This window comes from Lysobacter sp. Root916 (genome assembly GCF_001429785.1).
Lineage (GTDB): Bacteria > Pseudomonadota > Gammaproteobacteria > Xanthomonadales > Xanthomonadaceae > Lysobacter.
In genome coordinates this window covers 1-55,881 of record NZ_LMJF01000018.1, presented here as the reverse complement: position 1 = coordinate 55,881, position 55,881 = coordinate 1, and the positions used below count along the sequence as shown (strand labels likewise).

Genomic DNA, 55,881 nt, shown 5'->3' with positions numbered 1-55,881 from the left:
CGTGCGGCGAGGGCGCTGTAGTGGGTGGGGATGGGCGCGTACGCGTGCGGCGTGCGCCAATCCAGGAACAGACTCTGCAGCTGCGCTTTGAGCGCGACCGGATCGAAATCGCCGACCACGCTGATCTCGCCTTCGGCGCTGCCGTAGAAATCGCGATGGAAGGCGCGCAGGTCCTCGACCTTGAGCGCCTTCAGGTCGGCGATCGACTGATCCAGGCTGCGCCAGCGCAGCGGGTGGCCTTCCGGCCAGGGATCGAAGTACTGCGACATGGCCATGCCGGCGATGGTGCTGGGCTCCTTGCGCGCGGCCTCCAACCCGGTGATCGCCTGCAGGCGGAACTGCTCGAACTCGCTTTGCGGGTACTCGGGCTTGCGCAGGATCTGGACCGCCAGCGCCAGCGCCTCGGCGAGCTGGGCGCGGCGCGTGGTCATGCCGATGCTCGCGCTCTGCAGGCCGCCGCCGATGCCGGCCTCGGTCTTCAGGGCTTCGAAGCGCTGGTCGATCTGCTCGCGGCTGAGCCCGGCGGCGCCGCGCATGATCAGCGAGCCGGCGACGTTGCCGGCGGCCGCGCGGCCCTTGAGCGAGTCCGCGTCGCCGAAGCGGAAGCGCGCGCTCAACACCACGGTTTCGCCGCGGGTCTTCTTCGGCAGCAGGGCCACGCGCAGGCCGTCGCCGAGGGTGAAGGTTTCGGTGCGCGCCTGGATGTTGGCCGGCGTGGGATCGAACTGTTCGCCCGCAGCCACCGCGGCCTTGCCGGTGTAGCCCTGCAGCACGGTCGCGGCCGCGGGCGCGGCGGCGATCTCGGCGCGATCGGCGCGGTCGGTGGGCACGAAGCGGCCCAGCGTGCGGTTGCTGGGTTTGAGGTAGTCGCGCGCGACGCGGTTGACGTCGTCCAGGCCGACTTTCTCGAACGCGTCGCGACGCAGGAAGTACAGGCGCCAGTCGCCGGCCGCGATCGCCTCCGACAGACCCAGCGCGACCGCGTTGACGTTGGTGTAGCCGAGTTCGTAGCCGTTGCGGATGCGTTGCTTGGCGGCGTCGAGCTCGGCTTGGGTGATCGGCGTGGCGGCGATGTTTTCCAGCTGCGTCAGCAGCGCGGCCTCGGCCTTGGCCGCATCGCCGTCGCGCGGCAGCCCGATCATCGCCGTCATCAGGCCCGGATCGCGCAGGCTGTCGGCGCCCGCGCTGGCGCCCGCGGCCAGCTTGGTTTCGACCAGCTGCTTGTGCAGGCGACCGCCCGGCACGTAATCCAGAATATTGGCGAGCAGGCCCAGCGCGGCGCTGTCGGGATGGGTTTCGGCGGGCACGTGGTAGGCCGCCATCACCAACTGGATATCGCCGCTGCGGCGCACCGTCACGCTGCGCTCGCCGTCCTGGGTGGGGTCGGCGGTGTAGAACGCGCGCAAGCCGGTCTTGGGCCGCGCGACCGGCGCGAAGGCCTGCGCGATCTCGTTCAAGGTCTTGGCCGGGTCGATGCGGCCGGCCACGATCAGGGTCGCGTTATCGGGGCGGTACCAGCTTTTGTAGAAGGCCTGCAGGCGTTCGATCGGCACGCCTTCGACATCGCTGCGCGCGCCGATCGTGCTGTGGCCGTAGTTGTGCCAGAGATAGGCGGTGGATCGCACGCGCTGGGCGAGCACGCCGTTGGGGCTGTTCTCGTTCTTCTCCATCTCGTTGCGGACCACGGTCATCTCGCTGTCGAGGTCCTTCTTGGCGACGTTGGAATTGACCATGCGGTCGGCTTCCATGCCCAGCAGCCAGCGCAGGGTGTCGTCGTTGGCCGGGAACGAGGCGTAATAGTTGGTGCGGTCGACGTTGGTGGTGCCGTTGAAGCCGATGCCGCGCTTCTTCATCTCGGCCGGGATGTCGCTGTGGGTCGGCGTGCCCTTGAACAGCAGGTGCTCCAGCAGGTGGGCCATGCCGGTCTCGCCGTAGTTCTCGTGCATGGAGCCGACCTGGTAGGTCAGGTTGACCGTCACCGTGGGTTTGCTGGCGTCCGGGAACAGCAGCACGCGCAGGCCGTTGCCCAGGGTGTACTCGCAGATCCCTTCCACGCAGGGGCCGGCGGCGACGCCCTTGGGTGGCGCGAGCGAGGGCTCGGCCGCCCGCGCGGGCAGGGCCAGCGCCCAGGCCAGGGTCAGGGCCGAGGCCAGGTGAGACCAGGCCGGTCGGTAAGGCTGCGGGAACGATCGCATGGGGTGTCCTGGAGTGATGCCGGGGGAAAGCGTGTGGCTGGAGCTGCTATAGACGAAAATACCCGCCGAGCTCCCTACCGCCTGTGCCATAGAGCATGTCCGAAACCTACAGTTCCCTGGAGGCGCCCGCCGAACTGCCGGTGCTGTACGCCGACGACAGCCTGGCGATCATCGACAAGCCGGCGGGGCTGATGGTGCACGACAGCGCGCTGGCGCGCGGCGAGACCGATTTCGTCGCCGACCGCCTGCGCCAGCAGTTCGGGCGGCCGGTGTTCCTGGTCCACCGCCTGGACCGCGCCACCAGCGGCTGTCTGCTGCTGGCGTTCGAGCGCGAGGTGGCCTCGGCCCTGGGCAAGGTGCTGATGTCGCGCGAGTTCGAGAAGGACTATCTGGCGGTCTGCCGCGGCTGGCCGGAGGATGCGTTCACCATCGACTACGCGCTGGACGGCGGGCCGGGCAAGCCGCAGAAGAAGCCCGCGATCACGCGCTTCCGGCGCCTGGGCAGCTGCGAGCTCGCGCATCCATCCGGCGGTTTCGAGACCTCGCGCTACGCGCTGCTGCTGGCGCAGCCGGAGACCGGGCGCTTTCGCCAGATCCGGCGTCATCTCAAGCACGTCTCGCATCACCTGATCGGCGACACCAGCCACGGCGACGGCCGCCACAACCGCGCCTTCCGCATGATGGGCATCCATCGCATGCTGCTGCATGCGCAGCGCCTGGCCTTCCTGCATCCGGTCAGCGGCGCGCGCATCGTCGCCACCGCGCCGCCGGACCGCGAGCTGGCCAAGGCGCTGGCGCTGTTCGAGCAGGCCGCGTCGGCCGGATGAGGGCGGGCGCGGCGCGGGCCGGGCTTACTTGGTTTCGGCGCCGGCGCTCTTGCGCTTGACCGCGTCGTTGCGCGCTTCGGCTTCGATGTCCTGCTGCAGTTCCTGCATCATCGGCACCACCAGTTTCTGCATCGCGTTCATGGTGTTCTGCATCAGCACCGGCATCTTGTCGAGCAGGCGCTGGCCGGTCGGGCTGGCGTAGAACGCGATCAGGGCGTCGGTGTCCTGGCCGTCGAAGGTGTCGCGGTAGATGTCGCGGTAAATCGGTTCCAGCTTGTCCCAGGCCAGGCCCTTGCGCAGCTGCGCGCTGGAACGGGCGATCACGCTGTTCAAGCGCTCGCGTTCGGCGGGCGTGATCTCGCGGCCGGCCATCATCTGTTCGGCCATCTGCTGCTGCGAGGCTTCGATCTGCGGCAGCATGGTCTCCACGGTCTGGCGCGCGCGCATGACCTCGAGCAGGCGCGACACTTGGGCGTCGCTGGGCGGCGCGGCCAGGGCGGCCAGCGGCGAGGCCAGCATCAGGGCCAGGGCCAGGGCATAGGACTTCATCGGGGGCGATCCTCCTTGATGGGAACCGCATGGTCGGCGGCGGGTGCAGGCGGCGTCAACGTCCGGCCACAGGCCCGCACTATCATCGCTCCCGTCTACAATCGGGGCCGGAGGGACGCAATGGCCGATCCTGAAATCACCATACCCGAGCAGGAACTGGTCGAGCGCTTCGTGCGTTCGACCGGGCCCGGCGGGCAAAACGTCAACAAGGTCGCGACCGCGGTGGAGCTGCGCTTCGACGTGGCGCAGTCGCCGTCGCTGCCCGAGCCGGTGCGCGAACGCCTGCTCGCCAAGCGCGACCGCCGCGTGACCGGCGACGGCGTGCTGGTGATCAGCGCGCAGCGTTTCCGCACCCAGGAGCGCAACCGCGACGATGCCCGCGAGCGCCTGGCCGCCTTCATCGAAAGCGGCCTGCACGCGCCCAAGCCGCGCATCGCCACCCGCCCCAGCCGCGCCTCGAAAGAACGCCGGCTGGGGGCCAAGCGCGAGCGCAGCACGGTCAAGCGCGGCCGCGCCACGCGCGATTGGGACTGACGGAGACCGCATGCCGACGACCGCCGACGACGTAGTGCTGCCGCTGCCGCCGAACGCACCGCGGGTGCGCTCCAACCGCCTGACCCGCTGGATCGGCCGCAGCGTGCTGCGGCTGGGCGGCTGGCGCATGGTCGGGGCTTTCCCCGACATTCCCAAGCTGGTGCTGATCGGCGCGCCGCATTCGTCCAACTGGGACGGCGTCTGGGGCTTCGCGGCCAAGGCCGCGATGGGGCTGGACATCAAGATCCTGGGCAAGGATTCGCTGTTCAAGGTGCCGCTGCTGGGTGCGCTGCTGCGCTACCTGGGCGTGATCCCGGTCGACCGCAGCGCCGCCCACGGCGTGGTCGAACAGGCCGCGGCGATGATCCGCAACGCCGAGCGGTTCTGGTTCGGGCTGGCGCCGGAGGGCACGCGCAAGCCGGTGGACCGCTGGAAGGCGGGCTTCTGGAAGATCGCCAAGGCCGCCGATGTGCCGGTGCTGCCGGCGTATTTTCATTACCCCGACAAGGTCATCGGCATCGGCGAGCCGTTCTGGCTGGGCGAGGACATGAACGCCGATCTGGCGCGGATCCGGGCCTGGTACCGGCCCTGGCAGGGCAAGCACCACGGCACGCCGTAAGCGCACTCGCTGCGCTAAAACTGCACACGACTGGTCGAGCCGGCGATCGGGCGCGACACCCAGGCCGGATCGGCGGCCAGTTTCGCCCGCGTTTTGCGTGTAGCTTCGTTACGGGGCTGCGCGTCGCGGGGGGTGGCGCGGGTTCCCGATCAGGCAGGAGGTCGGTCGTGCCGGGCAGGATGTCGCTAGGGGGAGTGGCGGAGGCCACGATCGCCGCGCATGCGGAGTTGTCGGGCGCGGTCCGCGTCCGCGTGCGGGAGGTGGCCGGTGCCCGCCTTGCCTTGGTTCGCGCTTAGCCCCAACGGTCTGCTTAGTGCGGTCGGGCTGTGGCGCGGCGCCGAAGAGACCGTACCCACGCCGGTGGAAGACTGGCGTCAGGCGGTGGTCGACGTGGTGATTCCCGCGCGCCTGCAGCAGCACGACATCGCCCATTGCCTGGCGGCCCTGCTGGCCCAGACCCTGCAACCGCGCAGCGTGGTACTGGTCGACGACGGCGGCATCGAGCGCGACGGCACCGCCGCGATCGCCCGCGAGTTCGCCGCCGCCAACGGTTTGTCCCTGCGCGTGATCGAACGCATGTGGTCGATCGGACGCGGGCCCACGATCAAGCGCCAGGCGCGCGAATCCGACGCCGATGTCGAGTTCGTGCTCGACGGCGACACTCTGCTGCATTCGGCGGACTACATCGAGCGCTGCGTGCGCGAGCTCTACGAAGGCGTCGGTATCGCCAGCGTCTGCGGCGTGGTGCAGCCGATGCGCGGCGAACACCGGCGCGCGCTGGAGCGTTCGCCGGCGTTCCAGCGTTGGCTGCACGGCGAGGCTTATCGCGATCCGCGCGCGCGTCGCGGCCGGTTGCGGCGCGGTCTGCAATGGCTGGGCGACGTCCATCGCGAAACCAGTTGTCTGCTGCAGCAGTGTTTCATCAACCGCGGCCAGATGGCGCTGTTCGGCGGCGTGGTGGTGCCGCGCGGCAATGCGATCGCCTATCGCCGGCGCTACATCAAGGATCTGTTCGATCGTTACGAGCCGGTCCACGGCGATCAGCTCGACGGCGCGGAGGATGTGTTCATCGCCCTGGCGCTGGCGCAGGAGGGCTATCGCAACGTGCAGTTGTTCGGCGCGCTGGCGCATACCGAGCAGCCGCCGCTGGATCGTCTGCCGCGGCAGAGCTTCCGCCAGGCCGCCGCGTTCCTGCGCGGCTGTCGCGAGTTCAACGGGCTGTTGCTGACGCCGTTCAAGGCCTGGCGGCGCTGGCTGCGCCCGCGCCCGCGCGTGGCGACCGAGCAGCGGCGGGTGCGCGAGGCGTATCGGCAGCCGTTCGGCGAGCGCCTTACCCACGAGTACGGGCGGCCGATCGGCTGGGCGCTGTTTCTGATGGCGGCCGAGCGCCTGGCGTATCCGCTGCTGCTGCTGTGGTTGGCTTTCAGCGGGCGCTGGTGGTGGTTGGGCGGAGTGGTGGCGGCGGAAATTCTGGCCACGGCGCTGGTGTTGGCCGCGGTGTCGCGCGAAGGCCAGGCGGCGGCCTTGGGCAAGGCCTTGCTGGTGGCGCCGGTGCGCTACGCGATGGCGTTCGTGGAACTGGCGGCGGCGGTGGCGTTTTTGCCGAAGCGGTTTCGCAGGCCGCGGCGGCCGCGCTAGCGCCTTTGCCTCTTGTTCCCCTGCATCGTGCTGTCGCTGTCGTTCTTGCGCTCACTGTTGCCCGTCATCCCCGCGAAGGCGGGGCCCGCTGACTTTAGAGCGCGGCTCGAACGCCAGCGCTATTCGCCTCGACCGTAGGATGCGGTGAGCCGCAGGCGAACCGCATCGTCGCGATGCCGCAACCGCGTGCGCGGCCCGGGGCCCTCAACGATCCGACTGCCCCGTCGCGTAGTAATCGCCGCGGAAAAACAGATCCGGCTGGATCAATTCGGTGAACGCGCGCGCCTGCGGCGATAGGTATTTGCCCTTGCGCACCACCACGCCGTAGCTGCGCGAGGGGAAGTAGTCGGCCAGCGAGCGCGCGCTCAGGCGCGAGCGGTCAGCGTCGGTCAGGCAGATCGCGGTGACGATGCTGATGCCCAGGCCCATCGCCACGTACTGCTTGATCACCTCCCAACCGCCGACTTCCAGCGCGACCGTGTACGGCACCCGGTTCTGCTGGAACACCAGGTCGACCATGCGGTAGGTGGTCAGGCGCTGCGGCGGCAGGATCAGGCCGTAGGGCGAGAGGTCCTGCAGGCTGAGGTCGGGCTTGAGCGCGAGCGGGTGGTCGCGCGGGGTGATCAGCATGGGCTCGAAGCGGTAGACCGGGGCGTAGCTGAGGTCGCCGGGCACGTCCAGCATCGAGCCCACCGCCAGATCGACCGCGTCCGAGCGCAGCAGGTCCAGACCGCCGGCGCCGGTGACGTTGTGCAGGCTCAGGCGCACGTCCGGATGGGCGGCGCGGAAGGCTTCGACGATCCTGGGCAGCAGGTACAGGATGGTCGAGCTGCCGGCGGCGACGTTGAGCTCGCCGCCGTCCAGCCCGCGCACGCGCTCGCGAAACGCCCCGTCCAGGCCGTCCAGGCCCTCGACCAGCGGGCGCGCGAGTTCGTACAGCTCCTGGCCCTCGCGGGTCAGGCTGAGCCGGCGGCCGCTGCGCTCGAGCAGGCGCACCCCCAGATCGCGTTCCAAGGCCTGCAGTTGTAGGGTCACCGCCGGCTGGCTGAGGTAGAGCGCCTCAGCCGCGCGTGAGACCGAGCCCAGGCGGGCGGTCTGGCAGAACGCCCGCAGCGGCTTCAGGCGGTCGCCCTTGTACGCAAAACGGGGGCTGGCGGCACGCTTCGTGGTCACTGGGAAGACATATATAAGTTTTTCAAATGATATGCATTGAAAAAACTTGATTGTCAAATACAAGACGCCAGCGCATGGTCGGAGCCCTAACGAAACACGCTAGAGGCGTAGGAGCAGGGCATGTCGGCAGTGATGGCGCAACGCCAGGAGACGCACGGGATCGAGTTGACGGCCAGCCTGGCCGGGCAGGAGCAGCTGCTCACGCCCGCGGCTCTGGCCTTCCTGGCCGACCTGCACCGCCGCTTCGAACCGGCTCGCCAGGCCCGCCTGGCCGCGCGCCGCGAGCGCCAGGCGTTCTTCGACGCCGGCGGCCTGCCGGATTTCCGTGCCGACACCGCCGCGATCCGCAGCGGCCAGTGGCGGGTCGCGCCGCTGCCGGCGGCGCTGCTGGACCGCCGCGTCGAGATCACCGGCCCGGTCGATCCGAAGATGGTCATCAACGCCCTCAACTCGGGCGCCAAGGTCTTCATGGCCGACTTCGAGGACAGCACCGCGCCGACCTGGTCCAACCTGCTGACCGGCCAGCGCGCGCTGAGGAAGGCTGTGGCCGGCACCCTGGACTGGATGGCGCCGGACGGCAGCAAGCACTACACCCTCAAGCCCTTCGAGCAGCAGGCGGTGCTGATGGTGCGGCCGCGCGGCTGGCACCTGGACGAGAAGCATCTGCTGATCGACGGCGCGCCGATCTCCGCCAGCCTGTTCGACCTGGGCCTGTTCGCTTTCCACAATGCGCAGGCGCTGGCCGCGAAGGATCGCGGACCCTATTTCTACCTGCCCAAGCTGCAGTCGATGGAAGAGGCGCAGCTGTGGAACGAGGCGCTGGACCGCGTCGAGCAGGCGCTGGGCCTGAGCGCCGGCCAGATCAAGGTCACGGTGCTGATCGAGACCCTGCCGGCGGTGTTCGAGATGGACGAGATCCTGCATGCGCTGCGCACGCGCATCGCCGGCCTCAACTGCGGCCGCTGGGACTACGTGTTCTCCTACCTCAAGACCTTCCGCGCGCATCGCGACAAGGTCCTGCCCGAGCGCGGCCAGGTGACGATGCTGCAGCCGTTCCTGCGTGCGTATTCGGAACTGCTGATCCAGACCTGCCACAAGCGCGGCGCGCACGCGATGGGCGGCATGGCCGCGCAGATTCCGATCAGCGGCGACGAGGCCGCCAACGAGGCCGCGCTGGCCAAGGTGCGCGCCGACAAGCTGCGCGAGGTCACCGCCGGTCACGACGGCACCTGGGTCGCGCATCCGGCGCTGATTCCGCTGGCGATGCGCATCTTCGACGAGCGCATGCCCGGCCCGCATCAGCAGCACGTGCTGCGCGACGACGTGCTGGTGATCCGCGACGATCTGATCAAGCCCTCGCTTGGCACGATCACGCGCGCCGGCTTCGAGGGCAACGTCGAGGTCTGCGTGCGCTATCTGGCCGCCTGGCTGGACGGCAACGGCTGCGTGCCGATCCATTGGCTGATGGAGGACGCGGCCACCGCCGAGATCGCGCGCACCCAGTTGTGGCAGTGGCTGCACGCCTCCGGCCTGCACCTGGACGACGGCACGCCGGTCGATTTCGCCCTGCTCGAACGCGCCCTGATCGGTCTACCCAGCAAGCTCGCCGAGCGCATGAACCTGCCCGGCGCGCAGCGCCTGGGCGAGGCGATCGCGATGCTCGACCAGCTCACCCACGCCGACACGCTGGAGGAGTTCTTGACCCTGCCGGCTTATCAACGCATCGACTGACCCGCTTGCCCGACTTGGCGGCGTCTGTGGGCGCGGCGTAAGCCGCGATTGAGTTCCGCCCGCCGACGCAACTGCGCCGGAGGGCGATCGCGGCTTACGTCGCTCCCACAGAAAGCAACTTGCCTCGCCTAGCTCCACCTACCGCGTCCCACCCTTACTCGCGCCTCACCCCACGACCCATACGCAAGGAACGAAGTCATGAGCCACCTGCCGACCGCCGAGCAACTCCGCAACGACTGGGCCAGCAATCCGCGCTGGGCCGGCATCACCCGGCCGTATTCGGCCGAGGACGTGGTGCGGCTGCGCGGCACGGTCCCGGTCGAGCACAGCATCGCCAAGCTCGGCGCCGCCAAGCTGTGGAACTCGCTCCACACCGAGGACTTCGTCAACGCGCTGGGCGCGCTGACCGGCAACCAGGCCATGCAGCAGGTCAAGGCCGGCCTCAAGGCGATCTACCTGTCGGGCTGGCAGGTCGCCGCCGACGCCAACATCGCCGGCGAGATGTACCCCGACCAGTCGCTGTATCCGGCCAACTCGGTGCCGCAGGTCGTGCGCCGCATCAACAACACCCTGCTGCGCGCCGATCAGATCCAGTGCGCGGAGGGCACCGGCGACATCGACTTCCTGCAGCCGATCGTGGCCGATGCCGAAGCCGGCTTCGGCGGCGTGCTCAACGCCTTCGAACTGATGAAGGGCATGATCGAGGCCGGCGCCTCGGGCGTGCATTTCGAGGACCAGCTGGCTTCGGTCAAGAAGTGCGGCCACATGGGCGGCAAGGTCCTGGTGCCGACCCGCGAGGCGGTCGAGAAGCTGGTCGCCGCGCGCCTGGCCGCCGACGTGATGGGCGTGCCGACCCTGATCGTGGCGCGCACCGACGCCGAAGCGGCCGACCTGCTCACCGCCGATATCGATCCCAACGATCAGCCCTTCACCACCGGCGAGCGCACCAACGAGGGTTTCTACAAGACCCGTAACGGCCTGGACCAGGCGATCAGCCGCGGCCTGGCTTACGCGCCCTATGCCGACCTGGTCTGGTGCGAGACCGGCAAGCCGGATCTGGAGTTCGCGCGCAAGTTCGCCGAAGCCATCCACGCCAAGTTCCCGGGCAAGCTGCTGGCCTACAACTGCTCGCCCAGCTTCAACTGGAAGAAGAACCTGGACGACGCCACGATCGCCAAGTTCCAGAAGGAGATCGCCGGCTACGGCTACAAGTTCCAGTTCATCACCCTGGCCGGCTTCCACAGCCTGAACTACGGCATGTTCAACCTCGCCCACGGCTACGCGCGTCGTCAGATGAGCGCCTTCGTGGAGCTGCAGGAGGCCGAGTTCGCCGCCGCCGAAAAGGGCTTCACCGCGGTCAAGCACCAGCGCGAGGTCGGTACCGGCTATTTCGACGCGGTCACCCAGACCATCCAGGGCGGGCAGTCCTCGACCGTCGCGCTCAAGGGCTCGACCGAGGAAGAGCAGTTCCAGCAGGACAAGGTCGCTGCCTGAATGCGGCCGCGCGGCGCGACCGGCGAGGGGGCCGGACGCGTCGCGGCGGCGGAACCGGCTTAGTCCGGCGATCGGGGTCTACTCGATGGGCGCGGTGGCCCGCGCCCCGCCCGACCGGCGGCGCGCGCGGTGACCGACTTCCCCTGGCCAGGACGTTTGCTGTTCAGGTGAGGTGCTATCCTGCCTCTCCAGCCTCTGAAGGAGCCGGGGATCCGGGGGTCGTGGGATGAATCGCGATGGTGCTGCGCCGACCATGACGGGCGGTCAGTTCAATTCGGATCCGATACCGGCGCCTAACGAAGCGGCGACGGCAGCGCTTAGCCAAGCGGAATTCGAACTGTTCGCCGAACTGGGTCGCCCGCGTCACGTCGAGGCCGGCCAGGTGCTGTTCCGTCGCGGCGAACTGGGCACCACCATGTTCGTGGTCGCGCGCGGCGCGATCGATCTCGACTTCGGCGACGACCTGGTCACCAAGCGCCTCGGCCCGCGCGAATTCTTCGGCGAACTCGGCCTGCTGATCGGCGATCACGCGCGCAGCGCCGACGCCATCGTCGCCGGCCCCGGCCTGTTGATCGAACTGCGTCACGAGGAATTCCAGCGCCTGGTCGACCGCAACGCCGGTCTGGTCTGCCATTTCCTGCGCCGCGCGATCATGCGCGTGGTGCTCAACGAGCAGGGCCTGATCCGGCGCCTGCGCCGTCGCAACCAGGATCTCGAAGCCGCCCTCGACAGCCTGTACGCGACCACCCACCAACTCAACCAGACCGAAGAGCTGGTCCGTACCGACGAGCTCACCGGCCTGTACAACCGCCGCGGCCTCACCCTGCACCTGCAGGAAGCGCGCGCGCTGGGCATGCCGCAGACCCTGGGCCTGGTGCTGGTGGACTGCGACCGCTTCAAGCAGGTCAACGACGACCACGGCCACCTGGCCGGCGATCGCGTACTGCAGAGCGTGGCCAACATCATGCGTTCGGTGGCCGGCCCCGACGACATCGCCTGCCGCCTGGGCGGCGACGAATTCTGCCTGCTGGTCTCGGCCGGGCACGCCCACGACGTGATGCGTTTCGCCGAGTTCATCGTCGCCACCACCCAGAACCTGATGTTGATGCCGCAGTCGCCGCCGACCATCTGTCCGGTCAGCGTCGGCGCCTGCATGGTCGACCCGCGCGCGGATTGGAACGACTGGTACGCGCGCGCCGACGAAGCGCTGTATCAAGCCAAACGCAAGGGCGGCAACCGCGTGCATTGGCAAGACGCGGCCCTGGAACCGGTCTGACCGGCGCACGCGAACGAACAAGGATGCCGTCGCGATGAATGATGCCCACCGCCCTCACCCGGAAGCGCCGCAGCTGCGCACCCTGCTGCTGACCGACCTGTGCGATTCGACCACCCTGGTCGAACGCCTCGGCGACGGCCCCGCGGCGGAACTGTTCCGCGAACACGACCGCCTGGTGCTGCAGCTGCAGCAGCAATGGCGCGGTCGCCTGATCGACCGTTCCGACGGCCTGTTGCTGTTGTTCGAACGCCCGATCGACGGCCTGGGTTTCGCATTGGATTACGAGCGCGGCCTGCGCGAGATCGGACGCGAGCGCAAGCAGACCCTGCTCGCGCGCGCCGGCCTGCACGTGGGCGAGGTGCTGACCTGGCGCAACAGCGACGAGGCGGTCAAGGTCGGCGCCAAGCCGCTGGAAGTCGAAGGCCTGGCCAAGCCCATGGCCGGGCGCCTGATGGCGATGGCGCGCCCCGGCCAGATCCTGCTGTCGGCGGTGGCCGAACCGCTGGCGCACCGCGCCGCGCGCGAGCTGGGCGAACGCGGCCAACAGCTGTTGTGGAAGTCCTACGGGCGCTGGCGCTTCAAGGGCGTGCCCGATTCGCAGGAGATCTACGAAGTCGGCGAGCCCGGCATCGCGCCGCTGCGCGCGCCGCCGAACTCGCCCAAGGCCTGGCGCGACGTGCCGCTGTGGCGGCGCCCGGCCGCACTCGCGGCCGAGGTCGCGGTATTGGCCGCGATCGGCGTGGGCGTGTGGTTCGTGACCAAGCCGCAGCCGGCGATCGCCTTCAACGAGCGCGACTGGGTGGTGGTGGGCGACCTGCGCAACCTCACCGGCCAGAGCGTGCTCGACGATTCGCTGGAGCAGGCGTTCCGGATCAGTCTGGAGCAGTCGCGCTACGTCAACGTGCTGTCCGACCTCAAGGCGCGCGACACCCTGGCGCGCATGCAGCGCAAGTCCGACACCTTCCTCGATCGTTCGGTCGCCTCCGAGATCGCGCTGCGCGACGGCGCGCGCGCGGTGATCCTGCCGACGGTGGCCGAAGTCGGCGGCCGCGTGCGGGTGAGCGCCGAGGTGGTCGATCCGCATACCCAGACCACGGTCTACGCCGAGTCCGTCGACGGCGTCGGCGCCGGCTCGGCGCTGTCCTCGATCGATCAGGTCACCGCCAGCCTACGCAACAAGTTGGGCGAGGCGCTGAAGTCGATCGACAACGACTCCGCGCCGTTGCCGCAGGTGACCACCAAGAATCTCGACGCCCTGCGCGCCTACGCGCTGGGCACCAAGGCCTACGCCAAGCGCCAGTTCCCGGAAGCGCTGCAGTACTTCCAGCGCGCGCTGGAGCTGGACCCGAACTTCGCCCTCGCCCACATGGGCGTGATGCGCGTGTATGTGAGCAACGCCGACAACGCGGCCGCCCAGCCCTCGCTCAAGCGCGCGCTGGCCCTGCGCGAGCACCTGCCCGCGCGCGACGCCTTGTACCTGGACGCCTGGGCGGCCGAATTCGGCCCGCAGCCCTCGCGCCGCGCCGCGCCCAAGTGGAAGCTGCTGGCCGGCCTGTATCCGGACTACTACGCCGGCCAGAGCCGCTTGGCCTGGTTCGATTTCACGTCCGGCCGCTACGACGCCGCACTGCGCGGCGCGCAGGCGTTCGCCGCGCCGCAGAACGCCCTGCGCGACATCGCCATGGAGCTCAAGGGCCGCGTCTACCTGGCCCAGGAGCGGCCGGCGCAGGCGCTGGAAAGCTTCAAGCAGGCCGAAACCGCCGGCCAATATCCGCCCACCCGCCGCCACGCCGCCGCGCTGGCGACCCTGCGCCGCTATCCCGAGGCCGAGAAGGTCCTGGCCGCGCTGCCCGCCAACGACCGCAGCCTGGGCGCGCTGGTCAACGAGTTCGAACGCATCTCGATTCCGCTGGACCAAGGCCGCCTCGGCGACGCCCAGCGCAGCGCCGACCGCGCCGCCGCGGCCGCGCGCGACGCCAACCCGCTGTTGCGCTATCCGTTCGCGATCGCCGACTACTGGACCGATCTGCTGCGCGATCCCCAATCGGTGCCGCCAGCCAAGATCGCCGCGCTCGCCGATGCGATCGTCGCCGACGCCGCCAACCCGGCCGGCCAGGCCGACCGCGACGATCTATTGGTGATGGCCCTGGCCGCGGTGCGGCTGGGCCAGCGCAGCGGCGACCGCGCGATCGGCGAGCGCCTGCTGCCGAAGTTGAGCGCGATGGCCGAGGAGTCCGGCCATGCCGGCGCGATCAAGTTGCTGAGCGTGGCCAAGGCCGAACAGCTGCGGCTGTCCGGCAAGCCCGCCGAGGCGGTTGCGCTGCTGTCGCGCGAAGTCGACGGCAGCGAGCCGTTCCAGTTGCGCGTCGCCTTGCGCGACGCGCTGCGCGACGCCGGCAAGGCCGAGGAAGCGCTGAAGCAGGACCGCTGGCTGGCCGCGCACCGCGGCCTGGCCTATATCGAACCGTTGGGCGGTCAGGCCCTGCAGGCGATGAGCGTGGCCGACGCCAGCCTGGCGCCGCTGGACGCGGCCGAACGCCTGGTCGGTCTCGGTCGCCCGGACGAAGCGCGACGGGAAGCCGAAGCCTTCCGCCGCGCCTGGGCGAGCGAGACCTTGCCGCCTTACTTGATGCGCAGGCTGGACGCGACGCTGCCCGCTTCGAAGCAGTGAACCACCGTGTGGGTGTCCTGCGACGTCAGGTAGCTGCGCAGCTCGTCCCGCGAGGCCTGGATTTCTTCCTTGGGGGCGATATTCGCCACCATCATGCAGCTCGTGTCCGATAGCGCGGCCTTGGTCTGTGCGGGCGCCAGCCCGACCCGGCCCAGCGCCGCCGCCGGATCCTGAACGAACAGTTCGCGGAAATGATCGTCGTTGCCGAGCTTGTCGAGCAGCTTGTCGGCGACCTTCGGATCCAGAGGCGGATGCCCCTTGGTGTTGTCGTTGCCCATCGGTACTCCCCCTAGCAGAGCCTGTTGCGGCCCCGATAGGCGACGAATCTATCCTTGTCCCACGTACGGGACAACCTCAAACTCCGTAAAAAATGCGGCGCGGGAGCTGAATATGCGGGTGCGGCGATGCGCGGTGGTGTTCCTGGAACCGCGCGAGGAGATCGGCTTCGATCTGCGATCCCTGCTCAGCGGCGGCGCCGGACTGCGGCGCAGCCGACGTTGGCTGGCCCTGGCGGCGCATCTGGAGGGCGAAGTCGAGATCGACGCCGACGAGCGCGAATTGCTGGGCGGCGTCAGTCCGGGCGAGTGGAGTTCGGCCGAGACGCTGGCCGCGGCGCCGGCCGACGCGCTGGCGCGTTTGCTCGAGGTCGGCCTGCTGATCGACGAGGACGCGGCCGATGGCGCGCACCGCGCGCGCGATCAGGCCGTGCGCGATGGCCATTGGTGGCCGGCGTCGGCGCTGCTGCATCGGCAGGCGCGCTGGGACGGCGTGGACGGCGTCGCCGACATGGAGGCCAAGGACATGACCACCGTGTCCGGCCTGCTCGACAAACTCGGCGCGCCGCCGCCACCGGTGCACGAACGGGTCGTGCCGCAGTCGCGCATCGCCTTGCCGGAAATCGCGCCCGACGCGTTCGACGCCTTGCTCGCGCGTCGCGCCACCTGCCGAAACTTCGACCGTGAACGGCCGCTGCCGCAGGTCCTGTTCGCGCACATGTTGCAACGCACGTTCGCCGCTCAGGCCCAGCTGCGCACCCACGACGACGCGGTGTTCCTGAAAAAGCACACGCCCTCGGCCGGCGGCCTGCACCCCACCGAGGCCTATCTGGTCGTGCAAAACGTCGAGGGCGTGACGCCCGGGCTGTATCACTACCACCCGGTCGCGCACGCGCTGGAGCCCTTGCCGGCGCCGGACGAAGCGCTGTCGGCATTCGCCTTGCGCGCGCTCGCCGGCCAGCACTGGTTCGCCGATGCGCACGCGCTGGCGGTGCTGACGCCGCGGTACGCGCGCTGCTTCTGGAAGTACCGCCACCACGCCAAGGCCTACCGCGCGCTGGTGCTGGACAGCGGCCACCTCTCGCAGACCCTGTACCTGAGCGCGACCGAGCTGGGCCTGGGCGCGTTCGTGACCTGCGCGATCAACGAGGTCGACATCGAGCGCGCATTCGGCCTGGACCCGCTGCAGGAAGGTCCGCTGGCGGTCTGCGGCTTCGGCTGGCGCGCGGCCGAACGGCGCACCGCCGAGTTCGACCCGGGCGGGGCGGTCTGGCCGTCCTAGCGGGGATGGCTGGCGCTGCACGAGGGCTCCTCAGGGGCATGGCCGACGCCGGTGGATCCTGAATGCGGGCCAGGTCGGGCCGGTCGTTTCCTGGCCCGGCCCACGCAGCGGCGCCTGCCTGCCGGCCACGGTTCGGCGCAGGTCGGGCACGGTTGATCGCATCGGCGTGGCGCCCAGGGGTCGCCGGTCCTGCGCTTCGGGCGCCGATGTCCTTAGCGCTAAGCCCATGACGATATTAGGTTTTAGTCGGAATCGGCATGCCCGGCCCGGCGCTGCGCCGGCGTTCGATTAAGGTTGAAGCTCACATTTTGCGCGCGTAACGTCGGTCGCTCGCAATCCAGCTATCCGTACCCCAGGAGTCGAGCCATGAAGTTCCGTGTTTGGGCCTTGTCGCTGTTGCTGATGGCCCCGGTCGCGTTCGCGTCGGTCGATCGCGGCGTGCTGCAGTTCGAATCGATCCGTTCCCAGCAGACCGAAATCCGCACCGCGGTCCAGGCCGGCAACGGCCGTTACAAGGACATGTCGGTGGGCACCCGCGGCGAATTGCTGGCCAAGCAGGATCACCTGTTCCAGCTGATGCAGGGCAAGCAGTCGACCCAGGACCTCAACGAAGACCAGAAGACGGACGTCTTCAACACCCTGGAATGGATCGAGGCGGCCATCAACAAGGCCGACGACGAGCGCATGATCTGCGAGCGCCGCCCGGTGCTGGGCAGCACCCGCAAGGAGCGCGTGTGCAAGACCGCCGGCCAGATGCGCGCCGAGCGCGAAGCCACTCGGGATCGCTTGGATAATCGCGAAGTGCGGCAGTAGAGCCTGTAACGAGTAACGAGTGGCCAGCCACTGGTTGCTCGTTACTGACAACTCGTTACTCGCGACTGGTACCCGGTCCGTAGTGGCGCAGCGCTAGCGCCGGGACAGGTCTGCCCGATCGGGGCCTGGCGGGCCGGGGCTGCGCGCGAACGGCGCCAGACCATCGACCGCCGCCGTCGGCATCGCTAAAGTGGGCGCAGCCCGGCTGTGGGCACCGACTTCGGGGACGGCGATGCGTGCATTGGCCAGTTGGACCTTACTGTGGGCGGCGTCCACCGCCGTCGCCGGCGAGCAGGCGCAGTCGCCTCCGCCGCTGCCGATCCTGGCGATCGTGGAGCAGCAAAAGCAGATCCGCGCCGACGACGTCGCCCGCCGCGGCCGCTACGGCCAGTTGCCCTTGGCGACCCGCGCCGAACTGTTGTCCAAGCAGGTCGAGATCCTGAGTCTGGTGGAAGACAAGGCCAGCACGGCCGATCTCAGCCGGCGCGAGCAGGTGGAAGTGTTCAATCGCCTGGAATGGATCGAAGCCGCCGTCAACGACACCGAAGAAGAGCGCATGATCTGCCGGCTCGAGCGAACCCTGGGCAGCAATCGCATGGTGCGCACCTGCCGCACGGTGGCCGACGAGCGCAAGGCAAAGGAAAGCGCGAACCGCAACCTGGATCGGCGCCCGCGTCAGGTCGGCGGCCAGGAAATCTGAAGCGGACCTGGGGCGACGGGCGAGCGCTCCGGCGTCGCGTGTCTGCCCGATTCTTGTGCGTTCACTCCACTGTTTTTACGTAAATATTGCCAATCGACAGCGGCTGGTAAGCCCGCTAGCGTGATTCGTTCCGAATAACCGGGTGCGCGGGGAGCGAAGTTCATGCGTGGTTTGATTTTTGCGGCGGTATTGCTGGCGTCCACGGCTGCGGCCGCGAGTGACGTGGCGCCCCGTCCGCCGTTGGCGATCTCGGCCATCACCGCTCAGCAAAAGCAGATCCACGACGACGTGATCGCCCAGCGCGGGCGTTACAAGGACATGCCGGCGAGCACCCGCAGCGAGCTGTTGTCCAAGCAGGCCGAAGTCCTGGCCATGATCGAAGGCAAGAACAGCTCCGGCGACCTGAGCCAGGAACAGCAGGTGCAGGTGTTCAACCGCCTGGAGTGGATCGAAGCCGCGATCAACAACGCCGAGGACGAGCGCATGGTCTGCAAGCGCGAGAAAACCATCGGCAGCACCCGCATTACCCGGGTCTGCCGGACCGTGGCGCAAGAGCGCGAGGCCCGCGAGGCCGCTCGCGACGAGCTGGACCGGGCCGACGTTCAGAATCGGCGTTGATGCCGACTGCGTGCAGGCGGGCCTGGCGCCTCCTGCACGTCTCTCCCGGGGCCGAATAGAGCGGCCTCAACCGGTGCGGCTACGCGCATATTCGACTCGGCGCATAACTGAAAAAATGTGCCTGTAGGCAGTCGACACGGCAGATTCGGCAAAGTATGTTCGGTGGCCCCGAAAGCCCACGGACCGTACCCATGTCGATGAAGAAAGCAATGATGGCCCTCATCCTAGGCGGCTTGCTGGCGGCGCCGCTGGCGTTCGCTTCGGTCGACCGCAACGTGCTGCAGGTCGAGTCCATTCGCAGCCAGCAGGCCGAGATCCGCAGCGGCGTCGAAGCGCGCACCGGCCGCTACAAGGACCTCTCCGCCGACACCCGTTCGCAACTGCTGAACAAGCAGGGCGAAGTGCTGCGCCTGCTCGACGGCAAGCAATCCACCAACGATCTCAACGAAGCGCAGAAGACCGAAGTCTTCAATGCGCTGGAGTGGATCGAAGCGGCGATCAACCAGACCGACGACGAGCGCATGGTCTGCGAGCGCCGCCCGATCCTGGGCAGCACGCGCAAGGAGCGCGTCTGCAAGACCGTCGCGCAGATGCGCGAGGAGCGCGATGCCGCGCGCAATCGCATGGATGCCCGCGGCGCCTGCGCGGACTGCAAGAGCAACTGAACTCAGGCGCGCACGCAGCTTGAACGGGCGGCCGCTGGCCGCCCGTTTTCGTTGCGGATCCGCCGGCCTGCGCGCAGGGCGATGATGGTCGCGCCCGACCGCGGTGGGCGCCGATGTGGCGTGGCTCTGGCGAAGGTGGGGACGGGGCGCCCGGCCCTGTCCGCATTACGGCGGACGGATGAGCGCGCAGTCCCGCCTGCGATCGACAGGGCGGCGCTTGCGCCGATGGCTAGCGCATCCGCTCGCGCTGCGTAGGCGCTAACGGTGTGGCGCTCGATGCTCCGATAGGCGGCCTGATACACGCCTGTTTCGTTGCGATCTTCAGGATAGGCCCGGTGGCGGTCGGTGCCGCGGGTGTTATAAGGGCAACATCCGCTACGACTTGGTCATCGAGCCGCGATGAAGCGCTTCGACCTCATGCTGGCCAGCGCTTGGTGCCTCCTGGGCCTCGCCGTCGCTGCGCCGGTCCGGGCCGACGATGCGCCCGGCTTCGACCGCCCGGGCATCGCCTTCGGAACCGATACCCTGCCGCGCGGCGGCATCGCCTGGGAACAGGGATTGCCCGACGCCAGCTGGGACAACAGCGAGGGGGTGCGCACGCGTACCTGGGTCGCCGACACGTTGCTGCGTTTCGGGCTGGCCGAAACCGTCGAACTGCAACTGGGTGCGGACAGCTACGGCGGCGTGCGTCGGCGCGGCCTCGGTGCGCGCACCAGCCAACACGGCGGTGGCGATGGCCGGCTCGGCCTGAAATGGGTGCCCAGCACAGGCGGCGATGCCTTTTCCGTAGGCGTGCTGGCGACCGCGTCGCTGCCTGTCGGCCAAGCCCCTGTGGGCGATGGCGGCCATGTTTACGATTTGGGCATCACTGCGGCGTGGGACCTGCGGAACGATCGCAGCGTCGCTTTGTACCTGGACCGCAGTTGGGGCGACGGCGGTGGCTGGCTGTTCTCGCCGAGCTATGGATTCCAGGTGTCCGAACGGGTCGCCGGCTATGTCGAAGCCGGCATCGGTAGCGGCGCCCAGCGCCAGCGCGTGGCGGGCGGTGGCCTGACCTGGGCGGCGACGCCACGCTTGCAGTTCGACGTGTCGTTCCTGCGCGGACTGGATGCGGATAGCGTCGATTGGCAGGCGGGCGTGGGAATGGCGCTGTATTTCGCGCCGAGGCGTTGAATCCTGGCGCTGCGATCGAGCGCGCCATCGATCGCCGATGCGCGTGGCGACGATGGGATGCGCGACCGCGCGATTCGCCTTGGGATCGCGCGCCATGTTGCCGGTTCACAACATCACGCGCCCGCCGGCCACGTCCAACACCACGCCGGTGATCCAGGACGAGGCGTCCGACAGCAGGAACAACGCGGCCGAGGCGATGTCCTCCGGCTCGCCCAAGCGGCCCAGCGGAAAGCCGGCGCGCATGTCCCGCTGGCGCTCGGCCGGGATGGTGTTGCGGGTGCGCTCGGTCAACACCGCCGAGGGCGAAATGCAATTCACCCGGATCCCTTGCGGGCCGAGCTCGTGCGCGAGATGGCGGCTGAGCATGACGACGCCGGCTTTGGCCGCGCCGTAACCCGCCGGCGCGCCGGAGGCGATGCGGCCGCCGGCCGAGGCCATGGTCAGGACCGCGCCGCTGCCGCGTTCGAGCATGCCGGGCAGGAAGCTCTTGACGGTGAAGAAGGTCGAGCTGAGGTTGTGGTCCAGGCTGGAGCGCCAGTCCTGTTCGCTGATGTCCTGTACCGGCATCGGCCGCCCGCTGCCGCCGCCGGCGAACGCGAGCAGATAGTCCGGCGCGCCGGCTTCGGCGGCGATGCGGTCGCGCAAGCGTTCTAGCTCCGCCAACTGCGAGCAGTCGGCGGGCGCGCCGCTCGCCGTGCCGCCGGCCGCGCGTATGGACGCCACCACCGCCTCGATCGCGGCACCGTCGCGGCCGTTGACATAGACCCGCACGCCCTGGCGCGCGAGCGCGTGGCAGGTGGCCGCGCCGATGCCGCGCGAACCGCCGGTGACCACGGCGAGCTTGCCGCGCAGGTCCGGATAGCGGGCCTCGCTCTCGTGCGCGGTCATGCCTGCGCTCCCGCAGCGGCCGCCGCTTCGGTGTAGCAACGCAGCTCCAGGTTGTGTCCGTCCGGATCGTAGAAATACAAGGAGCGCGCCCATCCGCGCGCGCCATGGGCCAGCGCGTCGGCGTTGCCGTCGCGCGCGAAGGGCGCGCCGCCGTAGGCCAGGCCGCGCTCGCGCAGACGCGCCAGCACCTGGTCGAAGCCGCGCCGATCGAAGGCGAAGGCCAGGTGCTGGCGCTCCGGCGCGGATTGCTGCAGCAGGTCGACGATGCAGTGGGCGTTGATCCGGATCGCGCAGGACGCGTTGCGGTCGCGCTCGAAGCCGAGCACTTCGCGATAGAAGCGCAGCGATGCCTGGGTATCGGCGACGCGCAGGATCAAATGATCGAGCAGCGGTGCTGAGCTGTCGTTGGCTGCGGTCTCAGACATAGCGGGCCACCGCCATGCACAGCGCCGCGACAGCCAGCAGGCCCGCGGCCACGCGCTGGCCACTTAGCGCACGCCCGCCGCGCAGCAAACCGAACTGGATCAGTGCGGCGATCAGCGCCGCCGCCGCGCCGGTCGCCAGCACGTGCTCGGCCCTGCCGTCGCCGCCGCGATGCAGCAAGGCCCACAGCGCGATCCCGCTGAGGATGGCCGCCGTCGCGGCCGCCATCTGCGGCCTGCGCAGGGCGTCCAGGCCCAATCCACCACTGCGACTCAAGGCGAACGTGGTGCCGGCCCAGAAGAGGCTGGACAGCACGTGCAAGGCGACGGCGACGACGACGAATGCGAGGCTCATGGGGGATTCCTGCGACGGTTCGAATATTGACTGTACATATTGTATAGTTAATAAACAAGCTGCCGTGCCCGCACCTTCTGGGGCAGGATGCGGGCTGACCGTCCCTGCTTCGCCCATGAAACCGGACAGCCCCGAACCGCCGCGCCCGTACCACAGCCCCCAGCGAGCCGCCGCCGCGGCGCAGAAACGCGAACGCGTGGTCGCCGCCGCGCGCGACTTGCTGGCCGGCGACGAGGGCCTGGGCGGCTTCTCGCTGGAGGCGGTGGCCAAGCGCGCCGGCGTGACCCGCCTGACCGTCTATCACCAGTTCGGCTCGCGCCGCGCGCTGCTCGAAGCGGTGTTCGACGACCTCGCCGTGAGCGGCGGTCTGCAGCGCATCGCCGCGGCCATGGCAATGCCGGACCCGCAGGCCGCGCTGGCCCAGGTGGTGCTGGTGTTCTGCGAGTTCTTCGTCGACGGACGCACGGTGATGGCCCCCTTGCTGGCCGCGGCCGCGAGCGATCCCGAGCTCAAGCAAGGATTGAGCGAGCGCAACGAACGCCGCCGCCGCGTGTTGCGCGTGCTGGTCGAGCGCATGGACGTGCGCGCCGGCGCGGCCGACGATCTGGTCGACGTGCTGTGGGCGCTGACCGGCGCTGCGTTCCTGATCGAGCTCGCCGCGGGCGGACGCGGCACACAAGCGGTGGCCGCCCTGGCGCAGGCTTTGGCGGCGGATGCCGTGCAACGAGCGTCGCGGCCCCGCTGACGAGCGCGCGTTGTCTTTCGCCGTCCGGGCCAGAAGGCTGCGGTAGCGCCGCTGCTCTAGGCGAACGGCGCGATGTGCAGACCGATCGTCGCGAGCGGCCCTTTACGCCGCCCCGCACCGAGCGACGCAGATCGCGGTCCGCCGGCGAAGCCGCCTCTCATGCGGCCTGCATCGCCGACCCACGCTCCGCGCGACGGTAGCCGATCGCCTCGGTGAGGTGCGCGCTGTGGATGCGCGGGCTGCCGGCCAGGTCGGCGATGGTGCGCGCCACGCGCAGGATGCGGTGGGCCGAGCGCGCCGATAGTTGCAGGCTTTCCACCGCGCGTTCGAGCAGGTTGTAGTCGCGATCCTCCAGGCGGCAGGTGGCCGAGGTTTCGGCCTGGGTCAGTTGCGCGTTGACCTTGCCGGCGCGACTGCGCTGCAATTCGCGCGCGTGGGCGACGCGGGCGCGCACCTCGGCGCTGGATTCGCTGGGCGGGGCGTCGGCGCGCAGCTCGGTGGGCATCAGGCGCGGCACTTCGATGTGCAGGTCGATCCGGTCCAGCATCGGCCCGGACACGCGTGCGCGATAGCGACGGATCGCGTCGATGCCGCAATGGCAGCGGCCGCTGCGATCGCCGGCCCAACCGCAGGGGCAGGGGTTCATGGCGGCGACCAGCTGGAAGCGCGCGGGGAATTCGCTGCTGCGCGCGGCGCGCGAGATCGTGACCACGCCCGACTCCAGCGGCTCGCGCAGCACTTCCAGCGCGCGCCGGTCCCATTCGGGCAGTTCGTCCAGGAACAGCACGCCTTGATGCGCGAGCGAGATCTCGCCCGGACGCGGTTCGGCGCCGCCGCCGACCAGGGCGACCGCGCTGGCGGTGTGGTGAGGCGAGCGGAACGGGCGTTCGCGCCAGCGCGCCGGGTCCAGGCCGCGTCCGCTGACCGAGGCGATGGCCGCCGCTTCCAGCGCCTCGTCTTCGTCGGCTTCCGGCAGCAGGCCGGACAGGCGCGAGGCCAGCAGGGTCTTGCCGCTGCCGGGCGGACCGATCAGCAGCAGGTGGTGGCCGCCGGCGGCGGCGATCTCCAGCGCGCGGCGCGCCTGGCTCTGGCCGCGCACGTCGGCCAGGTCCGGTCCGGGCGTGCGCGTGGCGGCCACCGCGACCGCGGCCGGCAGCGCCTTGCGCGCCGACAGCATGGCGCAGACCTCCAGCAGGGTGCGCGCGGTCATGGCCTCGACCCGGCTGGCCAGCGCGGCCTCAGCGCCGTTGTCGGCGGGCACGACCAGCTTGCGTCCGGCGTCGGCGGCGGCCAGCGCCGCCGGCAGCACGCCGTCGACCGCGCGCAACTCGCCGGTCAGGCCCAGCTCGCCCAGGAATTCGTACTCGCCCAGCCCCTCCAGGGGAATCTGTCCGCTGGCGGCGAGGATGCCCAAGGCGATCGCCAGGTCGTAGCGACCGCCGTCCTTGGGCAGGTCGGCCGGAGCCAGGTTGACGGTGATGCGTCGCGCCGGGAACTCGAACTGCGCGCATTGGATCGCCGCGCGCACGCGGTCCTTGGCCTCGCGCACCGCCGCCTCGGGCAGGCCGACGATGGACATCGCGGGCAGGCCGCCGGCGAGGTGGACCTCGACCCGTACCGCGGGCGCACGCACGCCCGTACGCGCACGGCTGTGCGCGATCGCCAGATTCATGCGGGTGGACTCAGTGCTGGGGCGGTGCGGATTGACCCAGCTGGGCTTCCAGCTCGGCCACGGTGCGCTGCAGTTCGTCCAGCTTCTCGCGCGTGCGCAGCAGGACCGCGCGCTGCACTTCGAACTCCTCGCGCGTGACCAGATCGAGCTTGGCCAGCCCACTCTGCAGCACAGCCTTGAAGTTCTGCTGGATTTCCTCGCGGCCGTCGCGCACGCCCGGCGGCAGCAGCGAGCCGAGGCGGCGGGCGAGGTCGTCGATATGGTTCAGGTCGATCATCGGGGTCGGGACTCAATCCGGGGGACGTGGCCAGCATGGCCTCGTGGCCGGGACGGCGCCGTCGGTGCGGACCGCGCCGCGCTGTCAGAAAAATCCGACATTGCGGTGAGGCATTACACCACGGCGGCGGACGCGGGCGCGAGGTAGCCCATCCTCGGGTGCGCCCAGGCGAAGGCCGCGTGAACGCCGCGGGATAGGGCCGCAGCCTGCGGCTCGGCTATGCTGCCGCCCAGACGAGGCGCGCCAAGTGCGCGGATAGGAACCGGAGAGCGACGATGAAGATGGTCATGGCGGTGATCAAGCCGTTCAAGCTGGACGACGTGCGCGAGGCCCTGGCCGAAGCGGGCGTGGCCGGCATCACCGCCACCGAGGTCAAGGGCTTCGGCCGCCAGAAGGGTCACACCGAGCTCTACCGCGGCGCCGAATATGTGGTCGACTTCCTGCCCAAGATCAAGCTCGAGGTCGCGGTGACCGACGAGCAGGTAGACGGCGTGGTCGAGGCGATCATGAAGGCGGCCGGCACCGGCAAGATCGGCGACGGCAAGATCTTCGTCTGGGATCTGGAGCGCGCGGTGCGCATCCGCACCGGCGAAATGGACGGCGACGCCTTGTAAGGCGGCTCGCGTTTGCGGATGCCGCGCGTCGAATGACGCAGGCGCCATCGGCCGCCGCGCATCTATCGTGCGCCCGGCTTGCGCTGACCCGATCGTGCCGCGATCGCTTGCGCATCCAGCGCCAGAAACGCGCGCAAAGCCGGCGCCTGCGGGCGATTGACCAGTTCCAGCCGATACAGCGGACGGGTGGCGTCGGCGCGGCCGATCGGCGCGATCGCGCGCAGGCGGCCCATCGCCAGCAGATCGGCGACCACGGGTTCCGGCAGCAAGGCGATGCCCGCGCCGGCCGCGACCGCGCGCGCGATGGCCTCGTTGCTGCCGACTTCGATGCTGCGCGCGGGCGCGAAGCCCTGCGCCTCGAACCAGGCCTGCGCGGCCTGGCGCGTGCCCGAACCGGGCTCGCGCAGCAGCCAGGTCTGGGCGGCCAGCGCGGCCGCGCCTGCGCGCTGGCCCAGTCCGGGCGTGGCTTCGGCGTCCGCGGACGCGACCACGCGCAGAGGTTCGGTGCGCCATAGCGTGGCCGCCACACGCGCATCCTCGACTTCGCCCTCGACATAGCCCACATCGATGCGGCAGTCGATCAGCGCGCGACTGATCTCGTCGGTGTTGCCGACCACCAGTTCCAACTCCAATGCCGGGTGCCGGCGCACGAAGGCGGCGAGGCTGCGCGGCAGCCAGTACGCGGCCACCGTGGTGCTGGCACCGATGCGCAGCCGGCCCTGACGCAGTTCGACGCGATCGCGCACGTCCTCGCTGGCGGCGCGTTCCAGGGCGAAGATCGCGCGCGCATGCTCGAACACGGCGCGGCCGTGTTCGGTCAGCACCACGCCGCGCTGGGCCTTGCCGTCGCTGCCGCCGCGTTCCAGCAGCGGCAGGCCGAGTTGATGCTCCAGTTCGCGCACCGCCTTGGACACCGCCGACTGGCTTACGAACAGCAGCTCGGCCGCGCGCGAGTAGTTCTGGGTCTCGACCACGGTCAGGAAGCTGCGCAGCAGGTGCAGGTTCATAAGTATGAGTTCAGCTCATCGATCATCGAATTATATGTATTGGACGCTAGCATCGTGCGGGCCTAAGGTGGCGTCGATTTCGCCAGGCGCCCGGCGCTGGAGTGTTCTGTCCCGTGTCGTCCGCCTACGAAACCGTTGCCCCGTCCCCCGTTGTGGAGGCATCGGCGCCGCGACCGGCGATGCGCTGGGTTCCGGGCCTGGCGCTGGCCGCGGCGCTGGCGGCCTTGGCCTGGGGCCTGGCCGAATGGGCGCCCATGCGCGAGCTCGGCTTGAGCGCGCTGACCCTGGCGATCGTGCTCGGCATCGCGGTGGGCAACACCGGTTTCACGCGTATCGCCGCGATCGCCGCTCCCGGCGTGGACCTGTGCCGCAGCCGGCTGCTGCGGCTGGGGATCGTGCTGTACGGGTTCCGGGTCGGCTTCCACGATCTGGCCGCGGTCGGCGTCGCCGGCCTGGCGGTGGATGCGGTGGTGGTGGCGTCGGTGTTCGCCACCGCAGTGTGGCTGGGCACGCGCTGGCTGAAGCTGGACCGCGAGACGGCGATGTTGATCGGCGCGGGGAGTGCGATCTGCGGCGCGGCGGCGGTGATGGCGACCGAGCCGGTGCTGCGCGCGCGCGCGCATCAGGTATCGGTGGCCGTGGCCACGGTGGTGGTGTTCGGCACCCTTGGCATGTTCGTCTACCCATGGCTGTACCCGTACCTGGGCTTGAGCGAGCACGCCTACGGCGTTTACGTGGGCTCGACCGTGCACGAAGTGGCGCAAGTGGTGGTGGCCGGCCGCGCGATCGGTGAGACCGCCGCGGCCACGGCGGTGATCGAGAAAATGCTGCGGGTGATGCTGCTGGCGCCGTTCCTGTTGCTGCTGTCGGCGCGCATGGCCGGCCGCGGCGGCGACGGCGCGCGCGCCAAGCTCGCCCTGCCCTGGTTCGCGCTCGCCTTCATCGCAGTCAGCGGCCTGCACTCGCTGCTGCCGCTGCCGCCGGCCTGGGTGGCGGCGATCGTGCAGCTGGATACCGCGCTGTTGGCGATGGCGATGGCCGCGCTGGGTCTGCGCACGCAGATCGGCGCGATCCGCCAGGCGGGGGCCAAGCCGCTGGTGTTGGCGGCGGTATTGTTCGCGCTGCTGACGGTGGGCGGGTATGCGCTCAACCTTGCGGCGATGCGCTTGATCGGTGGCGGCGGATAAGTCCGCGCGTAGTACTGCAGCGCTGATTCGCCGGAGGATCCGGCGCAGTTGCGCCCGGCGGTAATCGAGCAGTTCGCCACCGGCCACATTCCTGCGCGCGAGGAGTTCATTTTGTATCTGCGCTGCGCGATGGTGATGACAAAATCCGCGTGGTGATAGAGTCGGCTCATGCGTCGGCCGTGCGTCAGGCCGTTTGCGCACCGCTCGTCCGGACATTCCCAGGGATACGCGATGTCGAAGCCACCGGTGGCCTATGCGATGACCGCTGCGCGGTGGCTTGCACTCGCGATGCTGAGCGCCGCCCTGCCGGCATTGGCCTGTACGCCGGCGCCGCCGCTGAGCGGCGTGGCGGCTCGCGAGGCCAAGCAAGTGTTCGTGTTCCAGCTGACGGCATCGCGGCTGGCTGCGCCTCCCGAAGAGGTGGAGGGAACGGTGTACGGCGAGATCCGTGTGCTGAAGGTCTTGCGTGGAAACGCGGCCATCTCTCCGAAGATGCGTTTCTACACCGGCGTATGCGCCGGCACCCGCCTGGACACCGGTCACTACTACGTCGCGTTCGTGCCCGACGCCCGGCCGGGTTGGTGGGCCAGCCAAGGCTCGGTGATCCATCTGGGGGCTTCGCCGCCCCTGGAGGGCGACGCTGACATGGCTGAAGTACGCAAGGTCTTGGATGGGCGTATTGCGCTTGAGCACACCTCGCTGATCGCAGGCCGCGATTTCGTCGCCAGTGGATGGCCGCCGCCGCCACCGCTACCGCTACCGAGAAAGGCAGCGAAACCCATCAAGCCACGTATGAAGTGAGCTTAGCGCTTTGAAGGAAAGCCCCGCATCGCCGCGGGCTTCGTTCTAGTGCGCTCATGCCGGGCGGGCAATCGCGCTAATCACTCACTTGCTACACATCTTGTGTGCCATCGATTTTTCGATGCCGGAATGTGTGATTCGCGTTGCATGTTCGAAACGCAAATGAGGGGTTTCCGATCTGTTGCGGATGCGGGCGCCGTGCCTAACTCGAATCCGTTCAAGGCGGATCGTGCCCTCACACGGCCGCGCTATCGCGGGCGGCGGTCGTCGATACGGCTATGAACGAGGCGGGCGGCCGCGGTCGCCCTCGATGCCCACACTCAATGCTGTGTTCAAGGAGAGATCCACATGCAGAAGGCTATTTTGGTAATGTCCATCGCCGGCCTGGTCGCCGCCACGGTCAATGTCGCCGATGCGCAGTCGGCGGCGGTACCGGAACTGTTCCAGGCCCATTCCGCCAAGGCCGCGGCCGCGGCGCCGGCGAGCGTCAACAACATGCTGCGCGACAAGACCGCGCTGTGGGCGGCCTCGGTGTCCGTCGACCGCAAGGCGCTGCTCGGTGCGCAGCGCGAGTTGAGCTTGAGCATGCCGGAAGGCGCACGCCTGCGCATGCGTCTGGCGAAGTCGTATCGCACCGCCGAAGGCGACGTGGTCTGGTCGGGCGCCGACCGCTTGCTGCCCGGCGGCCAGTTGCAGCTCGGCGCCACGCCGCCGTCCACCGCTTTGTTCGTGGTACGCGGCGAGCGCGTGACCGGGCAGATCGTCTCCGCCAGCGGCGAGGTGTACGAGGTGCTGACCTCGGAGGACGGCAAGCAGCAGTTCATGGTCAAGCGCGACCCGGCCAGCCTGGAAGGCGCGGACGATACCCCGGCCCGGGTCGATCTGGCGCCGCAGCAGGATCGCGGCCCTGGCGTTCGTCCGGCGGCCAACGCGCTGCTGGCCGATACCATCGTCCGCATCCTGCAGGTCTACACGCCGGAAGCCGTCACCGAGCTGGGCGGCCAGAACTCGGCCAACGATCGCGCGGCCTTCTTCATCGCTCAGTCGAACACGGCATTCGCCAACAACGCCTTGGCGCTGCGCTTCGAAAGCGCCGGCGTCCGCTTCACCTCGCAGGCGCAGTCCAGCGACGTGGCCGGTACGCTGGTGGCGCGCATCCGAAACACCAGCGATGGCTGGTTCGACACCTATGCGACCACCGAGCGCAACAACACGGCCGCGGACATCGTGGCGCTGGTCACCCGCGACGGTCTGAACAACGGCTCCGGCGGCGGCCTGTGCGGCCAGGCCGACGCGATCGGCGCAACCGCGAGCACCGCCTTCTTCGTGCAGAACCAATCCTGCAGCACCTACACCTTCGTGCACGAGGCGGCGCACTTGTTCGGCGCGCGTCACGACAACGATCCGAACACCACGCCGTTCTCCTACGGCCATGGCTACGTCAATAGCAGCGGCAACTTCCGCACCATCATGGCGGTGAACTCGAATCCGCAGCCGCGTATCGGCTACTTCTCCACGATCGACCAGACCTACACGGTGGGTGGCGTGGCGCGGGCGCTGGGCACCAGCACCCGCGACAACGAGCGGGTCATGCGCACGCGTGCGGCGACGATGGCGGCCTTCCGCTGAGGCCAGCGGAAACGAAGCGGCGGCCGTGAAGGCCGCCGTGCAGTCGCGTGTCGGGCGCGGCGCCGGGCATTCGCCTGGGCCGCGTCCGATGCCGGATCAGCCCTCGCCCAGGGCCGTGGCCACGAACGGCGGCAGGCTCTGCGCGCCGCGGTGGATATCCGCGCTGTAGTACAGGGTGTCGAAGCCCTTGCCGCGCGCGTCGGCGTCGCGGAAAGCGAAGCCGCCCCGCTCTTGGTCGGCGTGTTTGCGCGCCAGGGTGCAGCTCCACCAGCCGGTGGGGTAGCACGGCTGCGGGAACGGCAGGGTCTGGAAGCTGGAGAAGCCGGCCTTGCCCATCTCGGCGCGCATTTCCTTGATCAGGTCCAACAGGACCAGCGGCGATTCCGACTGCTGGACCAGGATGCCGTCGTCCTTGAGCGCGCGGAAGCAGCTTTCGTAGAAAGCCTTGTTGAACAGGCCCTCGGCCGGGCCGACCGGGTCGGTGGAGTCGACGATGATGATGTCGACGCTGCCCGGCGCGCGGTTGGCCATGTAGGCGATGCCGTCGTCGAACAACAGCTGCGCGCGCGCGTCGCCGTTGCGCTCGCACAGTTCCGGGAACCACTTCTCGGCCATGCGCGTGACCTGCTCGTCGATATCGCACTGCACGGCTTCTTCCACGCCGGGGTGCTTGAGCACTTCGCGCAGGGTGCCGCAGTCGCCGCCGCCGATGATGACCACGTTCTTGGGCGCGGCGTGGGTGAACAGCGCCGGGTGCGACATCATCTCGTGATAGAGGAAGTTGTCGCGCGTGGTCAGCATCATCGCGCCGTCGATCAGCATGAGGTTGCCCCAGTCGGTGCTCTCGAAGATCTCGATCTTCTGGAACTGTGATTGGACCTCGTCGAGCTTGCGGGTGATGCGGTAGCCGATGGCCGAGCCGGCGCGCTCGAAGTTCTCGTAATGCCAGGTGTCGGAGCTGCTCATGCGGGTGATTCCAAAAGAAGTGGGGCGCGCCTGCCAAGGTAGCCGTCGCGGATGACGGCTGCGCTGCGCCACGACGTGCGGGCGCTGCGCCAGGGCGGGGGGCGGCATTGTAACGGACCGGGCGTGAGGCGCCCGGCCTGGCCTAAAATGGCCGCAGACACGGGGGCGGAGCAGGGGGCTGCAAGGATGGCATCGGTCGCGCGGTACCAGGGGCTGGTCGAGCGCCTGGAGCGGGAGGCGCAGCAGGCGCCGGGACGCTACAAGTTCAAGTTGGCCCTGTTGGCGGGCCTGGGGTTTGCGGTGCTGGGCGGCACGGTGCTGCTGGCGCTGGGCATGTCGGTCGGCCTGGTGCTGGCCTTGCTGGCGATCAGCCCGATCCTGCTGCTCAAGCTGCTGAAGGTGATCTGGATACCGGTCGCGTTCGGCTGGTTCGTGCTCAAGGCGCTGTGGGTGAAGTTCGAGCCGCCCACCGGCTACGTCCTGGGCCCGAACGAGGCGCCGGAGCTGCGCGCCGAGATCGAGCGCCTGCGCGCGCAGACCGGGGCGCCGCCGCTCAAGCAGATCCTGATCGATCCCAATCTCAACGCCGGCGCGGCCAGTGTGCCGCGCGCGCTGGGCCTGTTCGGGCATACCCATTACCTGGTGCTGGGCCTGCCGCTGATGCAGTTGCTCAGTCGCGAGCAGTTCGCCGCGGTGGTCGCCCACGAGTTCGGCCATTTCGGCGGCGGCCACGGCCGTTTCGCCGGCTGGATCTACCGGGTGCGCGCCAGTTGGAACCGGTTCCTGGGCGAGTTGTCGCAACGCCGTTCGCGCATGGGCGCGCTGTTCCTGCGCTTCTTCAATTGGTATGCGCCCTATTTCGACGCCTACAGCTTCGTGCTGGCGCGCGCGCAGGAGTACGACGCCGACGCCACCGCCGCGCGCGTGACCGGCGCGCCGACCATGGCCCAGGCCCTGCAGCGCGTGGGGCTGGGCAGCGTGCGCCTGCAACGCGATTTCTGGGCGGACGTGGAGCGCAGCGTCGAGACCCAGCCGCGGCCGCCGCAGGCGCTGTACCGCGACATGGCCGGCAGCTTCGCCGCGGTCGGCGCCGACGACGCGCCGATCCTGCAGGAGCTGCTGGACGAACAACCCGGTCTGGAGGACACCCACCCGACCCTGGCCCAGCGCTTGCAGGCCCTGGGCCAGTCGCCGGCCGCGGTGCCGGCGCCGGCGCAGTCGGCCGCCGAGGCCCTGCTGGGGCCGCTGCGTCAGACCCTGGAGGAGCGTTTCAGCCGCGAATGGCACGAGCACGTCGCCGAGACCTGGCAGCAGCGCCACCAGGCGCTGGGCCAGGACCATGCGCGCCTGGCCGAACTGGAGGCGCGCGCCGACGCGCTGGCCGGCGCCGAGCTGGGCGAGTACGCCGTCCTGGTCGACCGCCTGCGCCCCGACGCCGACGCCGTGCCGCTGTATCGCGCGGCCCTGGCCGCGCGCCCGGACGACGCCCTGGTGCTGGCGCGCCTGGGCGCGCAGTTGGTCGACCGCCAGGACGCGGAAGGCGTGGGCCTGCTGGAGCGCGCGATCGAGCTGGACCCGGACCTGACCGAGCAGGGCCTGCAGGTGCTGATGCAGCACCACCACCGCGCCGGCGACGAGGCTGCGTTCGAGGCCGCGGCGAAGCGGCTGCGCGCGCTATACCAGCGCCGCGACGGCGCCTTGCTCGCGCGCGAGGAGGTCGATCCCAAGAAGGACCGCCTGCTCGAGCACGGCCTGGATGCCGAGGCCCTGCGGATCGCCACGGTGGGCCTGCAGGCTTCGGGCAAGGTCAAGCAGGCCTGGATCGTGCGCAAGGAGATCGCGGGCGACGACAGCGGCATCCCGCACTACCTGGTGTTGCTGGCGCTGCGCGGCGTGGCCTGGACCGAGGGCGGGATGCTGCAGAAGGTGCTCGACGGCCTGGAGCTGCCCGGCAGCATCGTCGCCCTGCACGAATCCAGCCATCGCGCGCTGGCCAAGCGGATCAAGGCCATGCCGGGCACGCTGGTGTACACGCGGGCTTGAGGCCTGCGCGCCTGAGCCGCTGGCGGCGCCTCGCGGCCGTTCAGGCAGCGATGGCCGGGATCGAGGCATGGGGACGGTAGAATGCGCGTCCTCTCCGTCCCACTGGTGCCACGCCGATGTCCGACTGGTCGCTCGATCAGGCCCGCAAGACCTACTCGATCCCGCATTGGTCCGAAGGCTACTTCGACGTCGATACGGCCGGGCGGATCGTGGTGCGGCCGCACGGCGAGCGCGGGCCGGCGATTCCGCTGCCCGACGTGGTCGACGCCGCGCGCGCCAACGGCGCCAAGCTGCCGGTGCTGGTGCGCTTCCCCGACATCCTCGGCGACCGCCTGGACAAGCTGCAGGCCGCGTTCGCCCAGGCCCAGGCCGAGTGGGACTATGCCGGCGGCTACACCGCGGTCTATCCGATCAAGGTCAACCAGCACCGCGGCGTGGCCGGCACCCTGGCCTCGCACCACGGCGAAGGCTTCGGCCTGGAAGCGGGCAGCAAGCCCGAGCTGATGGCGGTGCTGGCGCTGAGCCGACCCGGCGGCCTGATCGTGTGCAACGGCTACAAGGACCGCGAGTACATCCGCCTGGCCCTGATCGGCCGCAAGCTCGGGCTGGAAACCTACATCGTGGTCGAGAAGCCGTCCGAGCTGGCGCTGGTGATCGAGGAAGCCAAGGCCCTGGGCGTGCAGCCCGGCCTGGGCGTGCGCATGCGCCTGGCCTCGCTGGGCGCGGGCAAGTGGCAGAACAGCGGCGGCGACAAGGCCAAGTTCGGGCTGTCGCCGCGCCAGGTGCTGGACCTGTGGAAGAAGCTGCGCGACGCCGGCATGAGCGACTGCCTGCAGCTGCTGCATTTCCACATGGGCTCGCAGATCTCCAACGTGCGCGACATCGCCAACGGCATGCGCGAGGCCACGCGCTACTTCGTCGAGCTGTCCAAGCTGGGCGCCAAGGTGCGCTACATGGACGTCGGCGGCGGCCTGGGCATCGACTACGAAGGCACGCGTTCGCGCGGCTACTGCTCGATCAACTACGGCATCGGCCAGTACGCAAACAGCATCGTGCAGCCGCTGGCCGAGGCCTGCGTCGAGCACGGCCTGACCCCGCCGCGGGTGGTCACCGAATGCGGACGCGCGATGACCGCGCACCATGCGGTGCTGGTGGCCAACGTGTCGGAAGTCGAGGAGGCGCCGGAAGGCCGCATCCCCGATTCGCACGACGACGAGCCGGCGGTGGTGCGCCATCTGCGCGAGATCCACGACGAACTCGATCGGCGCCCGGCCGTGGAGTTGTTCCACGAGGCTCAGCACCACCATAGCGAAGGCTTGTCGCTGTACGCCCTGGGCCAGATCGATCTGACCCAGCGCGCGCGCATCGACGATTTGTTCTACGCGATCGCGCATGCGGTGCGGCAACGCCTAAACTACGACGAGAAAAGCCATCGCGAGCTGTTGGACGAGCTTAACGACCGCCTGGTCGACAAGTACTTCGTCAACTTCTCCGTGTTCGAGTCGATTCCGGACGTGTGGGCGATCGACCAGGTGTTCCCGATCGTGCCGATCGAGCGCCTGGACGAAACGCCGGAGCGCCGCGGCATCCTCGCCGACATGACCTGCGACTCCGACGGCACGGTCAAGACCTACGTCGAGAACGAAGGCCTGGACACCTCGCTGCCGCTGCATCGCCTCAAGCATGGCGAAAGCTACCGGCTGGGTTTCTTCCTGGTCGGCGCCTATCAGGAGATCCTGGGCGACATCCATAACTTGTTCGGCGATACCGACGCGATGGAAGTGCGCGTCGACGGCGACGGCTACCGGATCGCGCAACAGCGCCGCGGCGACACCACCGACGTGATGCTGGATTACGTGGGCTACCAGTTGTCCGACCTGCGCCAGGCCTACCGCGACAAGGTCGCCGCGGCCGGGTTGTCGGACGAGGAGTCCGAGCGTCTGAACGAGGCGCTGGAAACCGGCCTGACCGGCTACACCTATCTCAGCGACGCGCCGCTGGCGTGACGACGGCGGGAGCGCGGACATGAAGCAGTATCTGGTGCTGGCGATGCGCGAGCCGAACTTCGATGCGGGCGCGATCGAGCCGCACCGCGAGTTCATCGCCGCGCTGCGCGCGCAAGGCCGGCTGGAGCGCTCGGGCGGGTTCTCGGACAAGAGCGGCGGCGCCTACGTGCTGCTGGCGCCGGACCTGGACGCGGCGACCGCGCTGGCGCATACCGATCCGCTGCACCTGACCGGTGCGTCGCGGCTCACGATTTACGAATGGCAGGTCTGAACACCCTCACGGGACGGAAGGTTGAAATGAAAGTCGGATTCATAGGCCTGGGCGCGATGGGCGCGCCGATGGCGCGTTACGTGCACAACCGTGGGCTGCTGACCGCGGTCGGCAATCGTACCCAGGCCAAGGCCGACGCATTGGCGGCGGAGTTGGACGTGCGCGCGGCGCGCTCGGCGGCCAACTTCGCCGACTGCGACGTGGTCACCCTGTGCGTATCGCTGGACGCGGACGTGCTGGAGAACGTGGCCGCGTTGGCCGAAGTGCTCAAGGCCGGTGCGATCGTGGTCGACCATTCGACGGTGGCGGTGGAAACCGCGCGTCGCTGCGCGGCGATGCTGGCCACGCACAACATCGGTTTCATCGACGCGCCGGTGTCCGGCGGCGTCGAAGGCGCGCGCAACGGCAAGCTGTCGGTGATGGCCGGCGGCGACGCCGAGGTGTTGGAGCGCGCGCGCCCGGCGATCGAGGCCTATGCCGCGCGCATCAGCCACATGGGCGGCACCGGCGCGGGTCAGGCCACCAAGGCGGTCAACCAGGTATTGGTCGCGGGCATCAACGAGGCGGTCTGCGAAGGCCTGGCGCTGGGCGAGAAGCTGGGCCTGGACCCGGAGCGCCTGCTGCCGACCCTGCTGGCCGGCGCGGCCAACAACTGGTTCCTCGACAAGCGCGGCGCGACCATGCTGCGCGACGAGTTCGCGCCCGGCTTCAAGTGCGCGCACATGCTCAAGGACCTGCGCATCGTGCAAGGCATCGCGCGCGACAGCGGCATCCGCACCACCGTCATCGACCAGGCCCTGGCCGACTACGCCGAGCTGATCGAACGCGGAATGGGCGAGTCCGACACCTCGGCGCTGATCGCGATTAAGCGCGGCGGATCGCACAGCTAAACCGGTCGCGCGCGTTGCGCCGGCTCCCTGTGGGGGCGGCGTAAGCCGCGATGCTGTTGCATTCGCTGCGTGAGCTGCGAGCTACGTTGCGATGGGGCCGCACGATCGCGGCTTACGCCGCTCCCACAGGAGGCAGCGGCGCCACGCTCAGGACGCAGCGGCCTTGGTGCGCCGATTGGCCAGGGTCTCGCCGATCGTGGCGCCCAGCCAGGCCGCCAACAGACTCAGCACGATCGCCGCGCCGTTGTACTTCAGCATCGCCGGCAGCGAGGCCATCGGCGGCGGGCTGTCGGGGGCGATCATCGCCACCAGCACGGTCAGGATCGACAGCCACACGATCAACACCATCAGCACCGCGACCGCACGGAATTTGCGCCGCGCGATCGCGCCGCCCACCGTCATCGCCAGCAGCACCATCAAGACGTCGCCGACCGGCACCCGGCCCAGAGGCGTGTGCAGGATCTGTCCGCCTTCGCTGTTGGCACCGGCCAATTGCGCGGCCAGACCGCCCAGCAGCAGCACCGACAGTGCGGCGATGCAGCCCAAAAGTACGCGTTTGTCCATGCTTCACCCTGCCAGGAACCGGGCGAGTCTACCTCGGCTGCATGCAAGGCAAAGCGCGCGCTGTTCGGGCTGTGACCGCGCTCGCGCTTGCCGACGGATCGGTGGCCTGCGCGTGCGTTTTTCCGAGTCGTCGCGGTGGGCGGGTCGGAGTGCGTGTGGGGAGGCTGCGGCGGTCAAGAGCAAATCCCCCTCGGTCCCCCTTTTTCAAAGGGGGAAGACAAGCAGGGGCGGCGGAGCGGGTGTCGGTCGCAGCTACTGCGCGTGCGTTCTTCCGAGTCGTCGCGGTGGGCGGGTCGGAGTGCGTGTGGGAGGCTGCGGCGGTCAAGAGCAAATCCCCCTCGGTCCCCCTTTTTCAAAGGGGGAGGACAAGCAGGGGAAGACAGGCCGGGGCGGGCGGCGCGGTCGTCGGTCGCAGCTACGCGACGATGCGGTTCGCCTTTGGCTCACCGCATCCTAAGAGGCAGAGGTGTCGTCCCCGCGTGGGCGAGGTGTCGTTCCCGCGTGGGCGGGACGAGAGGTCGAGGCGGCCGCGCTTGGGCGGCCGGCCGATTCGGCTTACTTGACCTTGATGGCCATGCCCGGCAGGCCGCCGCTGGCGAGCTTGCGCTTGGCTTCGGCCAGATCGCTGGCGGTGCCGTAAGGCCCCATGCGCACGCGGTACACGGTCTTGCCGCTGATCTGCGCCGATTCCACGCGTGCGCCCAGGCCCAGCAGGGCGATCTTGGCCTTCATTTCCTCGGCCTGGCCGGAGGCCTGGAAGGCGCCGGCCTGAAGCAGATAGCGCGTGCCGTCGTCGACCGCCGGGGCCGTGCTGGCGGTGGCGGTGGCCGCGGCCGGCGTCGTGGCGGCCGCGGCGTTGTTGGCGGCCGGCGCGCTGGTGCCGGCATCGACCGGCTTGGGCAGCGCGGCGCTGGCGTTGTTGGCGGCTGTGGCGTTGGCCGGCGTGACGGCCGTGGCCGGCGCCGTGCCGTTCTGCGCGGCGGCGGCGGCCTGCGAGGCCTGCTTCTGCTGCTGGGCCAGGCGCGCGGCTTCGGCGCGCTCGGTCGCGGCCAGCTCGGCGTCGGTCAGCGGCACTTCCTTGCCCGGCAGCAGGGTGTAGAAGTCGTATTCGGGGCCTTGCTTGGGCGCGTCGGCGGCGGGCTTGGCGTGGGCCGGACCGGCGTCGTTGTCGGGCGCGACGGTCTCGTCCTCGGCCACCGCGACCGGTGCGGGCTGGGCGTCGGGATTGGGCTTGGGTCGGAAGAAACCGTCGCCGTCGGACTTCAGGAATTTCGGCGCCGACAGGATCAGCACCACGCCCAACAGGACGCCCATGACGCCCCAGGCCCAGCCGGGCAGGCCGCCGCCGTTGCCCTGGTTGCGCTTCGCTTGCGATTTGCCACGTCGTGCTGCCACTTACATCACCTCGGGGGCGCTGACGCCCAACAGATCCAGACCGTTCGCCAGCACCTGGCGCGTCGCCGTCGCCAGCGCCAGGCGCGCGTTGCGCACGGCGGCGTCGTCGACCAGGAACTGGTGGTCGTTGTAATACGTCTGGAAGGTCTGCGCCAATTCCAGCAGATAGACCGCGATCTGGTGCGGCTCGAGGTCGCGCCCGGCCGCGGCCACCACATCGGGGTAGCGCAACAGGGTCGTCACCAGTTCGTGCGCGGCCTCGTCGTCCAGATCCAGTGGCTGAGCCAGGCCCTGCGTCAGGTCGAAGGACAGGCCGCGCTCCTTGAGCTGGCGCATCAGGCCGCACATGCGCGCATGCGAGACCTGCACGTAGTAGACCGGGTTGTCCATCGACTGCGAGCGCGCCAGATCGATGTCGAAGGTCAGCTGCGAATCGGGCTTGCGCGCGATCAGGAACCAGCGCACCGCGTCGCAGCCGGCTTCGTCGATGAGATCGCGCAAGGTCAGGTAGCTGCCGGCGCGCTTGGACAACTTCACTTCCTCGCCGCCGCGCATCACCGTGACCATCTGGTGCAGCACGTATTCGGGCCAGCCTTGCGGAATGCCGGCGTCCAGCGCCTGCAGGCCGGCGCGCACGCGCGCGAGCGAGCCGTGGTGATCGGCGCCCAGTTCGGTGATCGCGCGCTCGTAGCCGCGTTGCCACTTGCTGAGGTGATAGGCGACGTCGGGCACGAAGTAGGTGTAGGTGCCGTCGGACTTGCGCATCACGCGGTCCTTGTCGTCGCCGAAGTCGGTGCTGCGCAGCCACAGCGCGCCGCCCTCTTCGTAGGTGTGACCGTGCGCGATCAGTTCGCGCACGGTCTCCTCGACCTTGTCGTCGGCGTACAGCGAGCTTTCCAGGAAGTACACGTCGAAGCCGACGCCATAGGCGGCGAGATCGCCGTTCTGCTCGCGGCGCAGGTAGGCCACCGCGAAACGGCGGATCGCGTCGAGGTTGTCGATGTCGCCGACGCCGATCACGGACTGGCCGTCGACTTCGACCGTGGCGCCGTCGAGATAGGCGCGGGCCACATCGGCGATGTAGTCGCCGCGGTAGCCGTCTTCCGGCCAACCTGGCTCGCCCGGGGCGATGCCGCGCGCGCGCGCCTGGGTCGAGATCGCCAGGTTGTTGATCTGCACGCCGGCGTCGTTGTAGTAGAACTCGCGCGCCACGTTCCAGCCGTTGGCGGCAAGTACGCGCGCGATGCAGTCGCCGATCACCGCGGCGCGACCGTGGCCGACGTGCAGCGGACCGGTCGGGTTGGCCGAGACGTACTCGACGCCGGCGCGATGGCCGGCGCCGCTGTCGTTGCGCCCGTAGTTCGCGCCGGCGGCCAGCGCGTCGCCCAGCAGACGGCGCCAGGCCGACTCGGCGACATGGAAGTTGATGAAGCCGGGGCCGGCGATCTCGACGCGGGCGATGTCGCCGTTGGCCGGCAGGGCATCGACCAGCTTCTGCGCGATCTCGCGCGGATTGGCACGCGCGGGCTTGGACAACAGCATCGCGGCGTTGGTCGAGAAGTCGCCTTGGGCGCGGGTCTTGGGACGTTCGATCACGAAATCGGGCGTCGCCAGCTCGGCCGGCAGGGTGCCGGCGGCGCGCAACGCATCGATGGCCTGCGCGACCAGCGCGCGGAGATGGGTTTTCACGGGGATTCTGCGGGGTGCTGCGGATCGGCCATTGTACGCGAGGGCGGCCCCGCGGGCGGGCCGCGAACGCCGCCGCGACGCAGCTCGTCGCGCCGGCGCGAGGTTCGCGGCCGCGGCCCGCCGGCGCCGGCCGCGGCGCGGCCTCAGAGCATGCCGCGCGCCGCCATCGACACCGGCGGCCCGTCGGCGATCACGAAGTGGTCGAGCAGGCGGATATCGACCAGGTCCAGGGCGTGGCGCAGGCGCGCGGTCACGGCGCGGTCGGCGCCGCTGGGTTCGGGATTGCCGCTGGGGTGGTTGTGGCCGACGATCACCGCCGCGGCGTTGTGCGCCAGCGCGCGCCGGACCACCTCGCGCGGGTGCACCTCGGCGCCGTCGATGGTGCCGCGGAACAACTCCTCGAACGCGATCGCGCGGTGGCTGGCGTCCAGGAACAGGGCCGCGAACACCTCGTGCGACAGCCCGCGCAGGCGCTGGGCGAAGTAGCGGCCGGCCGCACCGGGGTCGGCCAGGGCCTCGCCGCGCTCCAGCTGGGCCGACAGATGCCGGTTGGCCAGCTCCAGCACGGCGGCCAGGGTACAGGCGCGTGCCGGGCCCAGGCCGGGCAGCTGCAGCAACTGGGTGGGGCTGCATTCGAGCAGGGCGCGCAGCGGGCCGTGCGCGTTCAGCAAGCCGCGCGCGGTGGCGACCGCGTCGTGGCCGCGCAGGCCCGAGCCGAGGAAGATCGCCAGCAGTTCGGCGTCCGAAAGCGAGCGGGCGCCTCGTGCCAGGAGTTTTTCGCGGGGCCGTTCCGCGCTGGGCCAGTCTTGGATACGCATGGCCGCAGCTTGCTCCGTAGCGTGATGCCTGCCGATCGGGCGTTACGGATGCATCGGGTAAGCTAGGGCCCCGTTCCGGCGTGGGAATTCCCTTACGGGCCGCCGCCCACGCCGGGGCCGCACCGCCGCACCAGGACATACAGCCGAACATGGCACTAGACGCGCCACCCACCCTGCAAGGCCAGCACGTGCTGCTTTGCGTCTGCGGCGGCATCGCCGCCTACAAGGCCGCCGAGCTGGTGCGCCGCCTGCGCGATGCCGGCGCCGACGTGCGCGTGGCCATGACCGAGAACGCGACCCGCTTCGTCGGTACCGCAACCTTCCAGGCCCTGTCCGGCCAGCCGGTGCGTACCTCGCTGTGGGATGCGCAGGCGGAAGCCTCGATGGGCCATATCGAACTGGCGCGCTGGGCGCAGCGGGTGCTGATCGCGCCGGCCACTGCCGACATGATCGCCAAGCTCGCGCATGGCTTCGCCGACGACCTGATCACCACCCTGTGCCTGGCCACCGACGCGCCGCTGACGGTGGCGCCGGCGATGAACCACCGCATGTGGGCGCATCCGGCCACCCAGGCCAACGTCGCCACCCTGCGCGAACGCGGGGTGCGTCTGCTCGGGCCGATGGACGGCCCGATGGCCGAGCCCGAATCCGGCCCCGGCCGCCTGATGGAACCCGACGACATCGTCGCCGCGCTAGCGCAGGTGACGGCATGAGCGCGGCCAGCCTGCAGGGCCTGCGCCTGCTGATCAGCGCCGGTCCGACCTACGAGGACATCGATCCGGTGCGTTTCATCGGCAACCGCAGCAGCGGCAAGATGGGCTTCGCGATCGCCGAGGCCGCGGCGCGGCGTGGCGCGCAGGTCAGTCTGATCGCCGGCCCGGTGTCGTTGCCCACCCCCGCCGGGGTCGCGCGCACCGACGTGCGTTCGGCCGCGCAGATGCGCGAGGCGGTGCTGGCGGGCCTGCCGGTCGACGCCTACATCGGCGCCGCCGCGGTCGCCGACTACACCCCGGCGCAGGTCGCGCCGGGCAAGATCAAGAAGAACGAAGCGCGCTTCGCGCTGGAACTGGTGCGCACGCCCGACATCCTGGCCGAGGTCGCCGTGCACGCCGCGCGCCCGCGCCTGGTGGTGGGCTTCGCCGCCGAGACCGACGACGTCGAACGCTACGCGCGCGGCAAGCTCGAAAAGAAGAAGCTGGACCTGATCGCCGCCAACCGCGTCGGCGTGCCCGGCAGCGGCTTCGAGAGCGACGACAACGCCCTGACCGTGTACTGGACCGGCGGCGAACGCGCGCTCGGTCCCGCCCCCAAGACCCGGCTGGCCGACGAGCTGCTGGACCTGATCGCGCAACGCCTGCGGACCGCATGAACCACACTCTCGAACTCAAGATCCTCGACCCGCGCTTCGGCGACGAATGGCCGTTGCCGCAATACGCCACCGCCGCCAGCGCCGGCCTGGACCTGCGCGCGGCGCTGGATCAGTCGCTGGTGCTGCATCCGGGCGATACCGCGCTGGTGCCCTCGGGCCTGGCCATCCACCTCGGCGACCCGACCTTGTGCGCGGTGATCCTGCCGCGATCGGGCCTGGGTCACAAAAACGGGATCGTGCTGGGCAACGGCACCGGCCTGATCGACGCGGACTATCAGGGGCCTTTGCTGATCAGCGTGTGGAATCGCGGGCGCGAGGCTTTTACGATGCAGCCGGGGGATCGCATCGCGCAGTTGGTCGTGCTTCCGATCGTACGGGCGACGCTGCAGGTGGTCGACGAATTCGAATCCAGTGCGCGCGGGGCCGGCGGCTTCGGCCACACCGGCGTGCGCTGATCAAAGGAACGGGACGATGGTGGATCTGAAGATGGAACGGCCCAAGCTGTCGGCCGAGCAACTCAAACCGCTGCGCTCGGTCGCGATCGTGCTGTGCGCGCTGCTGGCGGCCTGGTTCGCCTGGAGCGGCTGGCAGCAGCACCGCGACAACGCGCGCCGCAGCGGGATCGAGCGCGCGCGCGACGCCGCGATCGAAGCGGCCAAGACCGGCCTGGCTGGCGAGCTCAAGCGCCTGGACGAACGCCTGGCCTCGGCGCCGGTGCAGACCGCGCTGAGCGCGGGCGATCTGGCCGCGGCCGCGCGCGAACTCGCAAAAGACTGGCCTGGCGCCAGCGATGCGGTGGTCCTGCGCAGCGATCTGGCGGCCGAGTACGCCGCGCTGCCCAAGGGCGGCTACGGCCGTCTGGCCGCGATGGAAGCGGCGATCGCCAACGACAAGCCGGTGGCCTGGATCGCGCGCGACGGCGCCCAGCCCAGCCTGGCCCTGGCCGCGCCCGCGCGCGCCGGGCAGCAGGCGGTCGGCGTGGCCTTCCTGCGCCTGCCGCTGCAGCGCGTGAGCCAGGGCATCGAAGGCGCCTCGGTCTCCAGCGACAGCTACCTCGCCCTGCGCCAGGGCGGCTACAGCGTGATCGAGCGCGGCGACGCCTCGCTCGCCGACGGCGCCGAGGCGCTCGCGGCCAAGATTCCCGACAGCGACCTGCGCGTCGCCGCCGCCATTCCCGACATCGCCGGCGGCCCGCTGGGCCTGGGCGCGATCGGTTGCTTCGGCGCCGCCGCGATCCTGGCGCTGTTGGCGCTGCTGGCCTGGCGCGCGCCCAAGTTGCGCCGCGGCGCCGCGGTCGTCGCCGAAGAAGAAGGTCCGTCGCAGACCCTGTCCGAAGCGATGGAGCAACAGCCGGTGCCGCCGCCGATCGAACTGCCGGTCGACGTCAAATCGCCGCTGCCGACCAAGGCGGTCGCGATCGACCGCAGCATCTTCCGCGCCTACGACGTGCGCGGCATCGTCGGCAAAACCCTGGACGCCGGCGTCGCCGAGCTGATCGGCCACTCGGTCGGTTCGCTAATGCACGAGCAGGGCCTGACCGACATCGTGGTCGGCCGCGACGGCCGCTTGTCCGGCCCGGCCATGGTCGAAGGCCTGATCGCCGGCCTGCGCAAGGCCGGCCGCAACGTGATCGACATCGGCATGGCGCCGACGCCGGTGATCTACTTCGGCGCCTACCACCTGCGCGCCGGTTCCTGCATCTCGGTCACCGGCAGCCACAACCCGCCCGACTACAACGGCTTCAAGATCGTGGTCGGCGGCGAAACCCTGTCCGGCGACGCCATCACCGATCTGTACGCGCGCATCGCCGACGACCGCCTGCACCTGGGCGATCTGGGCTCGCTGTCCGAGCGCGACATCGGCGAGGACTACGTCCAGCGCATCGCCTCCGATGTGCAGATCGACCGCCCGCTCAAGGTCGTGGTCGACGCCGGCAACGGCGTGGCCGGCGACATCGGCCCGCGCGTGCTCACCGCGATCGGCGCCGAGGTCACGCCGCTGTACTGCGACATCGACGGCACCTTCCCCAACCACCATCCGGACCCGAGCGAGCCGCACAACCTGGCCGACCTGATCAAGATGGTGCAGCGCCTGGACGCCGACCTCGGCGTGGCCTTCGACGGCGACGGCGACCGCCTGGGCGTGGTCACCCGCGACGGCCAGAACATCTTCCCCGACCGCCTGCTGATGCTGTTCGCCGCCGACGTGCTGGAACGCAACCCCGGCGCGATGATCATCTACGACGTCAAGTGCACCGGCCGCCTGCCCGGCCAGATCCTGCGCCACGGCGGCAGCCCGCTGATGTGGAAGACCGGGCATTCGCTGATCAAGGCCAAGATGCGCGAGACCGACGCCGAGCTGGCCGGCGAGATGAGCGGCCACTTCTTCTTCAAGGAGCGCTGGTTCGGTTTCGACGACGGCATCTACGCCGCCGCGCGCCTGCTCGAAATCCTGGCCGCGCGTCCGCAAAGCGCCAGCGAAACCCTGTCCGCGCTGCCCGACGGCGTGTCCACGCCGGAGATCAAGGTCGACGCGCCCGACGGCGACCCGCACACCTTCGTCGACCGTTTCCTGCAGCAGGCCCAGTTCGAGGGCGCGCGCCTGTCGACCATCGACGGCCTGCGTGTGGACTACGCCGACGGCTGGGGCCTGGTGCGCGCCTCCAACACCACCCCGGTGCTGGTGCTGCGCTTCGACGCCGACTCGCGCGAATCGCTGGGCCGCATCCAGGCGGCGTTCCGTTCGCAGCTGCTGGCGGTGGATCCCACGCTCAACCTGCCGTTCTGATGAGGGGCGGCGTCAGCCGAACCTGAAACGCAAAACGACCGGCCCAGGCCGGTCGTTTTGTTTGGGCGCGACGATACCGTCAGGCCGCTTGCGCCGGCCGGCCCCTCAGTCGGCGGCCACCGACACCGTATCGACGTCGAGAATGGCCGGCGCCGCGGCCGGCGTGCCGCCGATGGTCAGGATCACCCGCGCCGTTCCCGCCACCGTGGTCGTGCTGAGGCTGGCCGACGCGTTGGGAGGATCCAGCGCGTGCGCGCGCACCATGTAGTTGTTCCACGACCAGCCTGTCAGCGTTATCGCGGGCGCGGCATAGGTGGCCAATACATTCCAGTTGGCGTCGTACTGCACCAGCTTCATCTGCACCTGATCCAGATTGGAGCGCAGGTAGGCGTTGAAATGCAGGCGCTTGCCGGGGCCGATGTCGAAGGCGTCGGCCTGCATCCAGATCACGCAGGTCGCGCAGGCCTGCTGCGCTTGCAGGCGCGCATAGTGATCGCGCGTCGCCGCCTCGCCGGTGTTCGCGCCGCCGGACACGAACAGCGACACGGGCGGCGCGTTGTTGGACGGCCCCCAGCTGCCCTTGTCCCACAGTTGCGGCAGTTGGCCGACCTGCGACGCGTTCTCGAAATCGGCGTTCGGAATCAGGCCGCGCTGCTCGGCGAGTGCGCCGAGCACGTCCTTGGGGGCGTGGGGCGAGTAGCCATAGGCATAGACCTGATGGTCGGGATCGGTCGGAGCGAAATCGGCACGTTTGGGGGTGTTGTCCCACAGCATCCAATGCAGGTAGTAGGGGATGCCCTTGGTTCCGGATCGGCCGATCAGATCCAGCTCGGTCGCTTGCTGTCTGGGCTCGTCCCAATAGCGTTCGGGCGACAGGTCCGACGGCAGGCGCGGGCAGTTTCCCGGGTAATTGGCGCTGTCGTCGGTAGGGTCGTTCTGCGCGATGGCCGCACGCCCGAATTCCCCTAGCAATACGGTGGTGCCCGCGGCGAAACGGCTGCGGATGTGGTCGTACACATACTCGATGTCCCAGTGTAGTGGGCACCGATGCGAAGGCATCACCGGATAACTGTGGAAATCGACGTAGGCCAACGAGCCATTCAGTACCTGCAGCTGGCTGGGGATGCTGGGCCAGTGAGTTGGATCGACGTCCTTGCTAATCTCCAGTATCGAGATGCCGCGCTTGGTGTCCGGAATCGTGCTCTCGGAGTAGATCGTGCGGAAGTAATAGTCGATATTCGCCGACCGAGAGTCGTACTCGTTCTGTATGTCGTAGTACAGAATCGAGTTGCGAGTCCTGCCTGCCAGATCGACCATTCGGTCGATCCATTCCTTGGAGCGCATCACAAACCAATAATAGCCGTCGGACTGAGCGTTGTAGCCCAGTGTTGGGTCCTCCCAGTTGTCGTATTGGCCGTTCTGGTGTCTGTACAGATAGGTATTCGAGAACGCGATTATGATCTTGAATCCAGCGTTCTCGATGAGGTCCAGCAGGTCGGGCAGGTGCTTGCAAGTATCCCGTGCCGTGACTGCGTTGATGCCTGGCTTGTAGCCGCTTGTTTCCATGTACAGGCTCAGCCGGAGCGTGTCCGCTCCCAGACTTTTCATCAGATCGAGGTCGGCAGCGATCTTCTGCTGCGCAACCGGCCAATTGGCATCCGTCAAATCCTCACAGCCTTTGTAGTCCTGAGGCCAATAGTTGAAGCCGAACCCAGGCGTGTCGTTGCCGGCGGCCATCGCCATCGGGCTGATGCAGGCCAGCAATAGCGCGGCTGCCAGGGCATGGCGACGCGAGCGGCGCCGGGGGCTCGTGGTCGAATCGATGCTGTGCGACATGGGCGACTCCTGACGCTCCGGTGGTCGCCAAATCCTAGGCCTCACGAGTCTCAATTGCCGCGCCAAAAACCAAACGGCCGGCATTGCGCCGGCCGTATGTGTATGCGATGTGGATCGAAGACGTCAGCCGCCCGCGCGCGCCGCCTCGGCGGCCTTCATGCTGTTGTAGCGCTGCAGCGCCGCGTTGAGGTCCTCGTCGATCGTCGCGCGCTCGGCTTTCTGCTGGGCCAGGATGCTCTGCTGGCGCAGCAATTCGGCGTGCTGGTTGCGGATGTTCTCGGACAGGCCGCTGCCGACGGGCTTGCCGCTGAGTTCGTGCTCGCCGGCTTTGCGCAGCAGGCTGAGCAGACTCTGGCGGCGGCCTTCGACGCCCAACTGCGAGGCTTTCACGGTTTCGTCCATCACCGCGATGCGTTCCTGGAACGCGCGCCGCAGGTCGGCCTCGGTGGCGTAGGACTGGGCCATGGCGATGTCGCGGCGGGCCTTGGCCTCGTCGGCCATCGCGGCGATGCGCGCGGCCTCGGCCTGGGCGGCGGCGGCCGCACGCTCCTCGGCGGTCAGGGCGCGACCGACCTGGGCGGTGGCCAGGCCGCTCTTGGCGCTGAACTCGGTGCGCGCGCTGTCGACCGCGCTGGCGGGCAGGGCGTCGCCGCAGACCTTGCGGCCGTTTTCGTTCCAGCAGTAGAGCTTCTTCTTCGGCGCGTCCTGGGCGACCGCGACGGTGGCGGTCAGCGCCAGCAGCACGGCGCCGGTCAGCAGCGAGTGGATCTTGTTCATGTCGGCTCCCTGCCATCGCGATGCATGGGTCATGGGACAGAACTGACGCAAGAGTTGGGCCATATCAGCACCTCGCGCGTGCAACCGGCGTCACGATTTCATCAACGCATCCGGCCGGGCGGACCCGGCCAGACGCGCATCGGCGGAATTCAGGCGCCGGCGTGGCTGCCATAGCGCTCGCGGTAGTCGAGCAAACGCGCGCGCTGGGCGCCGAATTCGGCGCTTTCGCCGGTGAAGGCGAGCAGATCGGCCAGGCTGGCCACCGCGATCACCGGCAGGCCTTGTTCGATTGCGACAGTTTCTGCCGCCGAGCGTCGCGATGTGGCCGGGTCGACGGCTTCCTGGCGGTCCAGCGCGATCACGATGCCGGCCGCGCTGCCGCCGGCTTCGGCGATGATCGCCAGCGCTTCGCGGATCGCGGTGCCGGCGGTGATCACGTCGTCGACGATCAGCACCCGGCGCCCGGCCAGCGGTGCGCCGATCAGGCTGCCGCCCTCGCCGTGGGTCTTGGCTTCCTTGCGGTTGAACGCCAGCGGCAGGTCGCGGCCGCGGCGGGCGTACTCGCAGGCCAGCGCGGTCGCCAGCGGGATGCCCTTGTAGGCCGGCCCGAACAGCAGGTCGAAGCCCAGGCCGTGCGCGTCGATGGCGTCGGCGTAGCAACCGGCCAGTTCGGCCAGCGCGGCGCCGGAGTCGAAGCGGCCGGCGTTGAAGAAATACGGGCTGCTGCGCCCCGATTTGAGGGTGAACTCGCCGAAACGCAGGGCGTCGGCACGCAGGGCGAGTTGGAGGAAGCGGGTGCGGTGGTCGGTCATGGGGCGTGCTTGTGGGGGCGTTGGATTCAGTCGGTGACGGGCGGCTGCAGCCGGCGCAGCATCAGGTGCTGCGGGCCGGCGGCGCCGCCCAGGAACAGTTCGCCGGTGTCGACGAAGCCCGAGCGCCGGTAGGCGGCGATCGCGGCCAGGTTGCGGCAGTTGACCGTCAGCGCCAGCAGCCGGCGTTGCGGGTGGCGCTGGCGCAGGTCCTCGCAGCAGGCGTCCATGGCGCGCGCGCCGTAGCCGCGGCCCTGGCGCTCGCGGTCGATCACCACCGCGCGCAAGCCCACGCTGGGCTCGTCGAAGGCGCGCCCGCCGACCGAGCCAGGACGGAAATCCAGGCGGTAGAAGCCGACCACTTCGTCGTCGGCCAGCACCGCCATGGCCTCGCTGTCGGGGTCGCGGCGGGTGTCGTCGAGGTTGAAGGCGGTGTCGCCGACGAACTGCAGTTGCTCGGGCGCCACCTGCAGCGCGCGCACCGCATCGGCCAGGCGGTCGTCGACGGGGACGACGCGGACGATCGCGGGCGCGGCAGGGGCTTGAGGCATGCCGGCATGATAGGCCACCGGCGCCCGGGCCATTGCTATGATCGCCCGCATCACGCTCGGGAGTGCGCATGCGCATCATCAGCTTCAACGCCAACGGCCTGCGGTCGGCGGCCACCAAGGGCTTCTTCGACTGGTTCCGCACCCAGAACGCGGACGTGCTGTGCATCCAGGAAACCAAGGCCCAGGAGCACCAGCTCACCGGCCCGGCTTTTCTGCCCGAGGGTTACCGCGCCTATTTCCGCGACGCGATCACCAAGAAGGGCTACAGCGGCGTCGCCATCTATTCCAAGCGCGAGCCCGACGAGGTCCGCACCGCGATGGGTTGGGCGCCGTTCGACGACGAAGGCCGCTACATCGAGGCCCGTTACGGCAACCTCAGCGTGGTCTCGTTCTACATCCCGTCCGGTTCCTCGGGCGAGCTGCGCCAGGGCTTCAAGTTCGAGGTGATGGACTGGCTCAAGCCCAAGCTCGACGAATGGCTGCGCAGCGGCCGCGAGTACGTGCTGTGCGGCGACTGGAACATCGTGCGCAGCCGCCTGGACATCAAGAACTGGACCAGCAACCAGAAGAATTCCGGCTGCCTGCCGCCCGAGCGCGAATGGCTGAACGGCGTGTGCGCCGACGACGACGGCTGGGTCGACACCTACCGCGCGCTGCGCCCGGAGGGCCAGGACTACACCTGGTGGAGCAACCGCGGCGGCGCGCGCGGCAACGACGTGGGTTGGCGCATCGATTACCAGCTGGCCACGCCGGGCCTGCGCGAGCGCCTGCGCGCCTGCGCGATCCAGAAGGAACCGCGTTTCTCCGACCACGCGCCGTTCATCGTCGACTATGAGCTCTGAGGCCGCAGCGGCGAAGCCGCGCCCCGGCTGGCGGCAGGTGCTGAAAAGCCTGCGCGAGCCCAAGGTGCTGGCGATGCTGTTGCTGGGCTTCAGCTCGGGCATTCCGATCTACCTGGTCGGCAACACGCTCGGGTTCTGGATGCGCGAGAACGCGATCGAGCTGTCGACGATCGGCTTCCTGTCCTGGGTCGGCCTGGCCTATTCGCTGAAGTTCCTGTGGGCGCCGCTGGTCGACAAGACCGACGCGCCGCTGTTCGGGCGCTGGCTCGGCCGTCGCCGCGGCTGGATGCTGCTGACCCAGATCGTCGCCAGTGCCGCGCTGCTGGGCATGGCCCTGGTCGAGCCGCACAAAGGGCAGCTGATGCTGGGCGGGGTGGCCCTGAACCACCTGCTGGTATTCGGGGTGCTGGCGCTGGTGGTGGCGTTCGCCTCGGCGACCCAGGACATCGTGATCGACGCCTGGCGCATCGAGAGCGCCGACAACAACGAGGAGCAGGGCCTGCTGACCGCCAGCGGCGCGTTGGGCTACCGCACCGCGCTGTTGGTCACCGATTCGCTGATCCTGATCCTGGCCGCGCGCGTGGGCTGGGCGGTGTCCTACGAGATCATGGCCCTGCTGTTGGGCGTGGGCATGGCCGCTGTGTTCCTGGCGCGCGAATCGACCCGCTCGGTCGCCCAGCCCGTGCTGGAGATCGTCGATCCCGAGCAGGCCAAGCTCGGTGTGTCGGACGCGATGGTGCTGCGCTGGGTCGCGGCGCTGGCGATCGGCGTGCTCGCGGTGGCGTACGAAGTGGCCAAACACAATTTCTGGGACGCCACGTGGGGCTATCAGGACGCCGCGTTCGCCGTCGGCGTGACGCTGGCGCTATGGCTGTTGATGCGCCGCCCCAAGGACGGCAGGCCGGTGCCCGAGGCGACCTGGACCCGGCCGTTGGTGGGGCCGCTGCTGCGCTTCTTCGACGCGGTGGTCGGGCCCTTGCTGATGTTCCTGCGCACCCACGGGCAGTGGGCGCTGCTGATGCTGCTGGCGATCAGCCTGTACCGGCTGCCCGACTTCGTGTTCGGGCCGATGGCCAACCCGTTCTACGCCGACCTGGGCCTGGCCAAGGAAACCGTCGGCGCGGTGCGCGGTTCGGTCGGCACCGTCGCCACCATCGTCGGCATCGCCGCCGCCGGCCTGAGCGCGATCCGCTTCGGTTTCGTGCCGACCCTGCTGGTGGGCGCGGTGCTGGGCCCCGGCTCCAATCTGGCCTACGCCTACCTGGCCATGCACGGCAGCGATCCGACCGTGTTCGCGATCGTCATGGCGATCGACAACTTCAGCAACGGCTACGCCGGCGTGGCCCTGGTGGGCTACATGTCCAGCCTGACCAGCGTCGGCTACACCGCCACCCAGTACGCCCTGCTCAGTTCCTTCTATGCCATGCCCGGCAAATTCCTCAAGGGACTGTCCGGCGTCGCGGTGGAGCACCTGGAAACCGGGCGCACCCTGCTGGAAGCCTATTCGCTGTTCTTCATCGGCACCGCTCTGATCGGCATCCCGGCCTTGCTGCTGTGCCTGATCCTGGTCATGCGGCGTCCGGTCGCGGCGCCGGCGGCGGCCTGAACATGAGCGACGGCGCTCACGATTCGCCGACGTTCATGCACAAAAGCGGGGGTTTGCTGAGGTAGAGTGCGGAAATGACCGATATCGTCCTGCACAACATCGATCCGGTGCTGGCCGAACGCATCCGCCGGGTCGCCGAGGCCCGCAACTGGGCCCCGGACCAGACCCTGATGCACCTGCTCGAGCACGGTCTGTTCGCCTGCGAGACCGAACTGGCCGCGCGCTTCAGCGATACCGACGCCAATGCCCTGCAGGCCGCGATCGCGGCCTTGGAAAGCGTACCCAGCGATCCGGGGTATTCGCTGATCGGGCGTGCGCCGCGCCCGGTCGACGAGGGCGAGTGGGGCCATCGGGGCGTCAGCCAGATCGACGCCGACCTGCAGCAGCTGATCGACCAGGTCCCGGCCGGCAAGAATCAGGGCGGGTAAACCACCCCGAGCACGCGCGGGCCGCGCGCGCCGGTCACGCTGGGCACATTGCCGGGCAGCCCGGCCAGGGTCTGCCGCGCCAGCCAGGCGAAGGCCATGGCTTCGACGAAGTCCGGATCCAGCCCGTAGCCCGCGGTCGATTCGATCACCGTATTGGGCAGTTGCGCGCCGATCGCGCGCAGCAGCTGCGCATTGCGTACCCCGCCGCCGCAGACCAGCACCCGCCGGGTGTTGGGCTGCTGCGCGCGCAGGGCATCGGCGATGGTGATCGCGCTCAGTTCCAGCAGGGTCGCCTGCACGTCCTCGGGGCGCTCGCCGCCGCTCAGACGCGAGCGCACCCAGTCGAGGTGGAAATGCTCGCGGCCGGTGCTCTTGGGCGGCGCCAGCGCGAACCAGGGCTCGTCCAGCAGGCGCGTCAGCAGCTCCGGGTCCAGCTCGCCCTGCGCCGCGTACTCGCCGTCGGCGTCGTAGGCGCCGCCGCGGTGCAGCAGGTGCCAGGCGTCCATCAGGCAGTTGGCCGGGCCGGTGTCGAACCCGCGCACCGGGCCGTGCGCCGGCAGCAGGGTGTAGTTGGCGATGCCGCCCAGATTCAGGACCGCGCGGTCCTCGTCGGACGAATGCAGCAGGGCCGCGTGGAAGGCCGGCACCAGCGGCGCGCCGTGGCCGCCGGCGGCGACGTCGCGGCGGCGGAAGTCCGCGACCGTGGCGATGCCGCAGCGCTCGGCGATGCCGTGGCCGTCGCCGAGCTGCCAGGTGAAGGGATGGCGGCCGTCGTAGTAGGCGCCCTCGGGGCGATGGCGCACGGTCTGGCCGTGCGAGCCGATCGCGTTGATATCGGCCGCGCCGACCCCGGCCTCGGCCAACAGCGCCAGCGTCGCCTCGGCGAAGGCCTCGGCGATCTGCACGTCCAGGGTGCCCAGCTCTTCCAGCGACTGCGCGTCGCCGCCCTGGCCCAGCACCACCAGGCGCGCGCGCAGCGCGTCGGCCCAGGCGTAGGTGCGCCCGAGCACGAGCTCGCAATGCGGCGATCGGTCAGCGTCGAAGCGGACCAGCGCGGCGTCGATGCCGTCGGCGCTGGTACCGGAGATCAAACCGACGAACAGCCCCGCGGCGGGGGCGTGGGCGGGTTCGGGCACTGCAGGCCTCAGGCCTTGGTCTTCTTCTTGGGCGCCAGCGCGCGCGACATCGGCGAGACCGTCGGAGTGGCGTCGGCGTAGATGATGTTCTCGACTTGGCGGATGCGCGCCAGCGCCACGCCGGTCTGCGAGCGGAACTGCGCCAGCGGGGCGCCGCTCAGCGGCTCAGGCGGCGGCATCGTGATCGACAGCGGGTTGCGGTGCACGCCGTTGACGCGGAATTCGTAATGCAGGTGCGGGCCGGTCGACATGCCGGTGCTGCCGACATAGCCGATCACCGTGCCCTGGGCGATGCGCTGGCCCGGCCGGATCTTGCCGATGCGCGACATGTGCCCGTACAGCGTGGTGTAGCCGCGGCCGTGGTCCAGCACCACCGCGTTGCCGTAGCCGCCCATCCAGCCGGCCGATTTCACCCGCGCGTCGCCGGCGGCCATGATCGGGGTGCCGCTGCCGGCGGCGTAGTCCACGCCCTTGTGCATGCGCATGCGGCCCAGCACCGGGTGGCGGCGCGCGCCGAAGCCCGAGCTCAGCCGCGCGTACGGAATCGGCATGCGGATGAAGCTCTTCTTCAGCGGGCGGCCGTCGCCGGTGAAGTACTCGGCCTTGCCGTCGCGTTCGAAGCGGAAACCGGTGTGAAGTTTGCCGTCGCTGGTGAAGGTGGCCGCCAGCACCGGGCCGGTGTTGACCAGCTCGCCTTCGCGCCAGGTCTGTTCGACCACCACGCTGAAACGGTCGTTGGCGCCGACGTCTTCGTTGAAGTCGATGTCGTATTTGAAGATATCGTCGGTGAGGGTACGGATGTTGTTCGGGGTCAGGCCGACCTTGCGCGCCGAACGGAACAACGAGGAGCCGACCTTGCCGCTGAGCACCACGGTGCGGGTTTCGCTCGGGCGCGCGATCACCTTCTGGTAGATCTTGCCGCCGTCCAGCTTCAATTCGACCTGATGGCTGTCGTCGCGGTCGTAGCGGAAGCTGCGCAGCGAGCCGTTGACCGGCATGTCGAAGGCTAGCTCGGTGCCCGGCTTCATCCGGGTCAGCGCCTGCTTGGCGCCGGGCTGGTCGAGAATCTGCTGCATGGTCGAGGACGGGATGTTCAACTGCTTGAACACCGCGCCCAGGGTCTGGCCGCGGTCGACGCGGATCAGCTGCCAGCTGTCGCCGATCTGGCCCTTCGCGCGCGCCATCGGCAGCGGCGGCAGGGCCAGCGCCAGCGACTGGCGCGCGGCGTGCAGCGGCTTGGCGTTGCTCGGGCTGAAGCCCGGCACGATCGCCAGCACCAGCATGCCCATGGTCGCGAACAGGCTGGCCTGCACCCACTGGCGGCGCGACCAACGACCATTGAATCCATCGGAAATATGACGTGCCAGCACCGGGCGGTGCAGAGCGGCTTCACGCAGTGCCTTCAGGCGTTCGCGCCGGTCCGTACCGGGTTCGGGTGCGGTCATAGATGGAATCCCCTGCGAAAGGTGTGAAGGCTGCGTAGCGGCGTTACCATAGACATGCGAGCAACGTGCGTCAAACCCTTGACCTGAATAGGGTTTTTGTCCGGCAGACAATGCGGTAACGTTTAACTCCTTGTTAACTCCATTCATTGACCGCGGTCGCATTCCGGCGGCCGCGTCCCGCCACGCGAGTCCCCTCCTTTGTCCGCTCCCAGCCCCGCCTCCGTCCAAGACGCCCTCGACCTGATCCGCCGCGGCACCGATGAGATCCTCAAGCTTGACGAGCTCGAGGCCCGTCTCAAGCTCGGCCGCCCCCTGCGGATCAAGGCCGGCTTCGACCCGACCGCGCCCGATCTGCACATCGGCCATACGGTCCTGCTCAACAAGATGCGCCAGTTCCAGGACCTGGGGCATCAGGTGATCTTTTTGATCGGCGATTTCACCGGAATGATCGGCGACCCGACCGGCAAGAACGTCACCCGCAAACCGCTCACCCGCGAGGACGTGCTGGCCAACGCCCAGACCTACGCCGACCAGGTGTTCAAGGTGCTGGATCGCGACAAGACCGAGGTGCGTTTCAACTCCGAATGGTTCGGCAAGATGAGCGCGGCCGACATGATCCGCCTGGCCGGCCAGCACACGGTGGCGCGCATGCTCGAACGCGACGATTTCGCCAAGCGCTACGCGGCCCAGCAATCGATCGCGATCCACGAGTTCCTCTACCCCCTCGTGCAGGGTTACGACTCGGTCGCGCTGGAGTGCGACGTCGAGCTCGGCGGCACCGATCAGAGGTTCAACCTGCTGATGGGCCGCGGCCTGCAGGAGCACCACGGCCAGCCTGCTCAGATCGTGCTGACCATGCCGCTGCTGGAAGGCCTGGACGGCGTCAACAAGATGTCCAAGTCGCTGGGCAACTACATCGGCATCAACGAGCCGGCGATCGACATCGTCACCAAGACCATGAAGATCGACGACGTGTTGATGTGGCGCTGGATCGACCTGCTCAGCTTCGACATCTCGATCGCCGACGCCGCGCGTTTCAAGGCCGAAATCGAGGCCGGAACGCTGAATCCGCGCGATCTCAAGCTGCGCCTGGCGCGCGAGCTGGCGGCGCGTTTCCACGGCGCGGACGCGGCCGAAACCGCGGTCGCGGGCTGGAACGCGGCCGTGCGCGGCGAGGGCGACACCGCCTCGCTGCCGCTCACCGACGTGGTCGTGCCGGTCGAAGGCCTGCGCATCGCCGCCCTGTTGACCGCGGCCGGGCTCACGCCCAGCAATTCCGAAGCCAACCGCAAGCTCAAGGAGCGCGCGGTGCGCATCGACGGCGAGATCGTCGAGGACGCGCAACACGTCTATACGCCGGGTTTCGAAGGCGTACTCGCGGTCGGCAAGCGCACCTTTGCACGCGTACGCCTCGTCGCCGGCTGAGGCCGACGAAAAAACTTTCGAAAAAACGCGATTTCGGGCTTCCCAAATTCGTTGTGCGTGTGCACAATGCGCGCCCCGCCGAGCTGCATGGATTGAGCGCGGCGGGGCGGATCGAAAGCGGCATCGAAAACGGTTGACGGATTCGGAGGCTGCTGTAAGATGCGCGGCCCACCAGACGGGACGGCTTTAGGGCCTGAACGGAGCGGCGGGAAGCGGTAGAAAAAAGGTTTCGCAGGGTGTTGACGGTCGCGAAATCTGCTGTAAGATGTGCGGCTCCCTCGGGCACTTTGGTGACGAGGTCGGAACAAGGCGCTGAGGCCGGTTCCAACGATCTTTGACAGTGTGCGCAGGTGACTTGTGCGGGCGTCTGGCCGGTGGTGTTAGTCCATCAGCAGACG

49 protein-coding genes and 2 pseudogenes (1 of these 51 only partly in view) are annotated in these 55,881 nt (G+C 69.3%); 30 read left to right on the top strand and 21 right to left on the bottom strand.

Features of this window, described 5'->3' with window-relative positions; genetic code table 11:
- Window positions 1–2,195, bottom strand: partial view of a pitrilysin family protein gene (locus tag ASE35_RS20370; protein ID WP_057164943.1) — the 5' portion only. The gene continues 610 nt to the left of window position 1, outside the view; the window shows 2,195 of its 2,805 coding nt (coding positions 1–2,195); the start codon lies at window positions 2,193–2,195; its stop codon lies off the left edge, out of view.
- A 95-nt stretch (window positions 2,196–2,290) separates the two neighbouring features.
- Here ASE35_RS20370 and ASE35_RS20365 point away from each other — a divergent pair, with 95 nt between their 5' ends.
- Window positions 2,291–3,022, top strand: a complete 732-nt coding sequence (locus tag ASE35_RS20365) for a pseudouridine synthase (RefSeq protein ID WP_057164942.1) — start codon at window positions 2,291–2,293, stop codon at window positions 3,020–3,022.
- Window positions 3,023–3,046: 24 nt separating this feature from the next.
- Here the strand turns inward: ASE35_RS20365 and ASE35_RS20360 are convergent, their stop codons facing one another.
- The gene (locus tag ASE35_RS20360; RefSeq protein WP_057164941.1) at window positions 3,047–3,571 is read right to left on the bottom strand and encodes a DUF2059 domain-containing protein; all 525 of its coding nucleotides are present in this window, start codon (window positions 3,569–3,571) and stop codon (window positions 3,047–3,049) included.
- Window positions 3,572–3,691: 120 nt separating this feature from the next.
- On the opposite strand from ASE35_RS20360, the gene arfB reads away from it, so the two are divergent.
- The 3 genes from arfB (at window position 3,692) to ASE35_RS20345 (ending at window position 6,362) form a co-directional block, all read left to right on the top strand.
- On the top strand, window positions 3,692–4,105 hold the full coding sequence (gene arfB, locus ASE35_RS20355; RefSeq protein WP_056176951.1) for an alternative ribosome rescue aminoacyl-tRNA hydrolase ArfB: 414 nt from the start codon (window positions 3,692–3,694) through the stop codon (window positions 4,103–4,105).
- Between the two features lie 10 nt (window positions 4,106–4,115).
- A complete protein-coding gene (locus ASE35_RS20350; RefSeq protein WP_056176948.1) occupies window positions 4,116–4,724 on the top strand; it encodes a lysophospholipid acyltransferase family protein in 609 nt (202 codons plus the stop codon).
- Window positions 4,725–4,991: 267 nt separating this feature from the next.
- On the top strand, window positions 4,992–6,362 hold the full coding sequence (locus tag ASE35_RS20345) for a glycosyltransferase (RefSeq protein WP_162250633.1): 1,371 nt from the start codon (window positions 4,992–4,994) through the stop codon (window positions 6,360–6,362).
- A gap of 204 nt (window positions 6,363–6,566) precedes the next feature.
- Here the strand turns inward: ASE35_RS20345 and ASE35_RS20340 are convergent, their stop codons facing one another.
- The gene (locus ASE35_RS20340) at window positions 6,567–7,535 is read right to left on the bottom strand and encodes a LysR family transcriptional regulator (RefSeq protein ID WP_056176942.1); all 969 of its coding nucleotides are present in this window, start codon (window positions 7,533–7,535) and stop codon (window positions 6,567–6,569) included.
- A gap of 120 nt (window positions 7,536–7,655) precedes the next feature.
- Between ASE35_RS20340 and aceB the strand changes: the two genes are divergently transcribed.
- From aceB to ASE35_RS20320, 4 genes are all read left to right on the top strand, one after another.
- Entirely contained in the window at window positions 7,656–9,266 is a 1,611-nt protein-coding gene (gene aceB, locus ASE35_RS20335) for a malate synthase A (RefSeq protein ID WP_056176938.1), read from the top strand.
- A 198-nt stretch (window positions 9,267–9,464) separates the two neighbouring features.
- Entirely contained in the window at window positions 9,465–10,760 is a 1,296-nt protein-coding gene (gene aceA, locus ASE35_RS20330; protein ID WP_056176935.1) for an isocitrate lyase, read from the top strand.
- A 253-nt stretch (window positions 10,761–11,013) separates the two neighbouring features.
- The gene (locus tag ASE35_RS20325; protein WP_235567224.1) at window positions 11,014–12,036 is read left to right on the top strand and encodes a GGDEF domain-containing protein; all 1,023 of its coding nucleotides are present in this window, start codon (window positions 11,014–11,016) and stop codon (window positions 12,034–12,036) included.
- A 34-nt stretch (window positions 12,037–12,070) separates the two neighbouring features.
- Window positions 12,071–14,707, top strand: a complete 2,637-nt coding sequence (locus ASE35_RS20320; protein WP_057161702.1) for a putative peptide modification system cyclase — start codon at window positions 12,071–12,073, stop codon at window positions 14,705–14,707.
- Here the strand turns inward: ASE35_RS20320 and ASE35_RS20315 are convergent.
- Window positions 14,659–14,985 (bottom strand): NHLP-related RiPP peptide, encoded by a 327-nt coding sequence (locus ASE35_RS20315; RefSeq protein ID WP_056176927.1) that lies wholly within the window; start codon window positions 14,983–14,985, stop codon window positions 14,659–14,661. The two genes, ASE35_RS20320 and ASE35_RS20315, sit on opposite strands and share 49 nt — an antisense overlap.
- A 112-nt stretch (window positions 14,986–15,097) precedes the next feature.
- On the opposite strand from ASE35_RS20315, the gene ASE35_RS20310 reads away from it, so the two are divergent.
- The 6 genes from ASE35_RS20310 (at window position 15,098) to ASE35_RS20285 (ending at window position 20,233) form a co-directional block, all read left to right on the top strand.
- Complete coding sequence (locus tag ASE35_RS20310; protein ID WP_057164940.1) at window positions 15,098–16,264, top strand: putative peptide maturation dehydrogenase; 1,167 nt, start codon at window positions 15,098–15,100, stop codon at window positions 16,262–16,264.
- 366 nt (window positions 16,265–16,630) lie between these two features.
- A complete protein-coding gene (locus ASE35_RS20305; protein ID WP_056176921.1) occupies window positions 16,631–17,077 on the top strand; it encodes a hypothetical protein in 447 nt (148 codons plus the stop codon).
- Window positions 17,078–17,309: 232 nt separating this feature from the next.
- Window positions 17,310–17,777, top strand: a complete 468-nt coding sequence (locus tag ASE35_RS20300; RefSeq protein ID WP_157489602.1) for a hypothetical protein — start codon at window positions 17,310–17,312, stop codon at window positions 17,775–17,777.
- A gap of 162 nt (window positions 17,778–17,939) precedes the next feature.
- Window positions 17,940–18,395 (top strand): hypothetical protein, encoded by a 456-nt coding sequence (locus ASE35_RS20295; RefSeq protein WP_157489601.1) that lies wholly within the window; start codon window positions 17,940–17,942, stop codon window positions 18,393–18,395.
- A gap of 212 nt (window positions 18,396–18,607) precedes the next feature.
- Complete coding sequence (locus ASE35_RS20290; protein WP_157489600.1) at window positions 18,608–19,060, top strand: hypothetical protein; 453 nt, start codon at window positions 18,608–18,610, stop codon at window positions 19,058–19,060.
- Between the two features lie 399 nt (window positions 19,061–19,459).
- Window positions 19,460–20,233 (top strand): transporter, encoded by a 774-nt coding sequence (locus ASE35_RS20285; protein ID WP_057164939.1) that lies wholly within the window; start codon window positions 19,460–19,462, stop codon window positions 20,231–20,233.
- Window positions 20,234–20,338: 105 nt separating this feature from the next.
- Here ASE35_RS20285 and ASE35_RS20280 read toward each other — a convergent pair whose 3' ends face one another.
- From ASE35_RS20280 to ASE35_RS20270, 3 genes are read right to left on the bottom strand one after another with little or no spacing between them, the layout of a single operon-like run.
- Window positions 20,339–21,121 carry an SDR family NAD(P)-dependent oxidoreductase gene (locus ASE35_RS20280; RefSeq protein WP_057164938.1) on the bottom strand — a complete coding sequence of 261 codons (783 nt, stop codon included), beginning with the start codon at window positions 21,119–21,121 and terminating at the stop codon, window positions 20,339–20,341.
- Entirely contained in the window at window positions 21,118–21,546 is a 429-nt protein-coding gene (locus tag ASE35_RS20275) for a VOC family protein (RefSeq protein WP_082611401.1), read from the bottom strand. The genes ASE35_RS20280 and ASE35_RS20275 overlap by 4 nt, the downstream gene beginning before the upstream one ends.
- Window positions 21,539–21,898: a hypothetical protein gene (locus ASE35_RS20270; RefSeq protein WP_056176900.1), complete on the bottom strand. Its 360-nt coding sequence runs from the start codon at window positions 21,896–21,898 to the stop codon at window positions 21,539–21,541. Before ASE35_RS20270 ends, ASE35_RS20275 begins: the two co-directional genes overlap by 8 nt.
- A gap of 115 nt (window positions 21,899–22,013) precedes the next feature.
- Between ASE35_RS20270 and ASE35_RS20265 the strand changes: the two genes are divergently transcribed.
- Complete coding sequence (locus ASE35_RS20265) at window positions 22,014–22,643, top strand: TetR/AcrR family transcriptional regulator (RefSeq protein ID WP_056176897.1); 630 nt, start codon at window positions 22,014–22,016, stop codon at window positions 22,641–22,643.
- 157 nt (window positions 22,644–22,800) lie between these two features.
- On the opposite strand, the gene ASE35_RS20260 is transcribed toward ASE35_RS20265, so the two are convergent.
- Window positions 22,801–24,315, bottom strand: a complete 1,515-nt coding sequence (locus ASE35_RS20260; protein WP_057164936.1) for a YifB family Mg chelatase-like AAA ATPase — start codon at window positions 24,313–24,315, stop codon at window positions 22,801–22,803.
- Window positions 24,316–24,325: 10 nt separating this feature from the next.
- On the bottom strand, window positions 24,326–24,592 hold the full coding sequence (locus ASE35_RS20255) for an accessory factor UbiK family protein (protein WP_056176850.1): 267 nt from the start codon (window positions 24,590–24,592) through the stop codon (window positions 24,326–24,328).
- Between the two features lie 275 nt (window positions 24,593–24,867).
- Here ASE35_RS20255 and ASE35_RS20250 point away from each other — a divergent pair, with 275 nt between their 5' ends.
- Window positions 24,868–25,206, top strand: a complete 339-nt coding sequence (locus tag ASE35_RS20250; RefSeq protein WP_056176848.1) for a P-II family nitrogen regulator — start codon at window positions 24,868–24,870, stop codon at window positions 25,204–25,206.
- Between the two features lie 62 nt (window positions 25,207–25,268).
- Here ASE35_RS20250 and ASE35_RS20245 read toward each other — a convergent pair whose 3' ends face one another.
- Window positions 25,269–26,213 carry a LysR family transcriptional regulator gene (locus ASE35_RS20245; RefSeq protein ID WP_057164935.1) on the bottom strand — a complete coding sequence of 315 codons (945 nt, stop codon included), beginning with the start codon at window positions 26,211–26,213 and terminating at the stop codon, window positions 25,269–25,271.
- A gap of 179 nt (window positions 26,214–26,392) precedes the next feature.
- On the opposite strand from ASE35_RS20245, the gene ASE35_RS20240 reads away from it, so the two are divergent.
- The 3 genes from ASE35_RS20240 (at window position 26,393) to ASE35_RS20230 (ending at window position 29,830) form a co-directional block, all read left to right on the top strand.
- Window positions 26,393–27,400, top strand: a complete 1,008-nt coding sequence (locus tag ASE35_RS20240; RefSeq protein ID WP_057164934.1) for a YeiH family protein — start codon at window positions 26,393–26,395, stop codon at window positions 27,398–27,400.
- A 231-nt stretch (window positions 27,401–27,631) separates the two neighbouring features.
- Entirely contained in the window at window positions 27,632–28,201 is a 570-nt protein-coding gene (locus tag ASE35_RS20235; RefSeq protein ID WP_057164933.1) for a hypothetical protein, read from the top strand.
- 369 nt (window positions 28,202–28,570) lie between these two features.
- On the top strand, window positions 28,571–29,830 hold the full coding sequence (locus tag ASE35_RS20230; RefSeq protein ID WP_057164932.1) for a M12 family metallo-peptidase: 1,260 nt from the start codon (window positions 28,571–28,573) through the stop codon (window positions 29,828–29,830).
- A 96-nt stretch (window positions 29,831–29,926) separates the two neighbouring features.
- Here ASE35_RS20230 and speE read toward each other — a convergent pair whose 3' ends face one another.
- On the bottom strand, window positions 29,927–30,796 hold the full coding sequence (gene speE, locus ASE35_RS20225) for a polyamine aminopropyltransferase (RefSeq protein ID WP_057164931.1): 870 nt from the start codon (window positions 30,794–30,796) through the stop codon (window positions 29,927–29,929).
- A gap of 186 nt (window positions 30,797–30,982) precedes the next feature.
- On the opposite strand from speE, the gene ASE35_RS20220 reads away from it, so the two are divergent.
- From ASE35_RS20220 to ASE35_RS20205, 4 genes are all read left to right on the top strand, one after another.
- The gene (locus ASE35_RS20220; RefSeq protein ID WP_057164930.1) at window positions 30,983–32,839 is read left to right on the top strand and encodes a M48 family metallopeptidase; all 1,857 of its coding nucleotides are present in this window, start codon (window positions 30,983–30,985) and stop codon (window positions 32,837–32,839) included.
- A gap of 116 nt (window positions 32,840–32,955) precedes the next feature.
- Window positions 32,956–34,845: an arginine decarboxylase gene (gene speA / locus ASE35_RS20215; RefSeq protein WP_057164929.1), complete on the top strand. Its 1,890-nt coding sequence runs from the start codon at window positions 32,956–32,958 to the stop codon at window positions 34,843–34,845.
- A 19-nt stretch (window positions 34,846–34,864) separates the two neighbouring features.
- The gene (locus ASE35_RS20210; protein WP_057164928.1) at window positions 34,865–35,116 is read left to right on the top strand and encodes a YciI family protein; all 252 of its coding nucleotides are present in this window, start codon (window positions 34,865–34,867) and stop codon (window positions 35,114–35,116) included.
- Between the two features lie 26 nt (window positions 35,117–35,142).
- Window positions 35,143–36,006, top strand: a complete 864-nt coding sequence (locus ASE35_RS20205) for an NAD(P)-dependent oxidoreductase (protein WP_057161685.1) — start codon at window positions 35,143–35,145, stop codon at window positions 36,004–36,006.
- 147 nt (window positions 36,007–36,153) lie between these two features.
- Here ASE35_RS20205 and ASE35_RS20200 read toward each other — a convergent pair whose 3' ends face one another.
- The 4 genes from ASE35_RS20200 to radC form a co-directional block, all read right to left on the bottom strand.
- On the bottom strand, window positions 36,154–36,570 hold the full coding sequence (locus tag ASE35_RS20200; protein ID WP_157489599.1) for a hypothetical protein: 417 nt from the start codon (window positions 36,568–36,570) through the stop codon (window positions 36,154–36,156).
- 555 nt (window positions 36,571–37,125) lie between these two features.
- Window positions 37,126–37,965, bottom strand: coding sequence for an SPOR domain-containing protein (locus tag ASE35_RS20195; protein WP_057164927.1), 840 nt, complete (start codon window positions 37,963–37,965; stop codon window positions 37,126–37,128).
- Entirely contained in the window at window positions 37,966–39,654 is a 1,689-nt protein-coding gene (gene argS / locus ASE35_RS20190) for an arginine--tRNA ligase (RefSeq protein ID WP_057164926.1), read from the bottom strand.
- 143 nt (window positions 39,655–39,797) lie between these two features.
- A complete protein-coding gene (gene radC / locus ASE35_RS20185; protein ID WP_056176807.1) occupies window positions 39,798–40,472 on the bottom strand; it encodes a DNA repair protein RadC in 675 nt (224 codons plus the stop codon).
- A 149-nt stretch (window positions 40,473–40,621) separates the two neighbouring features.
- On the opposite strand from radC, the pseudogene coaBC reads away from it, so the two are divergent.
- The 3 genes and pseudogenes from coaBC to ASE35_RS20170 all read left to right on the top strand — a co-directional run bounded on the left by coaBC (window position 40,622) and on the right by ASE35_RS20170 (window position 44,628).
- Window positions 40,622–41,841: pseudogene (gene coaBC / locus ASE35_RS20180) on the top strand (bifunctional phosphopantothenoylcysteine decarboxylase/phosphopantothenate--cysteine ligase CoaBC).
- The gene (dut, locus tag ASE35_RS20175; protein WP_056176804.1) at window positions 41,838–42,296 is read left to right on the top strand and encodes a dUTP diphosphatase; all 459 of its coding nucleotides are present in this window, start codon (window positions 41,838–41,840) and stop codon (window positions 42,294–42,296) included. The pseudogene coaBC and the gene dut overlap by 4 nt, the downstream one beginning before the upstream one ends.
- 16 nt (window positions 42,297–42,312) lie before the next feature.
- Window positions 42,313–44,628, top strand: coding sequence for a phosphomannomutase/phosphoglucomutase (locus ASE35_RS20170; protein ID WP_235570123.1), 2,316 nt, complete (start codon window positions 42,313–42,315; stop codon window positions 44,626–44,628).
- Between the two features lie 105 nt (window positions 44,629–44,733).
- Here ASE35_RS20170 and ASE35_RS20165 read toward each other — a convergent pair whose 3' ends face one another.
- From ASE35_RS20165 to ASE35_RS20150, 4 genes are all read right to left on the bottom strand, one after another.
- The gene (locus ASE35_RS20165) at window positions 44,734–46,464 is read right to left on the bottom strand and encodes a cellulase family glycosylhydrolase (protein ID WP_057164925.1); all 1,731 of its coding nucleotides are present in this window, start codon (window positions 46,462–46,464) and stop codon (window positions 44,734–44,736) included.
- Between the two features lie 123 nt (window positions 46,465–46,587).
- Window positions 46,588–47,241 (bottom strand): hypothetical protein, encoded by a 654-nt coding sequence (locus tag ASE35_RS20160; protein ID WP_056176795.1) that lies wholly within the window; start codon window positions 47,239–47,241, stop codon window positions 46,588–46,590.
- 149 nt (window positions 47,242–47,390) lie between these two features.
- Window positions 47,391–48,053: an orotate phosphoribosyltransferase gene (gene pyrE, locus ASE35_RS20155; RefSeq protein ID WP_057164924.1), complete on the bottom strand. Its 663-nt coding sequence runs from the start codon at window positions 48,051–48,053 to the stop codon at window positions 47,391–47,393.
- Between the two features lie 26 nt (window positions 48,054–48,079).
- Entirely contained in the window at window positions 48,080–48,601 is a 522-nt protein-coding gene (locus tag ASE35_RS20150; RefSeq protein WP_157489597.1) for a GNAT family N-acetyltransferase, read from the bottom strand.
- Between the two features lie 68 nt (window positions 48,602–48,669).
- Between ASE35_RS20150 and ASE35_RS20145 the strand changes: the two genes are divergently transcribed.
- From ASE35_RS20145 to ASE35_RS20135, 3 genes and pseudogenes are all read left to right on the top strand, one after another.
- On the top strand, window positions 48,670–49,443 hold the full coding sequence (locus ASE35_RS20145; RefSeq protein WP_057164923.1) for an exodeoxyribonuclease III: 774 nt from the start codon (window positions 48,670–48,672) through the stop codon (window positions 49,441–49,443).
- Window positions 49,444–49,480: 37 nt separating this feature from the next.
- Window positions 49,481–51,049 (top strand): MFS transporter, encoded by a 1,569-nt coding sequence (locus ASE35_RS20140; RefSeq protein WP_235570122.1) that lies wholly within the window; start codon window positions 49,481–49,483, stop codon window positions 51,047–51,049.
- A 74-nt stretch (window positions 51,050–51,123) separates the two neighbouring features.
- Window positions 51,124–51,342: pseudogene (locus ASE35_RS20135) on the top strand (hypothetical protein); the annotation flags it as partial.
- A gap of 122 nt (window positions 51,343–51,464) precedes the next feature.
- Here ASE35_RS20135 and ASE35_RS20130 read toward each other — a convergent pair.
- Window positions 51,465–52,613, bottom strand: a complete 1,149-nt coding sequence (locus ASE35_RS20130) for an anhydro-N-acetylmuramic acid kinase (RefSeq protein ID WP_056176778.1) — start codon at window positions 52,611–52,613, stop codon at window positions 51,465–51,467.
- Between the two features lie 8 nt (window positions 52,614–52,621).
- Window positions 52,622–54,058 carry a peptidoglycan DD-metalloendopeptidase family protein gene (locus ASE35_RS20125; protein ID WP_056176775.1) on the bottom strand — a complete coding sequence of 479 codons (1,437 nt, stop codon included), beginning with the start codon at window positions 54,056–54,058 and terminating at the stop codon, window positions 52,622–52,624.
- Between the two features lie 198 nt (window positions 54,059–54,256).
- Between ASE35_RS20125 and tyrS the strand changes: the two genes are divergently transcribed.
- Window positions 54,257–55,483 (top strand): tyrosine--tRNA ligase, encoded by a 1,227-nt coding sequence (gene tyrS / locus ASE35_RS20120; RefSeq protein ID WP_057164921.1) that lies wholly within the window; start codon window positions 54,257–54,259, stop codon window positions 55,481–55,483.
- Window positions 55,484–55,881 lie beyond the last annotated feature (398 nt).

What these genes read in the sequence shown, in the direction of transcription:
- ASE35_RS20290 (WP_157489600.1), top strand. Translation starts at nt 18,608, where the DNA reads ATGGCCCTCATCCTAGGCGGCTTGCTGGCGGCGCCGCTGGCGTTCGCT.
- ASE35_RS20315 (WP_056176927.1), bottom strand. Translation starts at nt 14,985, where the DNA reads ATGGGCAACGACAACACCAAGGGGCATCCGCCTCTGGATCCGAAGGTC.
- ASE35_RS20250 (WP_056176848.1), top strand. Translation starts at nt 24,868, where the DNA reads ATGAAGATGGTCATGGCGGTGATCAAGCCGTTCAAGCTGGACGACGTG.
- ASE35_RS20125 (WP_056176775.1), bottom strand. Translation starts at nt 54,058, where the DNA reads ATGACCGCACCCGAACCCGGTACGGACCGGCGCGAACGCCTGAAGGCA.
- ASE35_RS20210 (WP_057164928.1), top strand. Translation starts at nt 34,865, where the DNA reads ATGAAGCAGTATCTGGTGCTGGCGATGCGCGAGCCGAACTTCGATGCG.
- ASE35_RS20145 (WP_057164923.1), top strand. Translation starts at nt 48,670, where the DNA reads ATGCGCATCATCAGCTTCAACGCCAACGGCCTGCGGTCGGCGGCCACC.
- radC (WP_056176807.1), bottom strand. Translation starts at nt 40,472, where the DNA reads ATGCGTATCCAAGACTGGCCCAGCGCGGAACGGCCCCGCGAAAAACTC.
- speE (WP_057164931.1), bottom strand. Translation starts at nt 30,796, where the DNA reads ATGAGCAGCTCCGACACCTGGCATTACGAGAACTTCGAGCGCGCCGGC.
- ASE35_RS20270 (WP_056176900.1), bottom strand. Translation starts at nt 21,898, where the DNA reads ATGAGCCTCGCATTCGTCGTCGTCGCCGTCGCCTTGCACGTGCTGTCC.
- ASE35_RS20310 (WP_057164940.1), top strand. Translation starts at nt 15,098, where the DNA reads ATGCGGGTGCGGCGATGCGCGGTGGTGTTCCTGGAACCGCGCGAGGAG.
- speA (WP_057164929.1), top strand. Translation starts at nt 32,956, where the DNA reads ATGTCCGACTGGTCGCTCGATCAGGCCCGCAAGACCTACTCGATCCCG.
- aceB (WP_056176938.1), top strand. Translation starts at nt 7,656, where the DNA reads ATGTCGGCAGTGATGGCGCAACGCCAGGAGACGCACGGGATCGAGTTG.
- ASE35_RS20360 (WP_057164941.1), bottom strand. Translation starts at nt 3,571, where the DNA reads ATGAAGTCCTATGCCCTGGCCCTGGCCCTGATGCTGGCCTCGCCGCTG.
- ASE35_RS20230 (WP_057164932.1), top strand. Translation starts at nt 28,571, where the DNA reads ATGTCCATCGCCGGCCTGGTCGCCGCCACGGTCAATGTCGCCGATGCG.
- ASE35_RS20325 (WP_235567224.1), top strand. Translation starts at nt 11,014, where the DNA reads ATGACGGGCGGTCAGTTCAATTCGGATCCGATACCGGCGCCTAACGAA.
- arfB (WP_056176951.1), top strand. Translation starts at nt 3,692, where the DNA reads ATGGCCGATCCTGAAATCACCATACCCGAGCAGGAACTGGTCGAGCGC.
- pyrE (WP_057164924.1), bottom strand. Translation starts at nt 48,053, where the DNA reads ATGACCGACCACCGCACCCGCTTCCTCCAACTCGCCCTGCGTGCCGAC.
- ASE35_RS20350 (WP_056176948.1), top strand. Translation starts at nt 4,116, where the DNA reads ATGCCGACGACCGCCGACGACGTAGTGCTGCCGCTGCCGCCGAACGCA.
- ASE35_RS20245 (WP_057164935.1), bottom strand. Translation starts at nt 26,213, where the DNA reads ATGAACCTGCACCTGCTGCGCAGCTTCCTGACCGTGGTCGAGACCCAG.
- aceA (WP_056176935.1), top strand. Translation starts at nt 9,465, where the DNA reads ATGAGCCACCTGCCGACCGCCGAGCAACTCCGCAACGACTGGGCCAGC.
- ASE35_RS20200 (WP_157489599.1), bottom strand. Translation starts at nt 36,570, where the DNA reads ATGGACAAACGCGTACTTTTGGGCTGCATCGCCGCACTGTCGGTGCTG.
- ASE35_RS20295 (WP_157489601.1), top strand. Translation starts at nt 17,940, where the DNA reads ATGCGTGGTTTGATTTTTGCGGCGGTATTGCTGGCGTCCACGGCTGCG.
- ASE35_RS20280 (WP_057164938.1), bottom strand. Translation starts at nt 21,121, where the DNA reads ATGACCGCGCACGAGAGCGAGGCCCGCTATCCGGACCTGCGCGGCAAG.
- ASE35_RS20220 (WP_057164930.1), top strand. Translation starts at nt 30,983, where the DNA reads ATGGCATCGGTCGCGCGGTACCAGGGGCTGGTCGAGCGCCTGGAGCGG.
- ASE35_RS20255 (WP_056176850.1), bottom strand. Translation starts at nt 24,592, where the DNA reads ATGATCGACCTGAACCATATCGACGACCTCGCCCGCCGCCTCGGCTCG.
- ASE35_RS20285 (WP_057164939.1), top strand. Translation starts at nt 19,460, where the DNA reads ATGAAGCGCTTCGACCTCATGCTGGCCAGCGCTTGGTGCCTCCTGGGC.
- ASE35_RS20150 (WP_157489597.1), bottom strand. Translation starts at nt 48,601, where the DNA reads ATGCCTCAAGCCCCTGCCGCGCCCGCGATCGTCCGCGTCGTCCCCGTC.
- ASE35_RS20170 (WP_235570123.1), top strand. Translation starts at nt 42,313, where the DNA reads ATGGTGGATCTGAAGATGGAACGGCCCAAGCTGTCGGCCGAGCAACTC.
- ASE35_RS20320 (WP_057161702.1), top strand. Translation starts at nt 12,071, where the DNA reads ATGAATGATGCCCACCGCCCTCACCCGGAAGCGCCGCAGCTGCGCACC.
- ASE35_RS20165 (WP_057164925.1), bottom strand. Translation starts at nt 46,464, where the DNA reads ATGTCGCACAGCATCGATTCGACCACGAGCCCCCGGCGCCGCTCGCGT.
- ASE35_RS20260 (WP_057164936.1), bottom strand. Translation starts at nt 24,315, where the DNA reads ATGAATCTGGCGATCGCGCACAGCCGTGCGCGTACGGGCGTGCGTGCG.
- ASE35_RS20160 (WP_056176795.1), bottom strand. Translation starts at nt 47,241, where the DNA reads ATGAACAAGATCCACTCGCTGCTGACCGGCGCCGTGCTGCTGGCGCTG.
- ASE35_RS20205 (WP_057161685.1), top strand. Translation starts at nt 35,143, where the DNA reads ATGAAAGTCGGATTCATAGGCCTGGGCGCGATGGGCGCGCCGATGGCG.
- dut (WP_056176804.1), top strand. Translation starts at nt 41,838, where the DNA reads ATGAACCACACTCTCGAACTCAAGATCCTCGACCCGCGCTTCGGCGAC.
- ASE35_RS20300 (WP_157489602.1), top strand. Translation starts at nt 17,310, where the DNA reads ATGCGTGCATTGGCCAGTTGGACCTTACTGTGGGCGGCGTCCACCGCC.
- ASE35_RS20275 (WP_082611401.1), bottom strand. Translation starts at nt 21,546, where the DNA reads ATGTCTGAGACCGCAGCCAACGACAGCTCAGCACCGCTGCTCGATCAT.
- ASE35_RS20305 (WP_056176921.1), top strand. Translation starts at nt 16,631, where the DNA reads ATGAAGTTCCGTGTTTGGGCCTTGTCGCTGTTGCTGATGGCCCCGGTC.
- ASE35_RS20235 (WP_057164933.1), top strand. Translation starts at nt 27,632, where the DNA reads ATGTCGAAGCCACCGGTGGCCTATGCGATGACCGCTGCGCGGTGGCTT.
- ASE35_RS20365 (WP_057164942.1), top strand. Translation starts at nt 2,291, where the DNA reads ATGTCCGAAACCTACAGTTCCCTGGAGGCGCCCGCCGAACTGCCGGTG.
- ASE35_RS20265 (WP_056176897.1), top strand. Translation starts at nt 22,014, where the DNA reads ATGAAACCGGACAGCCCCGAACCGCCGCGCCCGTACCACAGCCCCCAG.
- ASE35_RS20240 (WP_057164934.1), top strand. Translation starts at nt 26,393, where the DNA reads ATGCGCTGGGTTCCGGGCCTGGCGCTGGCCGCGGCGCTGGCGGCCTTG.